Origin of the sequence: Paraclostridium sordellii, from assembly GCF_000953675.1 — a bacterium.
Taxonomy (GTDB): Bacteria; Bacillota; Clostridia; order Peptostreptococcales; family Peptostreptococcaceae; genus Paraclostridium; species Paraclostridium sordellii.
The window spans coordinates 68,127-125,797 of sequence record NZ_LN679998.1 but is presented as its reverse complement, the minus strand read 5'-3'; the positions used below and the strand labels follow the sequence as shown (position 1 = coordinate 125,797).

Below are 57,671 nucleotides of genomic sequence, written 5' to 3'. Positions count from 1 at the left end.
CATACTTTTTATATGATTTATCAATTTCTTTATCCATCTCTATAAATTCATATGACTTTTTGTTTATATCTCTATTTAAAGATACATATGCATATAAACCCTCAATTTTAGAATCTAAACTTTCTTTTATTTTAAGTGCATACAGTAAATGTTTGTTAGATTTGGTAACCTTTCCTATATAATTTTCAAGCTCTTTAATCTCTTTATTAAAACTTTTTAAATTAGATTTCCAATCATTCTTATTTTTATATAATTTAGATAAATTCCATGATGTATTTATAGTTTTCTTTTTTATTTCTTTATTTATAGGCTCTTTATTTTTATCTTCCATAGTTTCTATCGCTTTTTCACTCGATAAAGTTGAATTTTCTTTAATATCTTTAACTAATAGTATAGATGAAAATACTATTATAACTATTGCTATTGTTATAAATTTGTATATATTTTTCCCCATAAAAATTCATCCTTTCACTAATTTTATTAATATTAGGATGGCTTTTTGGGTTTATATTATTCAATTTTAGAAAAATAAGTATATCAAGTTATCAACATACTTATCAACATATCAACATAAGTTTAATGCCTATAAATACGTAAATTTCAATATTTTTATAAACACATCATTTATATTAACAATTTAATTTTATAATTTATCAACATTTTTTACAGACTTATTAACATATTTTTTTATAAAATGTTGATATTTTTTTCTTTTTTGACAGTAATTTTTAAAATTTTAATTTTATTTTATAACCTATTTTGTCGAATATTGTAATTCCAATAATTTAATGATATTTTAAAAGCTTTCTTATATCCACAACTTATCCACATTTAATCCACATATTGTGAATAAGTTGTGAGTTTTATTCTAATTTTTATAAATTTTGCTAACTAGTACAGTCATATCATCATATATATTATCATTTTGTATATCTAAAGCTTTATTTAAAATATCTTTAGATATATCTTTAGGATTTGATATATCTAAGTTTTTAAGAAAATAAATTAACCAATTATCTCCTAAGTTTTTATTTTTTCCTGCATCTATAATTCCATCAGATACCATTATTATATAATCCCCATCTTTTAATTTCCTACTATCTCTTTCTATATTTACATCAGATAATATTCCAACAGGAAGAGATTCAGTAGAAATCAATTCTATATCACCATTATCTCTTTTAATATATGTTGAACAAGCCCCCATTTTTATAGTATTTAATATACCTTTATTTAAATCAACCATAGCTAAATCTAGTGTTGAGAACATTTCATCTGATGATTTAAGCATTAATATGTTGTTTATGGTATCAATTATTATTTCTTCATCAATCTTAGAATCCATCATTTTTTCTAGTATATCTATTGTCACAGATGACTCTTCATAAGCTTTTCTCCCTTTTCCCATACCATCACTTATAGCCATCATATATTTACCTTCTGATACTTCCATATAAGTATAATTATCTCCAGATATAATATATCCATCCTTTGACATATTAGATACTTCTGTTATAACTCTATACTCTTGTTTTTTAGATAGTTTTATTTTGCAACTTTCTCCTAAACATGTACACCCAACCTTATTAGCTACAAGTTCTTGTCCTACTATTTTTGATACAATATTAACTATTTTATTTTCACATAATTTATTATCTTTACATATCTCTTTTTCAATCAACACCTCAAATTCATCTTTATCTTTAGATATATAATTTAATTTTTTAACACTTATACCATTTCTATCTAACTCTACTAATATATTTCTTTCCATATCCATGTCAAAGGTTATATCTCTATCTAATTCAGTTGCCATACACTCTATAGACTTAGACATATATCTTATTTGGTTAGCTACAAGCTTTCTATTTTCAGAAAACTTTTGTTGCCAACTATAATCAAGTACAAACATTTTATAATAATAATTTGACGTTTTAACAATACTTTCTGGTTTAATACAATCTTTTTTAAAATCAATAGGTATATTATCTAAAGAAAGTTCACCATTCTCTTCTAATTGTTCTAATATCCTATTAAACATAGTATATGTATAATTGAACTTAGCTTCCCAACATCTCCTTTTCATCCCACATTTTTTACACTCATCATTATGAACCATATCTATAACATGAGCTATATCTTTTTGATCAAGTATTTTTTCTTTTTCTCTGATTCTATCAAAAGTATTTGCTAAATCAGAATAGGTCTTATACATCCCCCTTAACCTATTGTTAGTTATCTCTCTACTTCGATCTAAATAATCTTCTATTCCATCACTAACTCCTGAATCTATCCTAAAAAACTTACTAATATTATTTATAAATTCATCTGGGATTAACACTACTAAAGCACTAGCTATAAGTATATCTCTCATTTCCATAAAACTAGCTCCAGCTCCTGAAGTATATATATATATAACACTCCATCCCAATATATATCCTGCTATACTTAAGTATTTATTTACTTTATTAAACCCTCCTGCTATTAACCCTGCAAAAGAATATATTCCCATATATAAACTAGATGTTAAGTTATTTATAAAATAAACTAGTCCAATAATTACTCCACTCGAAGCTCCTAGAGCTGCTCCCCCTGATATTGCAAATAAAATTATCATCATATTAGAAAGTACATTTCGAACAGAAACCCCAAATATATTTATATTTCCTATACCTATTATGCTAAATGTAATTATTATTGTTAATGCTATGATTTCCTCACTTGAGGTGACTTTCCTTGAAGCTCTCTTATTTATAATCGAGACTCCATAATAAAATATGTATGTACTTATAAACATAAGAACACATTCTACTAAGGCTATACTAACGTTGTAAACATAATTACCAAATATAAGAGCTTGTCCAATGGATAAAGGTAGTATTATTAACATACCTATAGTAGATAATTTATTTATAGATTTTATATTTTTAATATTTTTTGATATAAGTTGAATAAATATTAAACAGATAACATATTTTATAATATTAGAGCTTTGATTAAACGAAATCAAAGTTCCTGCTATAGTAGCTATAAAAACAGGATTTTTATATTTGTCAATTGTTGATACACATATAAAAAAGGCAACACCCAATGGTGCTATATTATCAACCACCATAGCCCTACTAAGTAGGAACCCTATCATACATAAAATCAATGTATTTGAATCTAGGATACTAAATTTTATAATATTCTTTAAAGATATATTGTTTTTACTAGCCACTAAGCTTCTTTGCATAAAAAAACCTCCCCATTGTTATTTTCATATTGAAATTGTAACAAAAGGAAGATATGTTTTTTGTCATAATGAGTAACTGATATCTAATAATATTAAGACATTTTTTTTGCCTTTTGACATAATAAGCCCTCTAAATTATCATACTCACTTACTATAATCTTTTCTTTTTCTAATTTTTTCATTACTATATTTAATATTGTTACACCAGCTGTTATAATATCCGCTCTTTTAGGCTGTAATCCTCTTAAATTTTTTTTATCATTTAATGTCATGTTTTTTAGATTTTGTAAAATAATATCTAATTCTTTTTTGCTTATTTTACTAGAATGTATCTTTTGCATAGAATAAACCTCTAATTTTTGATTTATGGCAGATACAGATGTTATAGTTCCACCTATTCCTACTATAGACTTTATATTTTTTTCTTTTAATGTATTTATAGTATTATCTATAGTTTGACTTATAAACTCATACATAAGCTTAAATTCTTCTTCATCAATAGGATCTTTAGTTAAAAACTTTTCTGTCATTCTTAAAGCTCCTACATTCTCACTCTTACAAAATTCAATTCCATTTAGTCCTCCTAAGATGAATTCAGTCGATCCTCCACCTATATCGATAACCAATGTATCTTCCTTTTCTTCTAATCCTTGTAATACGCCCCTAAACCCTAATTCTGATTCTAATTCTCCTGTTATTATCTCAACATCTACTCCTGTTTCAATTTTAGCCAATTTAACAAATTCTAATCCATTTTTACTATCTCTTAAGGCTGATGTACCTACACAAAATATATATTTGCAGCCTTTATCATATGCTAGCTTAGAAAACTCTTTTAAAGCTTCTATATTTCTTTTTATAGCTTCTTCACTAATATACCCTTCACTATCAACATCTTGACCTATTCTAGTCGTATTTACAAACTTCTCTCTATTGTATAATTGCCCATTTATATAGTCAGCAACTAATAACCTCATCGAATTAGTACCTATGTCTATTGCTCCTATTTTCATTTGCTAAACCTCCTAATACAGATATAAATAAGGGAAGTATTATTTACTTCCCTTATTTATATCTATATATATTATTTCATTTGATTTTACCATTTTTAATCGTTCTCTAGCAATATCTTCTATGTATTTATCATTATCTAATCTTTGCTTATCCTTTTTTAAATCTTTTATTTCTTTATCAACGTTTTTTATATTACTTTTTAGTTGAGCTATTTCTTTATTATATTGAATTGTTTTTACAATTTGAGTTGCAAATCCACCTACAAGTGATAATAATAAAACAAGTAAAAATGAACTTACTACCACATATTGTCCTAGAAATTTTTTTCTTTTGTTCATAATCTCCCCCCTATATTTTACTTTTTACCTTTTTTAATTTACAGGATTTTATTTTTAAAAATTTTAAAATACTTATCAGTAAATTAGGTATATAAAATATAGTATCAAATAAAAAATGTATTGAGTAGATTATAACGTAATACAAATTAACCGAAATCTTGCCTATATTTACTAAAATTTGTTTAACTATATATATAATAGACTTGATTAGTTTATTTAGTACCCTTAAAATCAATTTACTTACTGTATTATAATAAATAAGAAAACCTATAAAAAGAGCAATAAAGTGATAATATCTTAAGTCAAAAGATTCTATAACGTTAATAGTTATAAATACAAGCCCTGTAACAAGTAGCCAAAATATTACATCATAAAATAAAGAGAAAATTTTTAATATATTAAAATTGTTCTTAAATGCTCTGTATAAATCAAATAATATACCTATAGCTATCCCGCCATATGCTGTTGCAAAAAAAGCTCCTAAATCCTGAGTAAATGGTATCATTATTTAAACAACTTCTTGAAAAAACTTTCTTGAGGTTCTTTTGCTTTACTATAAACTATACCATTTATAGTTCCTGTTACGGTGATAACCTTTTCGTCTATACTGAGCTTACTCATATCTAAATTTTCTCCATCTACAACCATATCTCCACATGTAGTTCTTATCTCTACCTTTTTATCACTAAAAGAGTATATATGCTCTACTCCAGAAATAGTTAAACTAGATCTATCTTTTAAGCCTATACTATGTTCCATAATATCCCTCCATATTCAATTTTTATAATCTAATATAAATATACGAAGGATATTTTAAATTTATTCTATTATCTCAAACATTTCTTTGGCATCATTTTTTAAAACATGTTCTTTTATTTCTTTTATTTCAAATTTCATTAATTTTTCACCGAACTGTATTTCAAGTAAATCTCCTACATTAACTTCTGAAGATGATTTAGCAACCTTTCCATTTATAGTTACTATACCTTTGTCGCAAGCTTCTTTCGCAACAGTTCTTCTTTTTATAATTCTAGAAACTTTTAAAAATTTATCTAATCTCATATTTAATCCTCCTTATACAGAAAAAGTGTGGAATATCCACACTTTTAAATATAAATAAAATTATCCATTTATTATATCTTTTAATCCCTTTCCAGCTTTAAATACTGGTGCTTTTGAAGCTGGTATATCTATAACTTCTTCTGGGTTTCTTGGGTTTCTTCCTTGTCTTGCTGCTCTTTCTCTAGTTTCGAAAGTTCCAAATCCTACTAATTGAACTTTTTCACCTTCAACTAATGCTTCTTCAACAGATTTCATAAATGCATTTAATGCTAATTCTGCTTCTTTCTTTGTTAATTCACTTTTTTCTGCCATTTTTGCTACTAATTCAGCTTTGTTCACGGTTCTTACCTCCTAAAAGTTTATATTATAGAATTTTATACTAGATATTAAATAAAATTCTAGATTTTTAACAAAATACCTTTTATTTACTATTTATTTTTAGATTCGTTCCATAAATCATCCATTTCTTCTAATGTCATACTTTCTAAATCTTTATTTAAACTTATAGCTGTATTTTCTATAAATTCAAATCTTTTTATAAATTTTTCAGTAGATAAATTCAATGCTTCTTCAGGATTTATATCTAAAAACCTAGTAAGGTTAACTATAGAGAACAATAAATCTCCTAGTTCTTCCTTTATGTATTTTATATTTCCTTGTTTGTGTTCGTCAAGTAATTCTTTGTATTCTTCTACAATTTTTTTAAATACCTCTTCTATATTATCCCAGTCAAACCCTACCAAAGATGCCTTATATTGCACTTTTTTGGCTTTTGTAAGTGCCGGTAAATTTTTAGGTATTCTTTTTAACCCTTCAGTTATAGTTGATTCTCCTTTTTCCTCTTTTTTTAAAGTTTCCCAAGTCTTGTCATATGTATTCATATCCACTTTTTCATTTTTAAATACATGAGGATGTCTATAAATTAATTTTTCACATATAGATTGTACGACTTCTTTAAGATCAAAATAGCCTTCTTCTTTTCCTATTTGAGAGTGGAATACAACATGAAGAAGTATATCACCTAATTCTTCTATCATTTCGTCTATATCATCATTATCTATAGCGTTGGCTAATTCATAAGCTTCTTCTATTATATACTCTTTAAGAGATTCATGGGTTTGTTTTTTATCCCATTCACAACCATTTTCACCTCTTAAATTTTCAACTATATTTTCAAGGTCTTTTACTGTATTATACATAGTTTTTTCAGATTTTGGTATATATAAACTAGTTAAATAATCAAAATCATTTTCATTTCGATCCAATTCATAAAGTTTTACGTATTTTTTACTTTCTAAATTTTTTACTCCTGCAGCTCTTACTATGCATATTTCTTGTTCATCATCATAACATTCCATTAATGCTAATTTGACATTAGATGCAATAAATCTATCATAAATTTGAGTTATTATCATACTTGTATTTGTATCTATATAGCTATTTTCTATTTCAAAAGCATCAACTAATTTAAATCCTACAGAAGGATCTAGACCTAAATAGTTAAACATAGCATCTACAAAGCTCATAGAAGCTATTATTTCCACTTCTATGCCTTTTTTACTAGCAATGTCACTAATAATACTTACAGTCTTTTCTGCAACTCTAGGATGGCCTGGAACTACATATACTAGATCTCCATTTTTTGATTCTTCAATTATAAAATTAGAAATATTATTATAGACATTATCAAAATCTTCATCTTCATTATAAAAATTGTCTAAAGATTTATATTTTATTTCATTTTTTAGCTTGTCCATTATAGGATGTTTTTCTGTTCTTAAAAATATTCTATCATTATTTCTTAAGATCTCTAAAGCACCCTGACTTATTAAAGAGTATTCACCTGGTCCAAGACCTACTATTGTTATTTTTCCCATATAAAAGCTCCTTCTTGTGTAAAAATAAAGGAAATCACTTATATAAGTATTTCCTTTATTTACACATTTATATGCATATATTACTTCATAAGTTTTAAATTTCTAAGAACCTTATATAATTTATCACCTTTAGGTATATTCAGCAGTTCTTCTTTGTCTATACCACCTAAAGCGAGAGTTGCTATTAAGTATATAACACCTCCTACACATATAGATATTACGGTAGATAAATTATTTCCTAATGCTTCTATCGTTAATCCAAAACTCAACTTAACTGATAAAAACATTATGTTAACTATAACTAAAGGCACTATAACAAATTGTTTTATTGATAATTTCATTTTTATAGCCTTTTTTATGTATATTAATTCAAGTATAGCAGCTACAAAGTATGCAGTTACTGTTCCTAAAGCTGAACCTATAACGTTAATTTGAGGTATAGCTGTTAACGTATAGCTTATCACAACTTTAAATATCATGCCTATAGCTAAGCATATTACAGGAATCATAGGCTTTCCCATACCTTGTAATATTCCATTTAAGCTTTGTATTAAACCTAAGAATACAACACAAGGTGTAAGAACTAATAATATTGTTCCTACTGATGAAGGTTGTGATGGGTATAAAAGTTTCATTATTGGATGAGCTAAAGATGCCATACCAAATGCAGCTGGTAATACAATCATCAGTGTTATTTTTATAGCGCTTTTGGTCTCTTTTATAACCTTAAATCTATTTCCTAAAGCATATGCTTGTGATATAGTTGGAACTAAACTCATACTCATTGCAACAGTTATAACGGCTGGTAAATTTACAATAGCCATGGCCATTCCAGTTAATTGACCAAACATTATATTAGCTTGAGTTTGAGAAAAACCTGCTTCTACTAATCTTCTAATAACTATAACATTGTCTATCATATTAACCAAAGGCATAACTGATGCTCCAATTGTTATAGGAATTGCTACAACCAGTAGTTTTTCTAATACTTTAACTATACTTTCTTCTCTTAGTTTTTTACTAATTTTGATTTCTCTTCTTATTATTTTTAGTTTTAATAAATATGCAATTATTAGGTATATAATCGAGGCTATAGCACCTATAGTCGCTCCCATTATAGCTCCTGCTGCTCCTTGTTCTGGCCCTGGATTAGGACCTACACTACTCATAAGAAGATATGCAAGAGTTATTCCTAATACAACTCTAAATAATTGCTCACTTATCTGAGAAATAGCTATATGGCCCATCTCTCTTCTTCCTTGAAAATATCCTCTATACGCTGACATAATCGGTACAAATAAAAGTGCTGGTGAAATTGCTAACATAGCAAGTTTAGCTCCAGGATTTTTCATTATGTCGTTTACTATAAAATCAGCTCCAAAGAAAAATATACAAAATGCAACAAATCCAGTGATTGCGAGTACCGTATATGATACCTTAAATACCTTATGAGCGCCTCTGTAATCACCTATAGCCATCTTTTCAGAAACTAATTTTGCTAGTGCTGTTGGAAAGCCTGCTGTAGCTAGAGTTAAAAATAGTGTGTATACAGGATATGCAGCTTGATAATACCCCATACCTTCTGCACCAATTAAATTTCCAAGAGGAATCCTAAAAAATGCTCCTATTATCTTGACAATTATCCCTGCTAAGCCAAGTATTAAAGCTCCTTTTAGAAAAGAATCTCTTCCCCTAGTATTACTCATAAATACCCTCCATAATTTTGTATATAACAAACTCTAATATAACATATATGCTATTATGGATTCAATATATTCCCATACAAACTTGAAAAGACCCTAAAAATAAGGGTCTTTTCAAATATTACTGAACTTGTTTTCCTAAAAAATTAGCTGCTACTTTCAATAGCTTCTCATCACTCTCATTAAGCCCTGCTGCATTTTTAGATACTAAGCATATAGAACCTATGCAATCACCTGATGAACTAATTATAGGCATTATTATTTGAGTTTTATAGTCCATAGAGTCATCTTTGTATAAAGCAATTAATTTATTGTCTTTAACATGATGACATGCTCTATTTTCTATAAGTTCTTCTAATTCTTTACTTATACTTTTTTCTTTGTAATCTTTCTTAGGTAACTTTGATACAGCTATTATAGAATCTAAATCTGTAACTGCAACTCCATGACCTAATGTTTCTCCTAGTGTTTCTGCATACTCTTGGGAAAACTCATTTAATTCTCCTATTGGTGAATATTTTTTTAATATAACTTCACCATCTTTTGCTGTGAAGATCTCTAGAGGATCCCCTTCTCTAATTCTTAGAGTTTTTCTTATTTCCTTTGGGATAACAACTCTTCCAAGATCATCTATTCTTCTAACTATTCCTGTAGCTCTCATATGCAATCGATACCTCCATTAGTAGCTTTGAGTTTATTTTTACCAGTCATAAGAAAAATATACAAAAAACCTATACCATTCCAGTGGTATAGGTTTTTTTTTACACATTTATTTTTAAAGCTTCTTTTTCATTAGTCTCTATTTTAGCTTTATCAGTTAATTTCTTAACTTCTTGTTTATATTTTTCATATAATAAATTTTGTTTTATATTATCTTTAACTTCATCAAAAGTATACTCTTTGTGTTTTTTATCAGTTACTTTTATTATATGGTATCCAAATTGAGTTTCAACTATATTTGATACTTGATCTTTATCCATGCCAAATGCAGCTTTTTCAAATTCAGGAACCATTTGTCCTTTAGAGAAGAACCCTAAATCCCCTCCATTAGATGCTGATCCATCATCTGAGTACTCTTTAGCTAATTTAGCAAAATCTTGTCCTGATTTAACCTTTTCATAAACTTGTTCAGCTTTTTTCTTAGCTTCTTTTTTCTTATCATCTGAAACAGGTTTCTTTGTCTTTGGATCTACTGTTGATATTAGTATATGAGATGCTCTTACTTCATCATCCACATAAGTTTTTTTATGCTCGTCATAATATTTTTTCATTTCTTCTTCAGTTATTTTAGTATTTTTATCGAAATTATTTTTAAAGTTTTGTATAGTTATATCTTTAGTTAACTGAGCTTTTAAGAAAGCATCATCTATTCCATTGTCTTTAAGGAACTTTTCATAGTTTTTATCCTTCTTCATGCTTTCCTTTAATTGTTTAAATTGCTTATCTACTTCTTCTGGCTTTGCTTCTAACTTTTCTTTTTTAGCTTGTTGATATATTACTTGTTCTTGTATCATTTGCTGTAAAATAGCTTTTTTCATTTCATCTTTGTATTTTACACCTTTTTTTATTTCTTGATCCCATAGATCTTTACCATACATTTTTGTAATAGATTCTTTATAAGTTGCTACAGTCTTTTTAAAGTCATCTGCAGAAATTTCAACTCCATTTACAACTGCTACAGGTTTTTTAGTACTACATGCTGTCATACCAATACCTAGCATAATTACCATTAGCACCGATAATATCTTTTTCATTTAAACACCCTCTCTAGTTATTTTTTTTATTTATACACATTTGTTCGAGTATACTTTGTAATTCATCTATTATTTTATATCCATTTTTTTCTTTTGTTCTATATCTCGTAAGTGGTAAAAGAATTACTTCATCATTTAACATTCTAATTTTTTCAATTCCAACTTGCTTACACAGTGTTTTTATGTAAGCTATAGAAATAAGTGCATTTACAGATTTTGGTATATCAGAGAATCTATCAGCTAATTCATCTTTTATATCATTCATATCACCTTCATTTTCTATAGATGCAATCTTTTTATACATTTCAATTTTTATAATTTCATCATCTATATAACTATCAGGTATATAAGCATTTACAGGTAAATCCACTTCTACATCTATCTCTTCTTGAACTACCTCACCTTTTACTTTTCTTATAGCTTCATTTAACATTTTTACATATAAATCATATCCAATTACAGCCATATGTCCATGCTGTTGAGGTCCTAATATATTACCTGCACCTCTTATTTCTAAATCTCTCATTGCAATCTTAAATCCTGAACCAAATTCAGTAAATTCTCTTATAGCTTTCAATCTCTTTTCTGCTATTTCACTTAATACTTTGTCTTTTTCATACATAAAGTATGCATAACCTTGTCTATTACTTCTACCAACTCTACCTCTTAGTTGATAAAGTTGAGCTAATCCCATTTTATCTGCATCATATACAATCATAGTATTAGCATTAGATATATCCATACCTGTTTCTATTATTGTTGTACAAACAAGTACATTATACTCTTTATTTAAAAATCCTATTATTATATTTTCCAGTTCTTTCCCTGTCATTCTACCATGGGCTACTGCTATTTTAGCATCTGGGACTAATCTTTGTATCATACTAGCCATTTCATCAATTCTTTCAACCCTATTATAAACAAAGAATACTTGCCCACCTCTTGCTATTTCTCTTTCAATCTCATCTTGAATTATACTTTCTTTTCCTTCAACTACATAGGTTATAACGGGATATCTCTCTTGAGGAGGCTCTTCTATAACACTCATATCCCTTATTCCACTCAATGACATATGAAGAGTTCTAGGTATAGGTGTAGCTGATAAAGTTAGTACATCTACTGTTGATTTTATTTTCTTTAAAGACTCTTTATGTTTTACTCCAAATCTTTGTTCTTCATCAATAACTACTAATCCTAAGTTAGGAAGATCTATATCCTTAGATATTATTCTATGTGTTCCTATTATAACATCTACCAAACCTTTTCTAGCATCTTCTATAATTTGTTTTTGCTCCTTAGGAGTTTTAAATCTACTTAAAACTTCAACTCTTATCGGATAGTTTTCAAATCTTGATCTAAATGTATTGTAATGTTGTTGAGCAAGAATTGTAGTTGGAACAAGTACTGCAACTTGTTTTTGATCCATACATGCCTTAAAAATAGCTCTTATTGCAACTTCTGTCTTTCCATATCCAACATCCCCACATATAAGCCTATCCATAACTTTATTAGATTCCATATCCTTTTTAGTTTCTTCTATAGCTTTTATTTGGTCATCTGTTTCTTGATATGGGAATAGAGTTTCAAATTCACTTTGCCATAATGTATCTTTAGAGAATCTATATCCTTTTATTTTTTCTCTTTTAGCATATAACTCAACTAAATCTTTGGTCATATCTTCTATTTCTTTTTTAACTTTAGCCTTAGCCTTTGACCATTCACTGCTTCCAAGCTTATTTAATTTTACTTTTTCAGTGTCTGCACCTATAAACTTTTGAATTTTGTCCATTTGATCGATTGGAACATATAAGTTGTCACCACCTTGATATACAACTCTCATGTAGTCTTTTTTAACTCCATTTACACTTAACTGGTCTATACCTACATATCTACCAACCCCACTATTTTCATGAACAACATAATCTCCAACATTTAAATCTAAAAATGTTTCTATTTTTTGACCTTTATTGAATTTTTTAGATTTAGAGGTTTTAGCCCTTTTATTAGATCCAATCATCTCTTTATCTGTTATGACATCAAACTTTATAGATTTATACTGAAAACCAGATGTTATATTCCCAACAACTATTACAACTTGAGATGAATATATTTCTACATCTCTTTTTCTAGATAATACAGTTTCTATTCCTAAATTTAATAATTCTTTATTTAGCTTTTTAGCTCTATCATAAGTATTAGTCGCTAATACAACTTTATGACCATTGTATTTTAATCTAGTTAATTCTTCTGCTAAAATATCTAATTTACCATTAAATGATGGAATTTCTCTACTCTCAAAATTTACAATTGATTTTACACTAATATCTTTTATAGACTTAGTTAAAAGCATATTTAAAATTAACTTTTTACCTTGAGCTAAATATTCTAAATCTGAATAATGATATAATAAATTACCTTGTTGTTTTAAAGCCAATCCTCTTTCTAGGTTTAATTTATAATTTTCTTTAAATTCATTTATATAGTTTTCACATCTCTCTTTTAATCTAGATACGTCATTTATAAATACAACTGCATCTTCCTTAAGATATGTAAATATACTTTTATTTTCGTCAGTATACATATAATCTATATAGTTTTCAACACCCTCAAAGTAGGTTTTTGTTTTTATATTTTCTATACTCTTATAAACATCATCATCAGTTATTTTAGAAATATCTTTTTCTAATCTAGTTAAAGACTCTTCTATACTTTCAGGATATATAAACTCTCTTGATGGAGTTATCGTACATTTTTTTATTTTCTTTATAGATTTTTGAGTAAATACATCAAAAGTTCTTATAGATTCAATTTCATCATCAAATAATTCAATACGTATAGGTGTATCATACTCTAGTGAAAATACATCTATAATTCCACCCCTAATACTAAATTGACCGAAACCTTCTATCTTAGAAACTCTTTCATACCCTAGGTTAACTAATTTTTTAGATATATTTTCAATATCTATTGTATCTCCAATTTTATATGTAAATATGTTTTTCTTTAAAACCTCTTTTGGTACATATTTACTAAGAACAGCTTCTACAGAAGTTACTATTACTGTATTCTCCTTGCTTATCATCCTTAATAGTACTTTTAATTTTCTTGCTTCATCATTTCTATCCTTTGCATCTAAATGATAAAAGTATATATCTTGAGAACTTAAGTAATCAACTTTATCTTTCATATAAAAACATAAATCTTCATATACTTTTTTTGCTTCTAAATCCGTGTTTGCAATATACAGAATCTGTTTCTTTAAATCGTTAAATATAGAGTACACTATATTGGGCTTTTGTGATTGTACTAGCCCATTTATTAATAATGTACCTTTATTGTTTTCTATATTGTTTATTACGTCTTTATATTCTTTAGAATTTTGCAAAGGAGATATAAAAATATCGTTCATTTTCTAATCCCCCCTATAAACTAACCATTATATTTATTCATTGCTAGGTCTAAATTTTCTCTTATCATGCAATCAACAGCTTTAGCTGCTTTTTCTAATCCATCTTGTATATCATCAGCTTCTTCTTTCCTAAATCTTGATAAAACGAAATCAGCCAAATCTTGTCCTTGTCTTGGCTTTGAAACTCCTATCCTAACTCTTGGAAATTCATTAGTTCCTAAACATTTTAGAATAGATCTCATTCCATTGTGAGTTCCCCCACTACCTTTTTTTCTTATTCTTATTTTTCCTACTTCTAAATCTATATCATCGTATATTACTACAATATTATTTGAATCAACTTTGTAGTAATTATATATGTCTATTAATGTTTCTCCACTTAGATTCATATATGTTTGAGGTTTTACTAATATAACTTTTTCACTTCCTACCCTTCCTTCTCCTATAAGAGCCTTATGTTTTATTTTCGTTACACTTATACCATATTCCTTTGCTAAAATATCTATAACATCAAATCCAACGTTATGTCTTGTATGTTCGTATTGTTTGCCCGGATTTCCTAACCCTACTATTACGTACATTCTCATTCCTCCTTTTGTAATAAATCTTAAAATTTAATTTTCATATAAAATTCACTAAATATTTATCAGTAAATTAGGCTTACTAACAATTAAAAACACTGTAGCTAAAAATATGCATGGCGCAAATGGAATATATGATTTCCTTGATTTCTTTTTTATAACCAATAAATAAATTCCATATATGCTCCCAAAAATGAAAGACATAGGAATTAAAAATAAGCACCTATTTATACCTACACAAAAACAGCACAAAGCATAGACTCCTATATCACCTGAGCCTATACCTTTTGTTAGTTTAACCAATATATATGGAATAATAAATCCAAATATTAGACCTAATATATGATTCATTATAATATCTTTTGTAATTAATAATATAAAGCCTTGAATTATTATACCACTAATTATAGTTATATCGTATATATACATTGTATAATAGTCTATTATAGATATCACTAACAAAAAGCATGCTAAAAGTGAATACCTTAAAAAATCTTCATTAAATCCAAGTTTCACGTAAAACAAAAGTATAACTATCGGCAATATAAAATAAATAATTTTCTTATAAACTTCTATTTTAAAAATTTCTTCTATTGAAAACTGAACTATCTTGATCATTAATAAACTTAATAATAATATCTTTATCATAATTAAATACTAATAGTAGGTTATTTTAATTATTAACAATTAACCAAGATTATAGTCTTATTAATTATTAACAAATAATAACCTATGAGATAAATTCATAGGTTATTATTTATAAAAATATATTTATATAAAATTTTATAATTTGATTTCCATAAAAAAGTGAAACTATAGATGCTATAGATATAAATGGCCCAAATGGTATCATGGAATTATAATTTTTATTTCTTATCTTATTATACAAAATAATAAATATACCATAAAAAGCGCCTATATATATACTAAATAAAATTGTTAGTAAAGAAAGTTTACTTCCTAAAAATAATCCTACCATAGTATAAAGCTTTATATCTCCTCCACCCATAACTTCTCTTTTTATAAAAAATTCTATTATCCAAATAACTATAAACATGCTTCCACCTGTAAATAAAGCTCCTCTTAATCCATCAAAAAAATCTATACCAAAACCTAATCCATTAGCTACTAAAGATACTATAACTCCTATTAAAATCAATTTATCTGGTATTATGTAATGATCTATATCTATAAAAGTTATTATTATAAGTAGAGATATAAAAATCATATAGTATACGGTTATAACTCTATATCCAAATTTTAAATATACTAAAGTAAATAAAATACCTGTCAAAAATTCAATTAAAGCATATCTTGGTGAAATTGAATTTTTACAATATCTACATTTACCTCCTATAAATAACCAACTTAAAATTGGAACTAAATCTATAGGCTTTAATCTAGTATTGCAGTTGTAACAATGTGAAGGAGGGTTACATACAGATAAATTTTCAGGAATTCTATAAATGCAGACATTATAAAAACTTCCAAAAACAGATCCTAATACAAAACTAATAATCATAAAATATAGGCTCATTAAAATTCTCCACCCATTAATCTACTAGTAAAATCAAAGTCAGTACATCTACTTAGTACACTATCTCTAGAAATTTTTCCTTGTCTATATAAACTCACAAGCTCATGATCCATAGATTGCATACCAATCTTAGTTCCGGTCTGAATCATATTAGGTATTTGATATGTTTTAGATTCTCTAATTAAATTCCTTATAGCAGGTGTAGTTATCATAACTTCTACTGCGACAACTCTATTTCTTCCATCTATAGTTGGTACTAACTGTTGAGATATTACTCCCTCACATACTGTTGATAATTGAGTTCTTACTTGTTGCTGTTGTTCAGATGTAAACATGTCAACTATCCTATCTATAGTTTTTGCAGCCCCTATAGTATGTAGAGTAGAAAAAACTAAATGTCCTGTTTCAGCAGCTGTCAAAGCAATTGAGACAGTTTCTGGATCTCTCATTTCTCCTATAAGTATTACATCTGGATCTTGTCTTAAAACAGCTCTTAAAGCAGTATTAAAGCTTTCTGTGTCATTTCCTATCTCTCTTTGAGAAACTATACTTTGCTTATGATGATGAACATATTCTATAGGGTCTTCTAGAGTTATAATATGTTTTTGTTGTTTTTCATTTATTATATCTAATAAACTTGCCAAGGTTGTACTTTTCCCACTTCCAGTTGGCCCTGTTACAAGAATTAATCCTTTTTCCTTTTCCGTAAACTTAACTATAGATTCAGGCAATCCTAATGAGTTAAATGATGGTATCTGAGATGTTATAGTCCTAATTGCTATTGCATAATTTCCTCTTTGTTTATATACATTAACCCTAAATCTTTCTCCATTTTCAATCGCAACAGAGAAATCACATTCACCATGTTTTTTTAGCCTTTCAAAGTTCTTAGGTCCAGCTAATTCTTTAGCCATTTCTTCTGTATCTTCTTTCGTTAGTAACTTATCTGATAGTTTAACAAACTTTCCCTTTGTCCTTGCTATAGGTTCGCAATCTGTTGTTATATGTATGTCTGATGCCCCTAATTCAACTGCTATTTTTAACATACTAAAAATTTTCATAAGTATTCTCCTTTTCTAGCTATTTCTTATGATAATTTGTTTGTGATAACATATATTTTACTTCTATTAAAAATCTATTTGCTTTATCTAGATGTGTTATTGCATCTTCTTCATATATATTTCTATATTGCTTGTTTTTTAAAGCCTCTTTTATTTTGACTTGTTGATCTATTATTTTATCAATTAAGTTATTTATATCCATAGAAACTTTTTTAGAATCATCGCTTATATCTTTGTCCTCGTTAAATCTATCTACAATATTCCAATTAATATTATTTTGAATGTTCAACATCTCTCCAGCCAAAATCTGGGTATGTAATACGTTCCATACGTCATAAAGTTTATACCCTTCATTTACTAACATAAAAATATCATCTCTAGCTTTGGAAATTTCACCTACTATCTTATATTGAGTATAGTCATGAATATTTAATATATTATTATGATTTAAATCATACTTTTCTTTTCCCATATATTCAGTTGTTATCTGTGCGACATATACATATTTCTCTAACCTGTTTAAGTCATTAAAAGCTAGGTCTAATTGGTTATTTGAATACCTTTTAAAAAGTTTTATATTATTCTCAATTGAGTCTAAAATTGACCTAACTTTTTTCATGTTTTTTGGAGGATTCTTCTTTGTTATTTGAAATAATTCATCTATATCTCCTTTTATATCTTTTTCTAATTTAATTTTAAGTTCAGTACTTAGCTCATTTTTGGCATTTTTAAAATATTTACTTATTTGATTAGTACAGTAAAATAAATAATTTTCTCCAAAAACTTCTTCATTATCTTTTAAACCATTATTTTCATCTTCATTTTGAGAATTTGAAATTCTATTATAAACATCAAAGCTATAAATTCGAGTTCCTCTTTTTATATAATTCAACTCTACATCATATATACTTTTATCTTTAATTTCAATTTTTAAGGGAATTAAATCTTTATCTAATATTTGATTATGTAAAAAATTTAACTTTACCTTTTTATCAATTCTATCTAGTGAATATAATAATTTATTATTTTTTTTGTAAATTGATATACTGTAATTTACAAAATCTAAATTATCAAATTTAATAATATATGAATATGTAATCTTTTTATTAGAGGTAATTTCATTTATGCTTTTCTTTATATAATCATAGTCATCCTTTCTACTTTTTATATCCTTTATACTCCCTACGTTTTTGTTACTATAAAACAAATCAACTTCTTTTGCTGAACTCAGTTCTTTTGTCATATATCTTTTTAAATTATTAACTCCATTTTGCATATCAGAAGTTAATAACTGATCTTTACTTAATGCGTTAGTTTTGTTTATTACTTGATATCCTATAAAACTAACAATACTAATTATAGCTAATGCTATAATTACTTCTATCAAAGTAAATCCTCTGCTCCCCTTCTTCATCTTAAACGTCTCCTTAACACAATTAAATATCTAAAGAATCATCCCTCCAATTTAAAATTTTATAAGTTATATCATAATCTAAACTATTTTTTAAATTAGTTATTGATATTCTAACTTTAGCTTTAATTGGACTTTTCAAATTTTCTTCTTTAGATTTAATAATTATATCTATATCAATATTATTATCTGACTGAGTTTCAATCGTATTATAGATTTCTTCTTTCTTAACTCTTAAAGAATAATCCACTCCGTTTACAAATAACTTATCCAAATTAATTCTAGTGCTACCTTTAGGTTCCCTTTGTAATATTGTAAAATCAGATGGAAATCTTAATTTTAAATTATTATTTTTTTTATTTAAATTATTATAATGATCTCCTTCACTCCAAATACTATTGAATAAATATCTTGTTTTTACTATTGTGTTTATAGAATCGTTAATTTTTTTTATCATATTATCTATTTGAAGTTTCTCATAGCTTGACTTATTTACAGATTTTAATTCTTTTAAATTTATATCTAGGTTTTCTAAGCTCTCATTTATTGAATCCAAGTCCTTAACAATATTTCCTATATTTACATCATATTTTATATAAATATCATTTTGGCTTTTCTCATCTCCAAAAAAATACTCCCAAAGTTTTTCCCACCAATAACTATCACTTTTAGCCCCAAAAGATTTTACAATCTTTAGTTCTTCTTCTAAACCATTTCTTTTGTTTAAAATTTTATTACATAAAGAATTTATTTTTTCTGTTGTTTTCTCGTAAGTTTTAATTTCTTCTGTACTATTAAATACTTCGTTTACATTATCTTGTATTTGATCATTTAGAATATATTCATTTATAAAAGCCTTATTGATTTTATATTTAATATATTTTAATTGTACTTGTGAAGATTTAATATATCGTCTTATAAACTGAGCGTAAACCATTATAGAGGATTCTTTATCTACATTCGATGAGTTTATTTCATATTCTTTTCCTGCATTTTCATTTGGCAATCCATCTTTATGTATTTTCATTATTTCTTTTTCATAATTGTACTTTCCAATCGACCTATATAAGTTGTCTAATCTATTAGATATTTTTATAATTTGATTAACCTTTTGGTCATAAGTGTTACAGTTTTTAAGTTCATCTATATCAAATCTTAACTTTTCAATATAATTATCACTTTCAGTATCTTTCATTATATATATCATGTCATCTATAAACTGCATACTAGTCTTATCTTTTTCACTATCCATCTTTAATTTTTCTAAATTAGATACAGATTTTTTAATTTTTTGTAGATAATCTATACTTATTTTTAACTCTGATTGTAGTTGATTAACATCATCAATAGAAACTTCCTCTATGTATACTTGATTTAAGGTATTATTATAATTAAAGTATGCAAAATTACTGTTTATTTGATTTATTAAATACTGTATGTAATCCTTAGATTTACTTATAGATGATTTTATATTTTTTTTATCCCTTGTTAAATTAACATCTTTTAATTCATCCATTTCTAAAATTTCATTTAGAGTATTTTCTATGAAATTAAGTGCTTCTAAAGCATTTTTTCTATTTTCATTATTGAACTTATCTATGTATTCTCCTGAATTTATCACGTAATCTATTGGTGATTTTTTATTACCATTTAAAATATATGCTTTATCAAAATAAATACTTTTTAATTTTATACCTATTTGTGGATATAGACCTGTGTCTGAAATAAGATTTCCTTCTGAATTTATATTATTACCATCTTTATCAGGCATTTTCACTTGCTTATTTATAAGTAAAGCTTCTAATAAATTTGCCTTAACATCTCTTGTAATACGATAAACTATACTTTGACTAGCTTCATATTTCAGTTTACTATCAGAACTTAACTGATTTTCTTTTCCATTTTCACTAATGCTTACTCTCTCTATAAAACTTCCAATTGCTTGTTCAATATTTCCTTGGACATTATAATCAGCCTGTATAGAATTTTGAGTGTTTTTACTAGTTTTAATCTGACTTACAATCTGTTTAGAAAGCATTAAAATAATAATACTAGCTAAAACTATAACAATGATAGCTAGTATCATAGCAGAACCTTTGTCATCTTTTAGTTTATATTTAGCTTTCATATTTTAAATTCCCCCATTATCAAGTACTTTTGTACTTATATTTACTGTTCTTTTTGTTAAGTCAGATATAGGTTTTACAGCTATATTTAAATAATATATGTAAAAATGCTTTACTTGCTGATTTATTTCTTTAGTTGTTATTTTTACTTGAATTTGAAAATTTGTATTTTCTCTTCCCTCGTACCTAACCATATATTCAGGTGAGATGTATTCCTTTACTTCTTTTACCTTATTCTTATTTATTTTTTCATTAGTTTTTAAACTATTTGTAGATACTATATTTCCATCTCCATTTAGATCTAAATCTATAGTATTTTTATTATCTTTTATATCTTTAGTTATATGTTCAATTTCATTTTGTGCTATATCCATGGCTTGTATATCCTTTTCATTCTTAGCGTTACTTCTATTAGTTATATTAACTATCATGAAAAATGACATACTAACTAAAGATACTATGAATAATGCAATTAATACTTCGATAAGCGTAAATCCTTTGTTTTTTAGTTTCATAAAATCACCTCTAATTTGTTGAACTAACAAAAGGATTAAACTTACCTGGATTCCAATTATTTGGATTTTCTATTTCTAGCTTTAAACTTGGATCTTGAGACATATACATTATAAATTTAAATGTAGCTGTAACATCTCCATTTTGTTTATTTTCTTTCTTTTCATCGATAGGTTGAGTTGTTCCTTGTTCTATTGAAGTATTACTTAATTCAGGTTTTTTATATGCTTCCATATTAAAATTTTGAATCTGAGTTACATTTTGTTGTTCCTCTAAGTAATACATTATTTCTCTTATGTATCTGTAATTGCCCCTAACCTGTAAAGTAGTTGGAATTGCATAGAAATTTTCATATTTTACAGAAGGGTCAATACTATAATTTAATAACTCTATACCATTTTTACTCATCATATTAGATAATCCAACTAAAAACATTCCATCTTGCATATCATAAGACAGTCTTTTACTTTTTTCATTTGCTTGTCTGGCTAAGTTTTGTAATTCTTCATTCAACTGCTGTCTTGTATCAAGTTTATTTTCGTCATCTTTCAACTGAGAATTCACCATACTTAACTTTCTGTTTACATTAGAAAATTCAATGTACTTTGGATAAACTATAAAGTATGTATAAGCTATAACCCCTAAAAAAATACAAACTAGAATAATTATATTCTTATAATTAATTTTTAAATCAATTTTAAATAAATCCTTTATATCCATGTGAAGTATATTTTTCTTATCCATTAAGAACAACTCCTTCTTTCAAGTAAGCTTTTATAATATATGAGTACATTCCTTTATTCTCATCTTTTTTTAAATTTTCAAGCTTTGCTTTTTTAAAATAAATTGAATTGTTTAATTCGTATAAAAACTGTCCTACGTTTCTTGTGGAACTTGCATTTCCTTCTATAGTTATCAAATTTGGAATTTGTTCATATAAAGGTGTTTTTTCTTGATCTTTTCCGTTATCATTATGTTTTACAAGATTTTCATCATAGCGAACATCTAACTTAGTTATATCAACTGAAGTAGGAATACTTTCATCTATTGAATTTAATATTGGTGACCATGTAACTTCTTTAGATAATATCATGTCATATATCTTTAACTCATTTTTCTTATCATCTATATCTTTTTTTATTTTATCAATTTGCTTTTCTTTTAACTCAGTCTGAGTTATTTTAAAATTAAGATTGTCTAACTGATTTTTTTCATTTTTAATTACATAATCCATTGCTATATATGGAATCGCCATTAGTATTAAAATTATCGGAGATGCAATATAAACTTTTCTTCTGATTTCTTTTCTTCGTTGTTTTAGTTTTAAATTCTTTGGTAACAAATTCATGTAATGACATACCTTTTTGCTTTCCCCATTAAGCATGCATCCCAGTGCATCAACAATTAAACTTATTTCACTTTCATCTATATTGCCTTTCAAACTTTCATCTATATCAAAAAGATTTTCCAATCCTGTTACTAATTCACTTGAAAATACCATTTTAAAAGCATTTACTAAATCTTTATTATATGCATACTTACCAACAGTTACTATCCTATCAACTGATTTCCCAAAGTTCCTAGATGAATAATAGTTCATAAGTCCATTTACTTCACTTGCTATACTACTGCTTTGATAGACTGAATTTTCATCCGTTATTTTTATTGGTATATTATCATGCATAAATAACTTATCGTCTTTATATATATCAATTACCGTTCCATAATCTCCAATATTAGCAATCATTATATCCTTATATTCTATAATTTTTAAAATCCTTAAATATGATGTAGCTAATGTATCTATTATTTCAACATTCAACTTAAACTCACCTAAAACTTCTATTATTTTATTTACTTCATTATTAGGTATAGCAGCTAGTATCAGTTCTAAATATTTAGTTCCTTCTACTTCATCTTCCGCTGTAACTTCATACGAAAATACATGGCTATCTCTATCTAAAGATATCATTTCATCAATTTCTATGTTCATAAGACCTTCTAAATCTTTTTTATCAATTTTAGGAATTTTATTTGATTTTAGTATAACTTCTCTAGTATTTAAGCATAAAATCACATTTTTACTTTTAAAATTAGATCTCATTAACGCCTGTCTAAGAAGCTCATATTTATCTGCATCATAATCTAAATTTATATCCGACTCTGACAAAAAGAATTTGTTTTTTATATTAAACTTTTCCCTTTTTTTATTATATGACCCTTCTACTATCGAAACATAATCTCCATAATATGAGATATACAATTTTGTTGTCATTAATTTGTCCTCCTATATAGCATCATATATACTTAACATAGGTAAAAATACTGCTATTACTAAAATACCTACCATTATTCCAACTATGATTATCATCAAAGGCTCTATCATAGCAACCATTCTATTTAAGTATATTTCAGCTTCAGATTCATAAAACTCAGCCATTTGTTTGCTTATCTTTTCTAATTCCCCTGTTTGCTCTCCTATTGCTATCATTTGTGTAAGCACCGGATCAAAATATTTTGATTTCTCTAGGTTTTCTGCTAAAGTCTCTCCTCTTACAATACCTTCTTTAGCTTTTTCTATAGACTTTTCTGCAATAGCATTATCCAAACTACTTTTTATATGATCTAAACCTTGAAGAATTGGATACCCACTTGAAACAAATAAATATAGAGCTCTTGAAAATCTCATAGAAACTATACTATTTACGCCTTTACCTAAGAGAGGTACTCTATTTACAATTCTATCTTTGTGAGTTCTACCTATAGGAGTTTTTATATATTTTTTTATCTCATAAACTAAAAACGCACCTAAAATTAATATTAAATACCAATAGCTTTTCATAAAGTTACCTAAGTGCATAATCATTTTTGTCATAAGTGGTAATTTTGCTCCTGTTTCAGTTACAGTTTCCATCATTTGAGGCAATATAAAACTTGTAAAAACAAATAACATTATAAATGACGTAATAGCAACTATAGCTGGGTACATAGAAGCATTTTTAATTTTTTGATTTATCCTATACTCTCTTTCATAAAAAGTAGACATACTATTTAATACTTCTTCTAGTGTACCTGTCTCTTCACCTGTGGCAATCATAGCACCTAACAAATTAGGAAATTTTGATTCTTTAGATAGCATGGTATCTGCTATTGTAGATCCCATTTTTATATCACTTACCATACGATTAATTTCATTAGATACTATCTTATTAGATGCTTTTTTGCCTAATGTTTCAAGTCCTACTATACTATTTATTCCCGAGGAAATTATTATTGCAAACTGCCTACAAAAGTGACTTATCTGATCAGCTCTTAATTTTTTCTTTTTTAATTTAGTATTTTTTAATGGAAAAAATGTTTTCTTTTCTTTTATTTCAATTATTTTTAGCTTTTTCTCTCTAAGTAATTTTTTTGCATCATTATAATCCTTGGCCATAATCCTATCAGTTACTTTTTTCCCATTTAGCATTATCGCTGTGTACTTATATTCATTCATATCCCAACCATCCTTTAATCAGTTATAAATGTTACCCTTAACATTTCTTCTATAGTTGTTTCTCCATCTATAACCTTTATAGTTGCATCTTTTCGCATAGTTTCCATACCAAGTTCTTCTGCTTTTTTTTGTATATCCGCTTCTGTAGCACCTCTATTTATTAAATCTCTAACTGATTTTGTTATCTTAAGTATTTCATATACACCGGTTCTGCCTTTATACCCAGTATAATTGCACTTATCACATCCACTTCCTTTATATAGAATAAGTTCTTTGTCTAGAGGATAGTTAAGTGCCTTCTTTTCTCCCTCTTCTGCTAAATAACTAATTTTACAATTTTCACAAACTTTTCTAACCAGTCTCTGAGATACTACACCTGTAAGTGCTGAAGTTATTAAAAAACTATCAACTTTCATATCCAAAAGTCTTGATATTGCACTTACTGCTGTGTTTGAGTGTAGTGTACTTAAAACTAAATGTCCTGTAAGCGCTGCCCTTATCCCAATTTGTGCTGTATCTAGATCTCTTATTTCTCCTACCATTATAATATCTGGATCTTGACGCAAGAATGCTCTTAAGGCATTTGCAAAATCAAGTCCTGCCTTATAGTTTATTTGTGATTGATTAATCCCATCTAGCTCATATTCAACTGGATCTTCTATAGTTAGTATATTTTTTTCTATACTGTTTAGCTGATTTAACATTGCATAAAGAGTTGTTGTTTTCCCGCTACCTGTCGGACCTACAACTAATATCAATCCATAAGGATTTTCCAACAATTCATCATAAACTTGTATATTTTTTTTATTAAGCCCTAATTTTTCTTTACTAACCATAAATGTAGTTCTATCTAAAACTCTCATAACAACTTTTTCATCTTTGCTTGTGGGCATAGTTGAAACTCTATAGTCAATAGATCTATTATCTACATTTAGAAATATCCTTCCATCCTGTGGGAGCCTTTTTTCTGATATATTAAGTCCTGCCATAATCTTTACACGACTTATTACGGCTTTATATGGTCTTGAATTTATTTTCATATATTCGCTTAAGATACCGTCTATTCTAAACCTTATTCGCATAAAGTCTCCATCTCTTTCAATATGTATATCACTTGCCTTCATTCTAACTGCCGTCTCTAATATATTATGTACCAACCTAACTATTGGAGCTGAATTAATATCATCTTCTAATATACTTTCTTCCTTTAAAACTCCAGAATCAGAATACTCTTTTAATGCTTTATCCAAATCTGCATTTGAGTAAAATATTTCTATAGCTTGATTTACTTGCCCCATTGTAGCTATGTATGGAATTATATCTAACCCAGATATACGTTTTGCATCTTGCATTGCTTGTCTATCTTGAGGATCAGCCATGGCCATTAACAATTTATTTCTTTCTATTTTAAATGGAAAAATTTTATATCTTCTGCATATATTTTCTGGAATCAATTTGATAACATCTGGGTTTATGTTTGATCGAGTTAAAGATATATTCTCTATATCAAGAAGCTCTGTTAATACGCTAGTCAACAATTCAGGTGTTATAATTCCTTGTTCTATAAGTATTTCCCCTATTCTTTTACCTGTACCATTTTGTAGTTTTAATGCTCTTTCTAATTGTTCTCTAGATATATAACCTTTTTCAACTAACTTGTCTCCAATTCTTACTTTTTGCGACATTTTAATTCACCTTTCTTTTAACTCAATTTATTCATGAATATTTACGCTCTAATTGAAATAAACTAAAAGCTACCTCATACTTTGAGATAGCTTTTTTATTTTTACATGTTAGTATTATCTATTAAAACTATGTCAATAGTTCCAGAATCTACTGCTTTTGCATTTGAGTCTGTCATTGCTGTTCCATCAACATAGATTTTATCTTGCCCTATATCTTTAACTAGTTTTTTCATTTGTTCTTGAGTTATTTTAGCCCCAGTTATTGTTAAAACTAATTCATCATTAGTTTTATCTCCATCTACATCCTTAGTATTAGTTAACTCATAAGCTCCTCCAAATGCAGAATCTTGTGGTACAGTATCCATAAACGATTTAAGTTCATCTTTTTTAGCAGGCATTTTGTTGTTATCAGTATAATAAGATAATGCTGCACTTTTAAATGCATTATAATCAGACTCTACATCTGCTACCTTTGCTTTATTTATATTTTTAAATAATGCTGGTACCGCAACAACTGCCAATATTCCTATAATCGCTATTACTACTAATAATTCAATTAGAGTAAACCCTTTTTGATTTCTTTTTTTCTTCATAGCAAAATCCTCCTCTTTCATAATTTTTAAGCTAAAGCTATCTAACTTATGAATAGTCGGTTGCACTACTTGCTCCATATATTCCAAGTACCCATATAAAGAATATACTTCATCGCCCCTATTTTACATTAACAGTCAAATATTAACATATTTTTCTATGCACTTCAATAACTTCAATTTTTATTATAATTTTCTAATTATTTAGTAATATCATTGGGTTTAGGAAGTATATTATCGGCTATTCTTATAAGAATTTCTGATGTTTGATAACTTATACTGTTTGGCCTTGATGATATAAAAATATTTTCATTTCCAAACTTATTAACTAAGCTTTTAAACTCCTCATTATTAATATGGAGTTTATTGTTTTCAAACCCTTGTATAGATAAATATATATCTCCGTATTTATCTATATCTACATAGTTACCCAATTTCCCATCTTTTTGAACATTATATGCTTTTATAGGTCCATATTCTGTGACTATTTTATTTTCGTTATTTTTCATACGTATCTTATAGTCTCCACCTATAGGAGTTTTACTTATATCTAAATGTTCTATGTCTAACTTTTTTAAATCTGATTCAAATGCGTTATTCTCTGCATAATAGTTTAATTCAGCAGTTTTTATAGCATTATAATTTGATTCTACTTTAGCTATTTTAGCTTTATTTATATTTTTAAATAAAGCCGGTAAAGCTACTACTGCTAATATACCTATAATAGCAATTACCACTAATAACTCAATTAAAGTAAATCCACTATCTCCCTTTTTCATATATCCACTTCCTTATTCTAAATTTCGACTTAATTTTACCACTTTTATATTGTTAATACAAACAAAAAGAGACCTTTTAAAAGGTCTCTTTTTTACGCACATATATTAATTAAATAATTCACTTACTGATTCATTAGCAAATATTTTCTTTATAGCATCTCCAAATAAAGGAGCAACTGTTTTTATCTTTATTTTGTCTATCTTCTTTTCTTCAGGAAGTTGTATAGTATCAAGTACTATTAACTCGCTTATAGCTGAATTCTCTATTCTCTCTATAGCTGGACCTGATAAAACTCCATGAGTACAACATGCATAAACATCTTTTGCTCCAAATTCTTTAAGGGCATTTGCAGCATTCACTATTGTTCCAGCAGTGTCTATCATGTCATCTAATAATATAACATTTTTACCTTCAACTTCACCTATTATGTTCATAACTTCACATACATTAGCTTTTGGTCTTCTCTTGTCTATTATTGCTATTGGAACATCTCCATTTAAATCATTAGCAAACTTTCTAGATCTTGTAACACTTCCTAAATCTGGTGAAACTACTACTAAATCTTCTATGTTCTTACTATTAAAGTAATCTGCTAATATTGTTCCACCTTGTAAGTGGTCTAATGGTATATCAAAGTATCCTTGTATTTGAGCAGCATGTAAATCCATTGTTAAAACTCTATCTGCCCCAGCAGCAGTTATTAAGTTTGCAACTAATTTAGCTGTGATTGGATCTCTAGCCTTAGCCTTTCTGTCTTGTCTTGCATATCCATAGTAAGGTATAACAGCAGTTACTCTACCTGCAGATGCTCTTCTTAATGCATCTATCATTATTAATAATTCCATTAAGTTATCATTTACTGGGCTATTAGTTGATTGTATTACGAAGACATCGCATCCTCTTACTGTTTCACTTATATTTACAGATATCTCTCCATCACTAAATGTTCCAATTTCACATTTAGCCATTGATACACCTATGTAATCAGCTACTTTTTGAGCTAATTCTTTCGACGCATTTCCTGCAAGTATTTTAATTTCGCTTCCGCTAGTATTCATAATTACCTCCCGAAAAATTTGTTAAAGAAAATATTTATATTTTTAACGTAAATAGATGAAATTTCATCTATTTACGTTATAGTCTATTTAAGTATTGATTATTTTTTAAGATTCTTTTTCTCTACCCAACCTTCTTTTACTACTTGTCTTTCTCTAGCTATTGCTAAAGCCCCAGCTGGTACATCATCAGTTATCGTTGATCCAGTTGCAATGTATCCATTTTCTTCTACAGTAACTGGTGCAACTAAATTTGAGTTTGATCCTATAAATGCTCCATCTTTTACTACTGATTTAAATTTATTTTTTCCATCATAGTTCACAAATACTGTTCCACATCCGATGTTAACATTCTTACCTACATGAGCATCACCTATGTATGCTAAATGAGATGCCTTTGAATTATCTTCTATAGTTGCATTTTTAACTTCTACGAAGTCTCCTACTTTTACATTGTTTCCTATATTACTCTTTGGTCTTAGATATGCATAAGGTCCTACTGTAGTATTATCTCCTACCTTACTATCCATTATAGTTGAACTCTCTACTTTTGTAGCATCACCTATTATTGAATTGGATATGCATGAATTCATTCCTATAATACATTCTTTACCTATAACTGTATTTCCTTGTATCATAGCACCTGGGTAAACTATAGTATCATTACCTATTTTCACATCTGCTTCTATATATGTACTGTTTATATCTATTATAGTAACACCATTTATCATATGCATAGTGTTTATTCTTCTTCTCATTATCTCTTCTGCTTTTGATAGTTCTACTCTTGAGTTTACACCCATAAGTTCTTCTATCGTAGCACCATTAAATGCCCCAACTTTTAATGAATTATTTCTCATTATTTCTATTGTATCTGTTAAATAATATTCTCCTTGAGCATTATTATTATCTATCTTAGAAAGCGCTTCTTTTAAACTCTTCCCATTAAAACAATATATTCCTGAGTTTATTTCATTTACTAATTTTTCTTCTTCATTCGCATCTTTTTGTTCAACTATCTTTAGTAAATCTTGATTATTATCTCTTATTATTCTTCCATATCCTGTTGGATTTTCAACTTTTGTAGTCAAAACTGTAGCATGATACCCATTATCTAAGTGATATTTAAATAAATTTTCTAATGTATCTGAATTTACTAACGGTGTATCCCCACATAATACTACAATAGTGTCATTTTCTGTTATGTATTTATCAGCCATCATAACAGCATGACCTGTCCCTAATTGTTCAGTTTGCATAGCTATTTTAGTTTCTTCTGGTAATACATATTTAACAACTTCACTTCCATGACCTAAAATTGCAACTATTTCACTTACTCCTGAATCTTTAGATACATTTATAACGTGGTTAACCATTTCCTTACCACATACTTTATGCACTACTTTTGGTAAGCTAGATTTCATTCTTGTTCCTTTACCTGCTGCAAGGATTATAGCCTTAAAATTCATAAACCCACTCCATTTCAAGTTTTTTGATTATTAATCAATCTATATATAATATGTATTTGCTTTATTTTGTATACAATTACTTAATTCTAATAACTAATATACCATTTTTGTATAAAAAAGTACATATTATTCAAATAAAAAAGAGCCTAAGATTCGGCTCTTTAAGAAATATACTATAAAATATATTGTATTTTTAACTGTGTTTTTTCTATTCAGCAGCTACTTCTAATTGAGATACTGCCTCGTGGTAAGCTTTTAAAACTTCATCTTCTAACATTTGTCTCATTTCAGCATTTATAGGATGTGCTATATCTCTAAAATTACCTTCTCCTATTTTTCTGCTTGGCATAGCTATGAATAATCCATTATGACCTTCTATAACCTTTATATCATGTACAACAAATAAATTATTGAAAGTTAATGAAACTATACATTTCATTTTCCCCTCATCAGTTAATTTTCTCACCCTAACGTCAGTTATTTTCATTTTCCTAATATCCCCCTTTTAGTTTTGACAAAGTTAATTAAAAAGTTCTTAAATCTTTTATATTATATTAATTCTATCAAGTTCTTAAATTTCCTCTATTATTTTAGAAATTTTTCATTATTTTTTTATATTTTTTTTATTTGATAGAAATTTACCCTCTAAATCTGTCTTATTTTTCTAAATTGTCGATTTCCTTTGTCTCATCTTCGATTAAATCCTTAATATCCGTTGCCCAATATTCCTCTTTAAAAGTTTGAAGGTTCGGTTCTACATTTACAACCTCGTTATTAATTACATCTATTTTTATTAAAGATATGTAGTCCTTAACCATTTTTTCAGTTGGTTTAGCTGTAGATATAAATACTCCCTTACCTATAACTTCAGCACCAAACTCATTCATAAGTTGCATCATTCCTTTTATAGTCCCCCCGCCTCTCATAAAGTCATCAATTAATATAACTTTACTTCCTGGCTTGACCGCTTTTCTAGGTAAACTCATGCTTTCTACTTTTGAATTATTACCACTTACATATGTCATACTAAGTGTCGGTCCTTCAGATACTTTTGTATCTTTTCTTATTATTACTAGAGGTAAATTCATAGCCTTAGCTGTCATAAGTGCCATAGGTATACCTTTAGTTTCCATAGTAACAACATAATCAGCTTCTGAATAATCTATATTTGATGCAAATATTTTACCTATTTTAGATGCAACTCTTGGATCATATATTAAATCTATTAAGTATAAAAATCCTCCTGAAAGAATTCTAGATGGATCCTTGATTTCTTCGCATAAATTTAATAAAAACTCTTCATTTTCTGATTTAGATGTTTTAGGTATATACTTAACTCCACCTGCAGCTCCCGATATGGTTATTACTTGACCTAATTCTAGCTTTTCAAATACATTTTTTACAACTATTAAATCTTCACTTATTGTAGATTTAGCTGAGTTGAACTTAGATGTGAAATAGCTTAATGTAAATATTTTATTAGGATTATCTGATAGTATTTTAACTATCGCACCTATACGCTCCGTTCTTTTAAACTTCATAAAATACCTCCTAACCTTGAACCCTATGTATTTAAACTTATTAATGCATATTTTTTTTCGTTATGATATAATATTTGTTATGTTTTATTTGAAATTTAATATATTAATGTATACGAATATTTTTTAATTTTAGTTTGCTTAAAATATTAAACATTATACTATTATAGCATAAATATAGTTCTTATTGTAGAACTTTTAAATTAGCAGAAAGGTGGTTTCACTATGAACATATTCTTTATAGGTGTTGGCGGTATAAGCATGAGTGCATTAGCCAAAATATGTTTAAATAAAGGTTATAACGTTTTTGGTTCAGATTCTTCTGATTCTCATTTATTAGATGGACTTCGTAATCAAGGCGCAACTATATATATCGGTCATAAAAAAGAACATATAACTGATGATATAGATATGGTAGTTTATACTGCTGCAGTTAAATCAGATAACGAAGAATTAGTTGCCGCTAGAGAAAAAAATAAATTAACTATGAATAGAGCTGCATTTTTAGGTCAGATAATGAGAGAATATCAAAATTCTGTAGCAGTTTCAGGTACTCATGGAAAAACATCTACAACATCAATGTTATCAGCTATCTTTGAATATGCAGACCTTGATCCAACAATATTAGTTGGTGGTAATTTAAGTATAATAGGTGGTAACGTTAAAATAGGTAAATCTCAAAACTTCATAACAGAAGCTTGTGAATATGTAGATAGTTTCTTAAACTTTAATCCGAAAATATCAATCGTTTTAAATATAGAAGAAGATCATCTAGACTATTTCTCAGGTATAGACGAAATAAAAGCGTCTTTTAATAAATTCGGAAAATTACTGCCTTATGACGGCTACTTTATAATAAACGGAGACGATGAAAATACTAAAGATATATTACATGAAATAAAGGCCACTGTTATTAAATACGGTCAAAAAGAAGGTAATAACGCTTTAATTAAAGATGTTAAGTTTAACGATGAAGGACACGGTATATTCAGTATAAACTACAATGGAATAGATTTAGGTGAATTTAAACTTGCTGTCCCTGGAATACACAATATTTATAATGCTACAGGAGCAATATTAGCTGCTTTAGTTTCTGGTGTTGAATTAGAAACTATAAGAAAAAATATTTCTTTATATGGTGGAGTAGGTAGAAGATTTGAAATTAAAGGTAAGTATAATAATGCTTTAGTTGTTGATGACTACGCTCACCATCCAACAGAACTAAAAGCAACATTGTCTGCTGCAAAGAAAATAAAGAAAAATAAATTATGGTGTATATTCCAACCTCATACTTATACAAGAACTAAATCATTACTAGATGAATTCTCTGATGCTTTTTATGCAGCTGATAAAGTTATAATAACAGATATCTATGCAGCTCGTGAAAAAGACCCAGGTGACATACATTCGAAAGATTTAGTTGATAAATTATATCAAAATAATGTTGATGTAATTTACTTAAGCGAATTCGAAGATATAGCTAAATACTTAGCTGAAAATATTACTGAAGATGATTTAGTAATAACAGCAGGTGCTGGTACAGTATATAAAATTGGTGAAATGCTTCTAGAAATGAAATAAAAAAACTAGGTTTAAAAACCTAGTTTTTTTATTCTCCATCAAGATCAAATATATCATTTTTTAAATATTCATATAAGCCACCGTGTACTTCATAGTATGCAGTTGCTTTATCTGAAGTTATTTTTACATAATCTTTTCCCATAGTTTCAAGTACTATAGAATATCCATCTCCATGAATTTTAACAGTAAAATTATATTTACTTCTCTCTTTACTCTTTTCTGGTTGAATTCTTCCTACTAATCTTTTAACTGAGATTTTATATGCTAAATCATCATAATGCCATCTCCAAGGCTTTTTCACTTTATCTCCACATATTAGCTCCACACTATCCCATGTCTTATATTTTTTAACAGAGTCTATAGATGTATATATACTTTCTTGCAATAATTTATCAAATGCCTTTTTCTCTGATACAGGTATTTTATAAAATTCTTCTTTACTTACTGTATATATTCTAAAATAATCCAAATCTGTAGAAAATCTTATTCCATTATCTAAATATCCTTCATATTTACTTTCATAACTACTAGGTTTTCTAACCTCTTTAAATTTTGTCGAGAAAAATCTTATTTGCTCCCAGTATTCTTGATCTATTCTTACATCCTGCAAGTTTTTATCTGATATATATACTGTATCATTAGATTTTAGTTGATTTAATAGTGGTTTAGTATCATCTTTTGAGTTTTGATTTTCTACCTTAACAGGTTGTTCACTCTGTTGCTTCTTAGCGAAGTGTATGTAAGTACCTACATATACTATGAAAAACGCTAAAATTCCTAAAAGAATTAACATACTTTTTTTAACTTTTCTTTTTTTTGCCATAAAAGTCCCCCCGTATATAATTAACGATTTAATTATACTATAAATTCTATAAACTAAAAAGCACTACGATTGAATCATAGTGCTGTTTTAACAAATTATGATTAATTTGTTATTTTTTACAAGAATTATATGGGCAATTTACACAAGGTTCAACATGGACTGTTATTCCTTTTACAAATTGCATATCTTTTATTATATGTTTTTCAAGTTTTGTAGCTATTTCATGACCCTCATACACACTTAAATCTTTATTCACACATATTGTTAAGTCAACATATGCTGTTGCTCCATGTTTTCTAGTTCTAATTTCTCCTAAATTGATTACTCCTGGTGTATTTTGTGCTATTCTTATTATTTGTTTTTCTTGGTCTTCATCTATAGAATAATCCATTAACTCATTTGCTGAATCTTTTAATATGTCTAATCCTACTTTTGCTACAAATAACGCAACAACTATAGAAGCTATTGGATCTAAAGCTTTAAAACCTAATATTGCTCCACCTATACCTATGAAAGCTGCAATTGATGATAATGCATCTGATCTATGATGCCATGCATCAGCTTTTAATGATGGTGAATTTATTTTGTTTGCTACTTTTATAGTTATTCTATATTGATATTCCTTTATTGCTATAGATATTATAGATACTACTAAAGGTAGTATTGTAGGAACTTGGACTCTATCCAAATTGAAAAGTGATTTTAAAGCATCAAATCCAATTTTTAAAGAAACTACTATTAATAAAATTGATAGTAAAAATGATACCAAAGTTTCAGCCTTTTCATGGCCATAGTTATGTTCTTTATCATTCGGAGCATTTGCTATTTTATTTCCGATTAAAACACCTATTGAACTTATTATATCTGATGCAGAATGTAGACCATCTGCTACCATTGCATTTGATCTTCCTATAACTCCTGCAAATATTTTTATAAATGTTAGTACTACATTCCATATTATAGATCTTATGGTTACCTTATTTGCTTCATCATACCTTGTTTCCACTGATCTTACCTCCTTATTATTTATATCATTTATTTAAGTATCCATTTTTATTCACCTTTAAACTTATAGTAAGTATTAAGTGCAATAAATTATAATTTTAATTCAATACTAATTATCATTTATTGTAAAAATGAAAAATCACCCAACATTTGTTGGGCGATTTATTTCATTATATCATATATTCATTTGATTATGCTTCTTTAATTATTTCTAAAACAGCTCTTGAAGAATTTACTATATCTTCTATTGCTATATATTCTTCTAATGTATGAGCATTTTTCATTCCTATACCTAAGTTAACAGCTTTTAATCCGTTTCCGTTTAATACGTTAGTATCACTTCCTCCACCTGTAGAAGCAGTATATCCGTTTATTCCTAAGTTAGAGAATGCTTTTTTTGCAAGTTCAACTATATCAGCATCATCAGCTATTTTAAATGGTGCATAAGCTCTAGTTACTTTAGTTATAACTTCTGCTCCCATAGCTTCTCCAGCTTTTTTGAACTCTTCAACCATGTGATTAGTTTGAGCGTCTAATTTAGACTCCTCTAAACTTCTAGCTTCTGCAACTATTTCAAGTTCAGGCATAACTATATTTGTAGCTATTCCTCCTTTAACTATACCTATATTTGCAGTAGTTTCTTCATCTATTCTAAGTAATTTCATGTTTTCTATTGCTTTAGATGCTACCATTATAGCACTTATACCATTTTCTGGTTGTAATCCTGCATGTGCTGGTTTACCTTTTATAGTTACTTCTATTTTATCTTGTGCTGGAGCTTTTGTTATTATTTCTCCTGGAGATCCACCACTATCTAAAACGAAAGCATAATCTGCATTTATTTTAGAATAGTCTAAATATTGAGCTCCAAATAATCCGCCTTCTTCCCATATAGAAAATACTACTTCTATATCGGCATGGTCTATGTTATTTTCTTTTATAATTCTTAAAGCTTCTAATATAGCTGCTATTCCCGCTTTATCATCAGAACCTAAAACTGTAGTTCCATCACTTTTTATTATTCCTGTTGCTTCATCTATTATAGGTTTTATTCCTTCTCCTGGGCTAACTGTATCCATGTGAGAACTGAATAAAACTGTTTTACCTTCTCTATTTCCTTTTAACTTAGCTATTACATTTCCTGTTTCTCCACCAGCTCTAACACCAGCTTCATCTATACAAACTTCACACCCTATAGCTTCTAACTTTTTAACTAATGTTTTAGCTACATTTCCTTCTTTAGATGAAGGACTATCTATTTTTACTAATTCTATGAATTCATCAATTAATCTTTGCTTATTTATCATATTCAATTCTCCTCCTTAGTTTGTATCACATAAGTATATTGTAGTTTATATTGTAAATTTTTTCAAGAGAAAACGCTATTATCAGACTACTCACACAATTTTACTTTAATATTTTTCTAGTTCTAGAATCTACAAAGCATATCCAATATCCCAACTTATCATTTCTGTCGTCACAAGGTTTATACATATTAAATCCTGTATGGCCTTGATCTGGTTGCTCATTTTTATTACCAGGTATAGCATACATATAGTTTTTACGCTTATTATATTCATCATATTGAACACCAAATAAATAATGTCTATATCTATAAGATTGAAGAACTATATCACTGTACATAGTATAATTCAATGTATTTATATATCCTAAATAAGGCATTGTATATCCACACATTGTCATAGGTGTTATTTCTATTTTCCACCATCTAGTATTGTCTATACTATCTCTTACGAAAGGTTTAACTTCTTTAAACATCTTTAATCCTTTTTTTATTTGTCTAGGCATTAATAAATTTCTGCAAGTACTTTGTTCTACTTCTTTATGATTTATATCTTCTTCAATCTGCTCAATCTCTTCATTTAGTTTAATATTATTTCTAAATGTCTCTTCATTTAATTGCTTTGATTTATTTATTTTACTTTTCTGGCTACTTTGATTATTTGTAGGCTCATATGATTCATATTCATACTCGTACTCATCTTCTTTATTCTCATTCTCACTAACATCTTCATCCATATCTACATATTCCAAGTATTCATATTCATACTCATATTCATCAGAGTCTTCCCCTTCTATATAATCAACTTCTTCATATACATATTCATCATCTTCGATATCTTCGTACTCTGCATAATCATCAGATGTAAATATTATTTCTTCATAGTTATCTATCTTGCTTCCCTTAAATCCAATTAAAGGTATACTTCTTTCTGAAACTAAAGCGATAGCTTTTATATTTATACTATTCTCATCTAAATTTAATGTAAATTCCCCTTTACCTTGTTCACTCAAAACAATATTTCCTAAATCAGAAATATTATAATCTTCTAATATAGCTATTACCTTATACCCTTCCCTTATATACTTAAGGTTTTCTACATAAAGAGCCACCAAAGATTTATCGTCTGTCACTTCAACCTTTGCAAATGCTTTTGGCAATACTCTATCTTTATATCTGAAGTTCATATCTTTAGCTTCTAAAATTATATAGTCCCTTTTATATTTTTTTTTCGTACTCAAAGTTATCCCCCCTATAAAAATATAAGTTCCTCTAAACATTATATGTTTGGACATGCAAAAAAGTACCTTCTATTTAGAAGGTACTCTTTTATTTACACAATTTGAAAGATTTGCAAACTCTTCTATTGAAAGAGTCTCTCCTCTTCTTTTTTCATCTATATTAGCTTCATTTAAAACTTCTCTTATTTCATCTTTATTTAAAAACCCTAATGTTCCTAAAGCATTTAATAAAGTTTTTCTTCTTTGCCCAAATGCTGCTTTAACAGTTTTGAAGAATATATCTTCACTATCTACATTATATTTTCTTTCCTCTCTAACATGAAGTCCTATCACTGTAGAATCAACATTCGGTTGTGGAATAAACATATGTCTTGGAGCCTTAGCTACTATTTCTGTATCACAGTAATATTGTACTGCAACAGATAAAGCTCCATAATCTTTAGTTCCAGGATTTGCATTCATTCTATCTGCAACTTCCTTTTGAACCATAACAACTATATCTGTTACTGGTATGTCTTCTTCTAAGAATTTCATAACTATTGGAGTAGTTATATAATAAGGAAGATTTGCAACTAATTTTACTGGTCCTCCATTTAATTTTTCTGTTACTAAGTCCTCTACATTAACTTTTAATATATCTTGATTTATAACTTCTATATTCTCGAATTCATCTAGAGTGTCTTTAAGTATTGGTATTAATGTTTTATCAATTTCTATAGCTACAACTTTATCGGCTACCCTTCCCATCTCGCGAGTAAGGGTACCTATTCCTGGTCCAACTTCTATTATTTTGTCTCCTTTAGAAAGTCTCGCTCCATCTAGTATTCTATCTATTACATTATCATCTATTAAAAAGTTTTGTCCTAATGATTTTGAAAACTTAAATCCATGTTTATCAACTACTTCTTTAGTTTTTCTATGTGACGAAAGTCTATCCATATTTTATCTCCTTTTTTACTATCTATTTATTATAAAGTTTCTAAAGATTTCTCAAACTCTTCTCTACTTACTCCATAATTATTTAATCTATTTAAAAATTGTTTTGCATTTCCGTAGCCTATACCTAAAATCATACCTAATTTATCTCTTCTATTAGATGCATCTTCATTTCCTATAAGCCCATTTCTTATTAAATCTACTTGTCCGAACTCATTTCTCTTATCAGTACTTTCTGTTCTAACTTTTTCAAGGGCTCTTCTTATACTTTCTGGAGTAGCATTTTCTATACCTATATCTCCATTTTTCTTAGCTTCTTCTCTTGGTAAAAAAGCATGTTTACATCCAGGAACTTCTGCTGCTATCTTCTTTCTTATTTTTTCACCTGCAAAGTCTGGATCTGTAAAAATTATAACTCCTCTTCTCTCTTGTGCTGATTTAATTCTTTCCATAACTCCCTTTGGAAATCCAAAACCACCTGTAGTTATAAGTTCAGCATCTAGTGCTCTTTTTACAGCCGTTACATCATCTCTTCCTTCTACTACTATTATTTCCTTTATCATATAATCACCTTTTCGCTCATTTTACTTAATATCTTTATATTTTAAGCTTTATAATAAATTTTATCAAGGCTTCAACCTTTCTTATTATATAAAATTTATTATAAAGCTTAAAATGGAGGCTAATCTAAATTTATAGTTAGCCCCCATAATATTAACTATTTAATACTAAAAAATCTTTTTGCATTTTCTTTTGTAGCTTCACATACTTGCTCATATGATATTCCTTTTTCTTGAGCTATTTTATCTGCTACAAATTGTACTAAAGAAGGATCATTTCTTTTTCCTCTATGTGGCTCAGGTGCCATATATGGTGAGTCAGTTTCTATAAGTAAATACTCAAGTGGTATTTCCTTAGCTACTTCTCTAGTTTTTTTATTATTTTTAAATGTAACTGTTCCTGGTATTGATATATAACATCCCATTTTTACATACTCTTTAGCTAATTCTACATTTCCACTATAACAATGAAGAACACATCCTATTTCAGGACTTTTAGTATTCTTTATTATTTCAAATGTATCGCCATGAGCATCTCTGTCATGAATTATTATAGGTAACTTAAGTTCATTAGCTAATTCTATTTGTCTTTTAAACCATTTTTTTTGAATTTCTCTAGGAGAGTTGTCATAGTAGTAGTCTAATCCTATTTCTCCTATAGCTTTTACTTTTTCATTTTCTAGTGCAAGTTTTCTTAATGTTTCGATATCATCTTCAGTCATTTCTCCTACATCGTGAGGATGAACTCCAACTGCTGCATATATAAAATCATATTTATTAGCTAATTCTACACTGCTTTTAGATGTTTCTATACAAGCTCCAGGATTTAGTACTAAATCTACTCCTTTAGCTTTTAGTGAATTTATTAATTCTTCTCTATCTTCATCAAATTTTTCATCATTTAAATGTGCATGTGAGTCAAATAACATTTCGTCATCTCCTTATCTAACTTCAGAGCCGTCTTTAGCCCCTTCTGTTAATGGTAATACTAAATCATCACCATTATCTCCTGCAGCTAATATCATACCTTGAGATTCAACCCCTCTTAATTTGACAGGCTTTAAGTTACATACTACTGTAACTTCTTTTCCTATTAAATCTTCTGGCTTATACCACTTAGCTATTCCAGATACTATTTGTCTTGTTTCTGGTCCTATTTTAACTTGTGATACTAATAGTCTATCTGCCTTAGGATGTTTTTCACATTTTATTATTTTTCCTATTCTAAGCTCGATTTTATCTAAATCATCTATAGAAATTTCAGGTTTATGCTCTAATGGAGCTTCTTGTTCTTCTTTCTTTTCAGCAAATAATTCTTGTAACTCTTCTACTTCTTTTTCTATATCTAATCTTGGGAATAATGCATTTCCTTTTTCAACTTTTGTATTTTCTTTTATTAATCCAAAAATCTTAGTACTTTCCCAAGTCATTAAGTTTTCATCTGTTATACCTAATTGAGTATATATTTTCTTAGCAGTATCGTTCATCATTGGATTTATAAGAGTTGCTACTATTCTTATAGATTCACATAAGTTGTATAAAACTACATCTAACTCATCTTTCTTAGCTTCATCTTTAGCTAAAGCCCAAGGCATAGTTTCATCTATATATTTATTAGTTCTTCTTATTAATTTCCAAGCTGATTCTAATGCTTCATTAAATTGTAACTTATTCATTTCTAATTCAAAGTTCTCTACTGAAGTTTTAGCAGTTTCTTTTAAACTTTCATCAAATTCAGTGCTTACTTTTGGCATTGGTATTATTCCATCATTGTATTTTTCAACCATAGAAACAGTTCTACTTACTAAGTTCCCTAAGTCATTTGCTAAGTCTGAGTTAAGTCTTGTTACAAAGTTTCTATGCGTATAGTTACCATCTTGACCAAATGCAAATTCTCTTAATAAGAAGTATTTTAGAGCATCTACTCCATATCTTTCTATCATTTGCTCTGGATAAACTATATTTCCTTTTGATTTACTCATTTTATCATTATCAAATAATATCCATCCATGTCCATATACTTGTGTAGGCATTTCTTCACCTAAAGCCATAAGTATAGCTGGCCATATTATAGTATGGAATCTCATTATTTCTTTTCCTACTATATGGACATTAGCTGGCCAATATTTTTTAAATTCTGAATCATCTTCGCTCATGTATCCTAATGCTGTTATATAGTTACATAAAGCATCTACCCAAACGTATATAACGTGTTTCTCATCAAAAGGTACTTTTATACCCCAGTCAAATGTAGTTCTAGTTACACATAAATCTTCTAATCCTTTATCTAAAAAGTTTGCAACCATTTCATTCTTTCTAGATACTGGGAAACAGAAGTTTGGATCAGCAAATAATTCTCTTAATTTATCTTCATACTTAGATAATTTGAAGAAATACGCTTCCTCTTTAGCTATATAAGTATCTCTTCCACAGTCAGGACACTTATTCCCTTCTAATAATTGAGATTCTGTCCAGAAACTCTCACATGGAGTACAATATCTTCCTTCATAAGAACCTTTATATATATCACCTTGTTTATATAACTTAGTAAATATTTTTTGTATTATAACTTCGTGTCTTTCTTGAGTTGTTCTTATAAAATCATCATAAGATATGTCCATAGTCTTCCATAACTTTTGTATATCAGCTATCATTCCATCAAGATACTCTATTTCTGTCATTCCTTTTTCTTTTGCAGTTTTTTGTATCTTTTCTCCATGCTCATCAGTTCCTGTTAAGAACTTTACATCATATCCACAGAAACGCTTAAATCTTGCTATAGCATCTGCTGCAACTGTTGTATAAGTATGTCCTATATGTAAGTTCCCACTTGGGTAATATATAGGAGTTGTAACGTAAAACGTAGGTTTTGTCATATATATTTCCTCCTTAGATTTATGTTTCTCTATAAACAAAAAACTCGCCACCTATGTAAATCATAGGGGCGAGGTTATATTCGCGGTACCACCCTAATTATCTATAAGCCTAGTATAGATATCTTAGTAGACGTTAACGAGTCTAACCGTTTTATCTTAAAAATAAATTATAATTTATTACTCGGATAAAATTGCTCCAAGACCATATTCAGTAATTCTTTTAACACTAGCTTTCACCTAATCTAGCTCTCTGTAGAAAAAATTATTACTTACTCATCTCTTCATAGCTTAATTGTTTATATAATTTACATAAATAATATGTTTTATTCAATATTTTTGTGAATTATTTTTATTAACTTATTAAGCTTAATTTTATTAAATTTACTACATTATGTCAATCTTATTTTAGTTTATTACTCGCCTTTATATGACTTTATCAAAAAATTGCTTAGTTCTTATTTGCTTTGTATTTTCAAAAACTTCTTTAGGAGATCCCTCTTCTATAATAAATCCATTATCCATAAATACAACTTTATCTGCAACTTCTTTTGCAAATCCTATCTCATGAGTTACAACAGCCATAGTCATCCCTTCTTTTGCAAGTTCTTTCATTACATCTAATACTTCCTTTACCATCTCTGGGTCAAGTGCAGATGTAGGTTCATCAAATAACATAATATCTGGTTTCATAGCCAACGCTCTCGCTATTGCAATTCTTTGCTTTTGACCTCCTGAAAGTTGTGATGGATAATCATCCTTTTTATCTAGAAGTCCAACTCTTTCTAGTAGTACCAATGCATCTTTCATTGCTTCTTCTTTTTTTATTTTCTTTACTTTAGTAGGTGCTACTATTATATTTTGAAGTACTGTCATATTAGAAAATAAATTGAAGTTTTGAAATACCATACCAATGTGTTGTCTAACTTTATTGATATCACATTTTTTATCAAGTATATTTTCGCCCTTGTAAATAATTTCTCCTCCATTTGGACTTTCTAATAAGTTTATACATCTTAGTAAAGTACTTTTTCCTGATCCACTAGGACCTAAAATTGCTACTATTTCACCTTTTTTTATATTTAGATTGATATCTTTTAAAACTTCATTTTTACCGAAATTTTTCTTTATATTTTTTATCTGTATCATTAAAATCACCCCTATGCTACTTTACTGAATCCAAATTTACTTTTAAATGAACTTTGACTTTTAGTAGATGAATCTTGTAATTTATTATCAAATAATCCAACTAATTTTGATAATGTAAATGTAAGTACAAAATATATCATTGCAGCTACTAGTAATGGTTCAAAAGCTAGATATGTATTTCCTTTTACTATATCTGCACTATACATTAAATCTTGTATTCCTATTATTGAAACAATTGATGATTCTTTTACTAAAACTATAAATTCATTAGCAAGAGCTGGAAGTACATTTTTTAATGCCTGAGGTATTATTACTAATTTCATACTTAGCGAATAATCTAGCCCTAATGATCTACTCGCTTCCATTTGACCCTTATCTATTGACTGTATTCCTGATCTTAAAATTTCAGCTATGTATGCACTTGAATTTATAGAAAGTGCAACTATTGCTGATATATACTCAGAAGGTATAGGACCTAAACTAGGCATCTTAATTCCTATAGTTGGTAATCCAAAGTAAATTATATAAATTTGAACTAGTAATGGTGTTCCTCTTAAAAATTCAATGTACGCTCCACCTATAAAGCTTAATATTTTATTTCTAGATATTCTTAACATACATATTGCTGTCCCTATAATAAATCCTAAAATCAAGGTACATATAGATATACCAATAGTTATCTTTGTTCCATCTATAAAAAACTGTGAATAATCACCTAAAAACGAAAAGTTCATTTATTATCCCTCCTAATTTTGTTGTGCTAGTTGTGTTGCCTGTTGAACAAATTCATTTATTTTTCCACTATCTTTTAATTTATTTATAACTTTATTAGTTTCTGTTATTAGAGTTTGATCATTATTTTTATCTACAGCTATAGCTGATCCTTCTCCTTTGTTTTCGCCTAAATTAACATCCGATACTACTATTTTGGGATATTGTTTTAAGTAACCATCTATAGCTTCTTTGCTTACTACAACTGCATCTACATTATTATTTTGAAGAGCTAATATAACATCAGATATTTTTCCTAATGATTTTATATCGCTAGCCTTTATAACATCTTTTGCTATATTTTCTTGTAAGCTAGCTTTTTGAACTGCTATTTTTGCATTTTTTAAATCACCTATAGATTTATATTTATTTTTGTTATTATCTTTAACTAAAATTACATGTTCTCCATTGTAGTAAATATCAGTAAAGTTAACAGCTTTTTTTCTTTCCTCAGTTGGACTCATGCCTGCAACAACCATGTCAACATTTCCAGATTTTAAAGCCCCTAATAATCCATCAAATTTCATGTCCTTTATCTCTAACTTAACTCCTAACTCTTTTGCTATTTCTTCAGCCATCATCATTTCAAAACCTACTATAGTGTCTTTCCCATCTATTTCTTTATGAAACTCGTACGGTGGATAATCTGCACTAGTACCTACTGTTAAAACGCCTTTATCTTTTATGGCTTTTAATTGGCTTTTTTCTTCTTTCGATGAACATCCAGCCACCGACAAACTTAATACACCTATTAAAATTGCATATATATATTTTTTTAATTTTTTCATAATAAACCCTCCTAATTAATAATTATTAGTAATTGAAAATACATTGATAATTCTATTTTACTTTAAACTCCAAAACATGTTTTGTGTAATAAAAAAAGTCTCTTAGCAAAATGCTAAGAGACGAAAATTTTCCGTGGTACCACTCTAATTGATAAGTTACTCAACAAATAATAATGCATAACATAATTCTATATATTAAAAAAGTCTCTTGGTTTAAAAAACCAAGAGACGAATTATATCCGCGTTACCACTCTAATTGATAAGTAAACTTATCCACTTAATCCTTTAAGGCAGGCTCACCGATTACCATACTATTAGTTCAAGTAATCTTCTCCAAAGCTCTCTTCACATTAAACTTTATTACTAGGCTCACACCAACCCTAGCTCGCTGAAATTCCATTTAGTGCTACTCTCTTCTTCTTAGAATTTATTTTCTGAATTTTTATTATAAGCATATTATAGTTGCTTAAATTTAAATTGTAAATATATTTTTTATTTTTTTATAAAAATTTTCAACTAAATAATATGTAACATATAAAAACAGCTGCGATTACACCCGCAATATGACTAAGCATAGAGCATGTTAGTGTATGTCTAGTATTTTTAATTTTTAAACTACCAAAATATATTGCCATAGTATAAAAAATTGTTTCTGATGAACCAACTATAGTTGCTCCCATTTGTTCTATTAATGTCCCCATTCCAACTCTTGTTGCAAGTTCATTATACATTCCTAGAGCTCCACTTCCCGACAAAGGTTTTATTACTATAAGCCCTATTAATTCTTTTGGAATACTCATCAAGTTAGTTATAGGTTTAAATATAAATTCTAACATATCTATTCCTTTTCCACTTTTAAAGATTCCTATGGCTAAAAATATTCCGATTATGTATGGAAGTATTGTCCAAGTAGCTTTTAATCCATCAATTGCCCCCTTTACAAAGCTATCATAAATATCTACTCCCTTTATTTTACCATGTACAACTATTACCAAAATAATTATAGGTATTATTGAATTTGAAAAAATATTTATCATTTTCTATACCTCCTTCTTTGAAGCAATTTACAACTAGTGATTGCAACAAATGTAGAGATAAGGGTTGCAAATAAAGTACTTGCTATTATTTCACTTGGATTACTTGCCCCACCATCTAATCTTAGCTTTATCATAGTAAAAGGAATTATTTGTATAGAAGAAATATTTATTACCAAAAACATAACCATATCATTTGTAGCTGTATCTTTTTTATTATTTAAAGTTTGTAATTCATTCATAGCTTTAAGTCCAAAAGCTGTTGCTCCATTCCCTGCTCCTAACATATTTAAAACAATATTCATCACAATGTATGACATAGCTTTATGTCCTTTGGGAATAGAAGGAAATAACCTTTTTAATATTGGATATAGCATATTTCCTATTTTACTTATTAACCCAGAATCTTTAGCTATATTCATAACTCCCATCCAAAGAGCCATTATACCTGCTAAACTAACTGCAAATTCTATCCCTCTAGATGCTTCGCTTAATATAACTTCATTCAATTGGCCTAAGTTATTTGTTAATATGCTTCCAATAATTCCTATAAATATCATCCAAAACCATATCTTTGCTATATAAATCCCCCCCCTCTTATCAATTTTATGATACTAAGTTATCAGATTATACTTGAAACTTATCCTATATTATGATTAAGTATACTTATGTAATTTTTTTATATTTTTAGGGTAATAAGGAGATATATAATGAAAAACTTAACACTTCTTACTGACTTATATCAACTGACTATGATCAATGGTTATTTCGAGAATAATGTCCATAATGATATTGTTGTGTTTGATATGTTCTTTAGGAAAAACGCTTGCAATGGTGGGTATACTATAGTTTGTGGTATAGATCAACTGGTTGAATACATAAATAATCTTAATTTCTCAGATAGTGACTTAGATTATCTTAGAAGTTTAAATTTATTCTCAGAAAGTTTCTTAGATTTCTTAAAAAATTTTAAGTTTACGGGAGATATTTATGCAGTCCCTGAGGGTACTGTAATGTTTCCAAATGAGCCTATAATCAGGATAAAAGCTCCTCTTTATCAAGCTCAACTTATTGAAACTGCATTACTTACAATAATTAATTTCCAATCTTTAATTGCAAGTAAAGCTTCTAGAGTATGTTTTGCAGCACAAGGAGATTCTGTTTTAGAATTTGGATTAAGACGTGCTCAAGGGCCTGATGCAGGTATTTACGGTGCAAGAGCTGCTATAATTGGGGGATGTAGTGCTACTGCAAATACATTAGCTGGGAAAATGTTTAATATACCAGTAGTTGGAACTCATGCTCATAGCTGGGTTCAAAAATTTGATTCAGAATTAGAAGCTTTTGAAGCTTATGCTAAAATTTATCCAGATAAATGTCTTTTATTAGTAGATACATATGATGTATTAAATAGTGGAGTTCCAAATGCTATAAAAGTTTTTAAAGACTTAAGAAGTAAAGGATTTGAACCATTAGGAATAAGACTTGATTCTGGAGATTTAGATTACTTATCTAAAGAATGCAAAAAATTATTAAAAAAATCAGGTTTTGGAAATGTTAAGATTACAGCTTCTAATGATTTAGATGAACATACCATATCTGAGCTAAAGTCATCTAATTCTCCTATAAATTCATGGGGAGTTGGTACAAAATTAATAACTTCCTCAGATTCACCATCATTGGGCGGAGTATATAAACTTGTTGCCTCATATAAAAACGGTGAACTTGAGCCTAAAATAAAAATTTCTGAAGATCCGGAAAAAATAACTAATCCTGGATACAAAAAAGTTGTTAGAATATATAATGAACAAGGTAAAGCTGAAGCAGATTTAGTTATGCTTGAAAATGAAACATTAGATACAACAAGACCTCTAACAATTTTCCATCCAGTTTATACATGGAAGAAAAAAACTTTTAAAAACTATACTATCAAAGAACTACTTCAACCTTTATTTTTAAAAGGTAGATGTGTCTATGAACATAAATCTGTTTTAGAAATCAAAGAATATGCACAAAATGAATTAAACACTTTATGGAGAGAATATAAAAGATTATTATATCCTCAAACCTATAAAGTTGATTTGTCTGAAAAACTTTGGAATCTAAAAAATTCTATGTTAAATACTAAAAAAAATACAAATTAGTATAAACCGAAGGGGGCCTAAATATGGACATCACAGATTGCAGAATAATTGAACTACTTCAAGAAGATGGTAGAATTTCTATGAAAGATTTAGGAAAAATAGTTGGATTAACTTCTCCAGCTGTTTCAGAAAGAGTAAAAAGACTAGAAGAATCTGGAGTTATACAAGGTTATAAGGCTATTGTTAATCCAGATAAACTAGGAAGAGTTATTAAATCTTTTATAAATATATCTCTACCAAGTGAAAATTATAATAACTTTATAGAATATGCCAAAGGTGATAATCGTATTGTAGAATGTCATCATATTACCGGTGATGACTGCTTACTTTTAAAAGTAATAGTTAAAGATATGTATGAACTAGAACAGGTCATAGACAAGATCAAACAAGTAGGTAGAACAAAAACCTCAGTAATTTTATCAACTATAATAGAAGCAAAATCAATATTATAAATTATTTTGTTTATAAAAAAAGGATGCTGTGCATCCTCTTTTTATTTTAGATCTAAATATTCTTCTAAAGTTAAATCATTCATCTTAAAATTCTTACTATGTTCTTTTCCTATATATCTATAATGCCAAGATTCATACATGTATCCTGTGATATCCTCTTTCCCCTTTGGATATCTTAGAATAAATCCATATTTATATGCATTTTCATATAGCCATTTTGCTTGTGGTGTATCATCAAACCAAGTGCCTATTGGTCTTTGAGTATTGCCTGTTGTTATATCTAAAGCTAGTCCTGTTTGGTGCTCACTAAACCCAGGTATAGCTGAGTATCTATCAGCAGCTTTTTTACCATCAGCTTTAACGTAATTATTGTATAAATCCACTTGGGTGTCATAACTTCTATATCCACTTCTTACGTTTATTCTTATTCCATCTTTCTTAGCTGCTTCTTTCATTTCATTAAAAGCTTTCATTGCTTGAGTATCTTCACTTCCACTTTCCGGTGCATAATCACTCGGTAAACCATAATCTTTATTTACAACTAACACTCCATCTACATATAATGGTTTTTCTCCTGGTATATATTCTGACTTTTTATGAACAGGCTCTTTACTAATTTCTTCAACTTTAATTTTATCTGTATCTGCATATGTTTCTTTTTCCTTAGATTTTGTAAAACTAAATATTTGAAATACAATAAATCCTATAACTACTACTATTGCAATTTTTATTGATCCTTTTTTTAACATCTCGTCCCCCATTTTTATGAATTTCAACAATACTAATAATTATACGATATATCCATTTATTCTTCTACAAATTTATTTAACTATAAAATAAAAAGATACCTTATTAAAAGGTATCCATTAATTATAACGTTATAGCTTTTTCTATTCTATCTAGTCCATCTTTTATATTTTCTAAAGACGTGGCATATGAAAGTCTAACATAATTATCATTTCCAAATCCTATTCCTGGAACCACCGCTACTTTAGCATTTTCTAATAAATAGTCTGCAAAATCTATTGAAGTATTTATAACTTTTCCATCCATAGTTTTTCCTAATAACTTACTTATGTTAACCATTACATAAAATGCTCCTTGCGGTTTTAAACAAGATAAATTATCTATATAATTAATTTTATCAACCATATAATCTCTTCTTTCTCTAAATGCATCTATCATCTCGTTTAACGAGTCTTCTGGAGCATTTAATGCTGCAATTGTAGCATATTGAGCTATAGTGTTAGGATTTGATGTAGCATGACTTTGGAAATTAGACATAATTTTAGCTATTTCTTTATTACAAGCTGTATATCCTATTCTCCATCCAGTCATAGCGTAAGCTTTTGCAACTCCATTAACAACTATAGTTAAATCTTTTATATCTTCATTGAATGAAGCTATACTCTTATGATTTCCTTCATATAATAATTTTTCATAAATTTCATCTGATATCACATATATATTATTTTTAACTGCTAAATCTGCTATAGCTTTTAAATCTTCTTCTTTATATGCTGTTCCTGTTGGATTATTTGGTGTATTTAGTATTATTGCTTTAGTATTTTCTGTTATTGCTTTTTCTAAAGCTTCAACAGTATATTTAAATTCTGCTTCTTCAGGACATTCCACAAAAACAGGTTTTGCATCTACAAGTCTAATTAACTCAGGATAACTTACCCAATACGGATTAGGAACTATCACTTCATCTCCAGGATTACATATTGCAGATAATGTATTAAATAAGGAATGTTTAGCTCCATTAGATACTACTATTTGTTCTTTAGTATATTCTAGATTATTATCTCTTTTTAACTTATCACATATAGCCTGTTTTAAGCTATCCATCCCTGATGCTGAAGTGTATCCTATACTTTCATTTTCTATAGCATCTATCGCTGCTTCTCTTATATGTTTTGGAGTTCTAAAATCTGGTTCCCCAGCACCAAATCCTATTATATCTACTCCTTGAGCTTTTAAACTTTTAGCTTTTGCTGTTATAGCCAAAGTAACAGATGGCTGTATAGATTTTAATTTATTTGATATATCTTTTTTCATTTTATCCTCCCCAAAATTACGTCACCTTTTGTAAAATCGTTTTCCATATATGTATTAATTAAACCTTTATTAAATAAAGGCTTTAATTACAAATATATAAGAGTGTATTAACTTTAATTAATTAATACACTCTTATAATATACAAATTTTTTAAAATTGTCTATATTTTCATACTAAATTTTTAAATTTAGATTCTAGAGTATCTATAAATATAATTAGTTATTCCATATGTCATATATGATTTAATTACCCCTATATCTTCTTCAGGCTTTATAAGTCTTCTAGTAGATACTATATCTGCATATCCAATCAAAAATATATCTATACTTTCATCTTTTAATTTGTCGAAAATACTAAATAAATTTTCTTTACTCATATCATTGTATCTGTAGATTTCTAATAAAGTCATATGGTACCTAATATATTTATATAATAAGTTAATATTTCTTTTGCTTAATCCTAATCTACTTCCAATTTGAAAAATTTCATTAGCTCCAAGTATCTCATGTTTTTTAAAGTGAATCCGATTATTATCATCTACAGTCATCGCTAAAGGCTTGCCCATATCATGTAAAAAAATGCCTAACTTTATAAGATCTTTTTTAGTTAATTTATCATCTATTTTTTGATTTAATGTTTTGAAAACAGCATCTCTTATATGACTATCAAAAAACTCACCATCATTTGTTATCTCTTCAAATACTTCTACTGCTCCCAAAGAATGTTCAAAACAATTTAAAACATGATACTTACATTCTCCTACACTTTTCATTTCTTTAGTTATAGGTAATACTTGCTCTAATTCTCCTAATTCGTCCATTTTTCTTATATAACTATAGCTTTTTTCACATTTTATACAATCCATTAGTTTTTCAGCTAATGTCATGCTTTACCACCTCATTACTATAAATCTAGAACTTGCTTGTAAACTATATCTTTTTTTAATTTTCTTTCTTTGCAAACAAACTTAATAGCATCTTTCTTAGTTATTCCCTCTTCCATAAGCTTTATTACATATTCTCTATCATTTAAATCATTATATTCACAAGTTTCTTCTATTTCGCCTTTAAATCCTTCGACTATAAGAACAAATTCACCTTTAACTTCTCTTTCATTGAATATGTCTATACATCCTTGTATATCAGTTCTTATAACTTCTTGATATTTCTTAGTTAATTCTCTATTTACAGCTATATTTCTATTTCCTAATATTTTAAGCATATCTTTTAGAGTATCTTTTAGCCTGTGAGGTGACTCATAAAATATTATAGTTCTTTTTTCATGCTTTATTAATTCTAATTCTTCTCTTCTTCTTTTTTTATCTCTATCTAAAAATCCTTCAAATACAAATTTACCAGTTTCTAGACCTGATCCTATTAGTGCTGTAATAGATGCTGTTGGTCCTGGTAAAACTATTACTTCTATATCATTTTCAATAGCTTGCTTTATAATTTCTTCACCTGGGTCTGATATTCCAGGCATTCCTGCATCACTTATTAGAGCTATATTTTCTCCACTTAATAACTTATTGATTAAATATCCACCTTTATTTTCTTTATTATGCTCATGATAACTTGTTAAAGGCTTAGATATTTCAAAGTGATTTAAAAGCTTTATACTATGTCTAGTATCTTCTGCCGCTATTAAATCTACTTCGTTTAAAATTTTTAAAGTTCTATATGTTATATCTTCCAAATTTCCTATTGGAGTTCCACATACGTATAATTTTCCACTCATTTATTTCTCTCCTATATCTTCGTTTGCATATATATCTTCTATATCTTTAGTATAATTACCATTCTCATCATAAACATATAATGGATCTAGTATTTTTAAATCTGGTCTTCCACCCTTTGTAAATTGAACTAACATTATATTTGGAGCTTTTCCTTGTTTAGGGTGTATAAACTGAATTTGTTTAGGTTCTAACTTATACTTTCTTGCTAATGTTATTATTTCTATTAATCTAGTAGGTCTATGAATCATATAAAATTTACCTAGGTCTTTAAGTAGTCTAGATGAAGATCTTATTACATCTTCTAAGTTACATTTTACCTCATGTCTAGATATAGCTTTTTTGTCATTAGGATTTTTTATTCCATTGTCATGCATATATGGAGGATTAGAAGTAACTACATCAAATGTATTAACTTCTAATTCATTATCTATTGTTTTTATATCTCCATTAACAATTTTAACTCTATCTTGTAAATCATTAAGTAATACAGATCTTGAAGCCATTTCAAATACTTCTTCTTGTATTTCAACTCCTATAATTTCTTTTGCTTCACTTTTTCCCGCAATAAGTATTGGTATAATTCCTGTTCCTGTTCCTAAATCAACAACCTTTGCACCTTTTCTAACCTTTGCAAAGTTTGCAAGTAAAACAGCATCTACTCCAAAACAAAATCCTGTAGTGTCTTGTATTAGCCTCAGTCCTTTTAATTGTATATCATCTATTCTTTCTGTATCCTTTAATTTTACGTCCATAAATCTACTCCTTGCTTAAAATCTATAATTTAAAGGGTAGGAATTATCCTACCCCTATTAATCTTCTAATTTTTTTAGCTCTCTTAATGTTTCTGCATCAAGTTTTTCATCTCTTGCTCCACATCCATTGCATTTTTTAGCTTCTTGTAATACTTTTATATCTTCTCTCTCATATAATTTAACATTTTTATCTTGTAATTCTACTTTAGCTTGTTCTAAAAGTGGATTTATTTCAATAACCTTTCCTTTTCCATCTGGTACTTGAACTATTGATCCAACAGTAGGCATTTTTTCTAAAGCTTCACTATAAACATCATGCTCATACTTTAAGCAACAAAATAGTCTTCCACAAATTCCAGAAATTTTAGTTGGATTAAGTGATAAATTTTGATCTTTTGCCATTTTTATTGAAACTGGTTGAAAATCTCCTAACCACGAAGAACAGCATAATCTTCTTCCACATGGTCCTAATCCACCTATAGATTTAGCTTCATCTCTAACTCCTATTTGTCTTAACTCTATTCTTGTTTTAAATATAGATGCTAAGTCTTTTACAAGTTCTCTAAAATCTATTCTTCCTTCTGCAGTAAAGTAGAATATTAATTTATTTCTATCAAATGTATACTCACAATCTATAAGAAACATAGTTAATTCATGTTCTTTTATTTTTTGCTGACAAATCTCAAACGTCTCTTTTGCTTTTTCCTTGTTTTCTAAATATATCTTAGTATCTTCTTCTGTTGCAATTCTTACTATAGGCTTTAATGGTGATACAAGCTCGCTTTCATCTAATTCTTTAGGCCCTACTACCACCTTACCATATTCTAATCCCCTTGCTGTTTCTACGACTACATCTATGTTTTTCTCTATCTCAAAATCCACAGGATCGAAATAATATATTTTACCTGCACTTTTGAATCTAACACCCACTATTCTTATCATTTAATCACCTCATATATATTTAAAGCCATTACTTGTACACTCAAATTGAAGTTACAATTGCTTCTTAACTTTTTCTTAGTTTCTTCTATTATATCAATAATCTTAGATACTTGAGAATAGTTAATTTTTTTGCTCATGTTTTGTAAGTAAGTTATTTTATCAATATTTATGATCATAGATTTATCTATATTTTCTTTAATCATCATTATATCTCTAAAATAATTTATAGTTATATCTAAAACTTCTAAGATATTATCTTTATATTTATCAAGTTTATTAGGAAGTTCCAGTATATCTACAACATTTTTTTCTAACATAATTTGTATATAATTTTGAATATCTCCCCTCATTATCATAAAGTCTGATGAGTCTGATAACTCTAAAGCTTTATTAATACTACCTCTTGAAAAAGTTGATAATATACTAGCTTTTTTTTCCTCTATACCTCTATCTTCTAAATATTTTTTTAATTCTATAGAGGGAATAGGTAAGAACTTAACTATATCACATCTAGATTTTATTGTATCTAATAGAGAATTTTTATTATTTGTTATAAGTATTATAATTACATATACTGGAGGTTCTTCTAAAGTTTTTAACAATGCATTTTGAGACTCTATAGTCATTTTTTCAGCATTATTTATTACATAAATTTTATAATCTCCATGAGGCTTTATAATTACATCTGTCTGTAAATTTCTAATTTGAGCTATTTTTATACTAGCTCCTTGTGGTTCTATATTTATATAATCCGGACTATTTTCAAGATGTTCTATTTTTAATAAATACTTTGCAAACTCCTTTGCAAATGTAGTTTTTCCAACTCCATCTATGCCTTCAAATAAGTATGCATGATTTATTTTATCCTTGTTTATAGAATTCATTATATATTTCTTAGCAAAACTCTGTCCTATAATATTATTAAAATACATATCTAGTTCTCCATAGAATTCAAATTTTCTTTAACTATATTATATATTTCTTCATGTATACTCTCTATACTTCTTAAATTTTCATTTTCTATGCAATTAATTTTATTCCAATTATATTTATTGGCTATATATAATGAGTTTTCATAGGATTTAGATAAATAACTTATATCACTTTCATGTATATCCTTTTTATCCTCTCCCGTAAACTTATTTTTCCTATTCTCCATAAGTTTTTTACTGTATTCTATAGGAACATTTAAAAATACAACACAATCCGGTTCTGGTATTTTATATAAATTAAACTCATAATCAAATAACCAATTTATAAACTTATCTCTCTCATTTTCATCCATCTTTGACGCTTGATGTACCATATTAGATGTAGTATATCTATCTGCTATTATGATTCCACCATTATTATAAAACTCTTCCCATTCAGTTTTGAATGATGCATATCTATCTGCTGCAAAAAATGTAGATGCAACATATGGATCTACATCTTCTGCATTTTTTCCAAAGTCACCATTTAAATACATCTTTACTAATGCAGATGATTCTGATTTGTAATTAGGATATTCTACTTTTTTTACCTTATATCCATCTTGTTCTAGTCTATTAAATAATTTTTTTGTTTGTGTTGCTTTTCCGCTAGCATCTGAGCCACTCTCTATGATTATTAACTTGCCTTTCATATTTCACACCTATAATTCTATAAACTTAATTAGTAAAAATTTTAGTTTAGTAGATTTTCCTTTCTGATATTTTACTTTAAATCTATAATTTGAATATATTCTAAGCTTGAGTCCTTGACTCCACTAACATTCATTCCTTTTTCTCTACACTGAAGAATATAATCTATAATCTCTTTTGTAATTATTTCCCCCGGCGACACTAAACTAATACCTGGTGGATATGGTATTATATAATCTCCAGATATTTTCCCGATACTATCATTTATTTTAACACTTTTCTTATTACTATAGAATGCTTCTCTTGGAGTTAATATTTTTTTTGGAATTTCCATAGGATAATCTACATCTCTAAGTATATCTTTATTTTTTATACTTTTTTCTATGTCAATTAATGATTCTTTTAATTTATCAAATTCATCTTTTGTATTTCCTATAGTTGCTATTAATAAAACTCCATAATAATTTGATAACTCTACCTGTATATTATAATTTTGTCTTAATATATTTTCTAACTCATACCCAGTTATACCTAATTTTTTAGTGTTTAAATATATTTTTGTTTTATCATTAGAATAATCTATTTTAATATATTTTAGAAAATTTATACTATCTTTAAAATTTTCTATGTTATTTAATAAACTTTCCATTAAGTCTTTGCCCTTGTTTAAGTAAATATCTACAGCAATTTCTAGTGATGCCATAAGTAAATAAGATGGGCTAGATGTTTGAGTTATTCTCAGCATACTAGATAATTTATCTATATCCACTCTATTTCCTTTTACATGCAACATAGATGATTGGGTAAATGATGGTAAAGTTTTATGTGTACTCTGTATAACTAAATCAGCTCCTTGACTTAAAGCAGTTTCAGGTAATTCTTCACTTAAACCTAAATGTGCTCCATGTGCCTCGTCAACAATTACACACATATTTTTACTATGAGCATAATCACAAATTTCCTTTAAATCGAAAGTATTTCCAAAGTAAGTTGGATATGTTAAAAATAAAGCTTTTGCATCTAAATTTTTATCAATAACTAGTTTTACATCCTCAACTTTTACACCTTCTATAATATTGCTATATTCATTTATACTTGTATTTATATATACAGGTTCTATATCTCCAATTATACATGCATTAATTGCCGATTGATGACAATCTCTATTTATTATTATTTTTGCTTTTGGTTTCACTATAGATGTTATGGCTGCTTCTATCCCACAAGTTGATCCATTGACTAAGTAATATGTTTTATCACTTTTAAATACCTCTGAAGCCATTTCTAGAGACTTTCTTATAGCATCTTCTGGTGAATGTAAATTATCAGTACCTGGTATTTCAGTTGTATCTAATTTATATATACTTTTTAATAGTTTTTCATAACCCAATGATTCATAAATAAACCCCTTTTTATGTCCTGGCATATGAAAAGATATTATATTATCATCAATAATTTTATTTAAAGAATTTATTATAGGCGTATTCATTTATATATAGCTTTAAATTAATTAAAGCTCCTCCTTCCACATATATTTTTATTCAAATAAAAGCCACTTAAAAAGTGACTTTTTTAAATAAAAAAAGATTACGTGGCTACGTCCTACTCTCCCAGGCAGCTTCCCACCAAGTACCATCGGCGCTAAAGAGCTTAACTTCTGTG

55 protein-coding genes, 1 riboswitch and 2 other annotated features (1 of these 58 only partly in view) are annotated in these 57,671 nt (G+C 27.8%); of the genes, 3 read left to right on the top strand and 52 right to left on the bottom strand.

Annotated features, from left to right (window positions below):
• From pepF to purR, 30 genes are all read right to left on the bottom strand, one after another.
• Window positions 1–454: the 5' end (the start) of an oligoendopeptidase F gene (gene pepF / locus ATCC9714_RS00675; RefSeq protein WP_057545855.1), read on the bottom strand. 1,445 nt of this gene lie to the left of the window's left edge; 454 of the gene's 1,899 nt are visible here — the first part of the coding sequence; the start codon lies at window positions 452–454; its stop codon lies off the left edge, out of view.
• Between the two features lie 414 nt (window positions 455–868).
• Window positions 869–3,235 carry a stage II sporulation protein E gene (gene spoIIE / locus ATCC9714_RS00670; protein ID WP_057545856.1) on the bottom strand — a complete coding sequence of 789 codons (2,367 nt, stop codon included), beginning with the start codon at window positions 3,233–3,235 and terminating at the stop codon, window positions 869–871.
• Between the two features lie 92 nt (window positions 3,236–3,327).
• Window positions 3,328–4,248, bottom strand: coding sequence for a Ppx/GppA phosphatase family protein (locus ATCC9714_RS00665; RefSeq protein ID WP_057545857.1), 921 nt, complete (start codon window positions 4,246–4,248; stop codon window positions 3,328–3,330).
• 39 nt (window positions 4,249–4,287) lie between these two features.
• Window positions 4,288–4,587 carry an FtsB family cell division protein gene (locus ATCC9714_RS00660; RefSeq protein ID WP_021126812.1) on the bottom strand — a complete coding sequence of 100 codons (300 nt, stop codon included), beginning with the start codon at window positions 4,585–4,587 and terminating at the stop codon, window positions 4,288–4,290.
• Between the two features lie 10 nt (window positions 4,588–4,597).
• Window positions 4,598–5,092, bottom strand: coding sequence for a spore cortex biosynthesis protein YabQ (yabQ, locus tag ATCC9714_RS17860; protein WP_054629936.1), 495 nt, complete (start codon window positions 5,090–5,092; stop codon window positions 4,598–4,600).
• Window positions 5,092–5,346, bottom strand: a complete 255-nt coding sequence (locus ATCC9714_RS00650) for a YabP/YqfC family sporulation protein (RefSeq protein ID WP_021126814.1) — start codon at window positions 5,344–5,346, stop codon at window positions 5,092–5,094. Before ATCC9714_RS00650 ends, yabQ begins: the two co-directional genes overlap by 1 nt.
• 60 nt (window positions 5,347–5,406) lie before the next feature.
• The gene (locus ATCC9714_RS00645) at window positions 5,407–5,649 is read right to left on the bottom strand and encodes an RNA-binding S4 domain-containing protein (protein ID WP_021126815.1); all 243 of its coding nucleotides are present in this window, start codon (window positions 5,647–5,649) and stop codon (window positions 5,407–5,409) included.
• Window positions 5,650–5,709: 60 nt separating this feature from the next.
• Entirely contained in the window at window positions 5,710–5,988 is a 279-nt protein-coding gene (locus ATCC9714_RS00640) for an HU family DNA-binding protein (RefSeq protein ID WP_021130286.1), read from the bottom strand.
• Window positions 5,989–6,077: 89 nt separating this feature from the next.
• Window positions 6,078–7,526 (bottom strand): bifunctional methyltransferase/pyrophosphohydrolase YabN, encoded by a 1,449-nt coding sequence (yabN, locus tag ATCC9714_RS00635; protein ID WP_054629935.1) that lies wholly within the window; start codon window positions 7,524–7,526, stop codon window positions 6,078–6,080.
• An 80-nt stretch (window positions 7,527–7,606) separates the two neighbouring features.
• Window positions 7,607–9,232 (bottom strand): putative polysaccharide biosynthesis protein, encoded by a 1,626-nt coding sequence (locus ATCC9714_RS00630; RefSeq protein ID WP_057545858.1) that lies wholly within the window; start codon window positions 9,230–9,232, stop codon window positions 7,607–7,609.
• A gap of 118 nt (window positions 9,233–9,350) precedes the next feature.
• Entirely contained in the window at window positions 9,351–9,890 is a 540-nt protein-coding gene (locus tag ATCC9714_RS00625) for a stage V sporulation T C-terminal domain-containing protein (RefSeq protein ID WP_021130289.1), read from the bottom strand.
• Between the two features lie 100 nt (window positions 9,891–9,990).
• Entirely contained in the window at window positions 9,991–10,983 is a 993-nt protein-coding gene (locus tag ATCC9714_RS00620) for a peptidylprolyl isomerase (protein ID WP_055330930.1), read from the bottom strand.
• A 13-nt stretch (window positions 10,984–10,996) separates the two neighbouring features.
• Window positions 10,997–14,392 (bottom strand): transcription-repair coupling factor, encoded by a 3,396-nt coding sequence (mfd, locus tag ATCC9714_RS00615; RefSeq protein ID WP_057545859.1) that lies wholly within the window; start codon window positions 14,390–14,392, stop codon window positions 10,997–10,999.
• Between the two features lie 20 nt (window positions 14,393–14,412).
• Window positions 14,413–14,973 carry an aminoacyl-tRNA hydrolase gene (gene pth / locus ATCC9714_RS00610; protein ID WP_021126830.1) on the bottom strand — a complete coding sequence of 187 codons (561 nt, stop codon included), beginning with the start codon at window positions 14,971–14,973 and terminating at the stop codon, window positions 14,413–14,415.
• A gap of 54 nt (window positions 14,974–15,027) precedes the next feature.
• Window positions 15,028–15,402, bottom strand: coding sequence for an A24 family peptidase (locus tag ATCC9714_RS17890; RefSeq protein ID WP_409339671.1), 375 nt, complete (start codon window positions 15,400–15,402; stop codon window positions 15,028–15,030).
• Between the two features lie 328 nt (window positions 15,403–15,730).
• Window positions 15,731–16,510, bottom strand: a complete 780-nt coding sequence (locus ATCC9714_RS00600; RefSeq protein WP_057545860.1) for a prepilin peptidase — start codon at window positions 16,508–16,510, stop codon at window positions 15,731–15,733.
• Window positions 16,510–17,571 (bottom strand): type IV pilus twitching motility protein PilT, encoded by a 1,062-nt coding sequence (locus tag ATCC9714_RS00595; protein ID WP_057545861.1) that lies wholly within the window; start codon window positions 17,569–17,571, stop codon window positions 16,510–16,512. The genes ATCC9714_RS00600 and ATCC9714_RS00595 overlap by 1 nt, the downstream gene beginning before the upstream one ends.
• Window positions 17,572–17,590: 19 nt before the next feature.
• A complete protein-coding gene (locus tag ATCC9714_RS00590) occupies window positions 17,591–18,985 on the bottom strand; it encodes a type II secretion system protein (RefSeq protein WP_057545862.1) in 1,395 nt (464 codons plus the stop codon).
• A gap of 22 nt (window positions 18,986–19,007) precedes the next feature.
• On the bottom strand, window positions 19,008–21,110 hold the full coding sequence (locus tag ATCC9714_RS00585; RefSeq protein WP_057545863.1) for a hypothetical protein: 2,103 nt from the start codon (window positions 21,108–21,110) through the stop codon (window positions 19,008–19,010).
• A gap of 3 nt (window positions 21,111–21,113) precedes the next feature.
• Window positions 21,114–21,623: a type IV pilus modification PilV family protein gene (locus tag ATCC9714_RS00580; RefSeq protein ID WP_057545864.1), complete on the bottom strand. Its 510-nt coding sequence runs from the start codon at window positions 21,621–21,623 to the stop codon at window positions 21,114–21,116.
• A 10-nt stretch (window positions 21,624–21,633) separates the two neighbouring features.
• A complete protein-coding gene (gene pilO / locus ATCC9714_RS00575; RefSeq protein ID WP_057545865.1) occupies window positions 21,634–22,365 on the bottom strand; it encodes a type 4a pilus biogenesis protein PilO in 732 nt (243 codons plus the stop codon).
• Complete coding sequence (locus ATCC9714_RS00570) at window positions 22,358–23,896, bottom strand: PilN domain-containing protein (RefSeq protein WP_057545866.1); 1,539 nt, start codon at window positions 23,894–23,896, stop codon at window positions 22,358–22,360. Before ATCC9714_RS00570 ends, pilO begins: the two co-directional genes overlap by 8 nt.
• 12 nt (window positions 23,897–23,908) lie before the next feature.
• Window positions 23,909–25,117: a type II secretion system F family protein gene (locus ATCC9714_RS00565; RefSeq protein ID WP_057545867.1), complete on the bottom strand. Its 1,209-nt coding sequence runs from the start codon at window positions 25,115–25,117 to the stop codon at window positions 23,909–23,911.
• Window positions 25,118–25,131: 14 nt separating this feature from the next.
• Entirely contained in the window at window positions 25,132–26,802 is a 1,671-nt protein-coding gene (locus tag ATCC9714_RS00560) for a GspE/PulE family protein (RefSeq protein ID WP_057545868.1), read from the bottom strand.
• A gap of 101 nt (window positions 26,803–26,903) precedes the next feature.
• Window positions 26,904–27,395, bottom strand: a complete 492-nt coding sequence (locus ATCC9714_RS00555) for a type II secretion system protein (RefSeq protein WP_054629924.1) — start codon at window positions 27,393–27,395, stop codon at window positions 26,904–26,906.
• Window positions 27,396–27,440: 45 nt separating this feature from the next.
• A riboswitch (cyclic di-GMP riboswitch) is annotated at window positions 27,441–27,524 on the bottom strand.
• A 68-nt stretch (window positions 27,525–27,592) separates the two neighbouring features.
• A complete protein-coding gene (locus ATCC9714_RS17660) occupies window positions 27,593–28,171 on the bottom strand; it encodes a type IV pilin protein (RefSeq protein ID WP_021126857.1) in 579 nt (192 codons plus the stop codon).
• Between the two features lie 105 nt (window positions 28,172–28,276).
• On the bottom strand, window positions 28,277–29,230 hold the full coding sequence (locus ATCC9714_RS00545) for a ribose-phosphate diphosphokinase (protein ID WP_021130305.1): 954 nt from the start codon (window positions 29,228–29,230) through the stop codon (window positions 28,277–28,279).
• Window positions 29,231–29,328: 98 nt separating this feature from the next.
• Complete coding sequence (gene glmU, locus ATCC9714_RS00540) at window positions 29,329–30,696, bottom strand: bifunctional UDP-N-acetylglucosamine diphosphorylase/glucosamine-1-phosphate N-acetyltransferase GlmU (RefSeq protein ID WP_057545869.1); 1,368 nt, start codon at window positions 30,694–30,696, stop codon at window positions 29,329–29,331.
• Between the two features lie 208 nt (window positions 30,697–30,904).
• The gene (gene spoVG, locus ATCC9714_RS00535; protein ID WP_021126861.1) at window positions 30,905–31,183 is read right to left on the bottom strand and encodes a septation regulator SpoVG; all 279 of its coding nucleotides are present in this window, start codon (window positions 31,181–31,183) and stop codon (window positions 30,905–30,907) included.
• Between the two features lie 169 nt (window positions 31,184–31,352).
• Window positions 31,353–32,237 (bottom strand): pur operon repressor, encoded by an 885-nt coding sequence (gene purR / locus ATCC9714_RS00530; protein ID WP_021130307.1) that lies wholly within the window; start codon window positions 32,235–32,237, stop codon window positions 31,353–31,355.
• A gap of 222 nt (window positions 32,238–32,459) precedes the next feature.
• Between purR and murC the strand changes: the two genes are divergently transcribed.
• On the top strand, window positions 32,460–33,815 hold the full coding sequence (gene murC / locus ATCC9714_RS00525) for a UDP-N-acetylmuramate--L-alanine ligase (RefSeq protein WP_054629922.1): 1,356 nt from the start codon (window positions 32,460–32,462) through the stop codon (window positions 33,813–33,815).
• A 28-nt stretch (window positions 33,816–33,843) separates the two neighbouring features.
• Here murC and ATCC9714_RS00520 read toward each other — a convergent pair whose 3' ends face one another.
• The 13 genes from ATCC9714_RS00520 to ATCC9714_RS00460 form a co-directional block, all read right to left on the bottom strand.
• Entirely contained in the window at window positions 33,844–34,638 is a 795-nt protein-coding gene (locus ATCC9714_RS00520) for a hypothetical protein (protein ID WP_054629921.1), read from the bottom strand.
• 109 nt (window positions 34,639–34,747) lie between these two features.
• Window positions 34,748–35,644: a cation diffusion facilitator family transporter gene (locus ATCC9714_RS00515; protein WP_054629920.1), complete on the bottom strand. Its 897-nt coding sequence runs from the start codon at window positions 35,642–35,644 to the stop codon at window positions 34,748–34,750.
• 190 nt (window positions 35,645–35,834) lie between these two features.
• Window positions 35,835–36,950, bottom strand: coding sequence for a M20/M25/M40 family metallo-hydrolase (locus ATCC9714_RS00510; protein ID WP_057545870.1), 1,116 nt, complete (start codon window positions 36,948–36,950; stop codon window positions 35,835–35,837).
• Window positions 36,951–37,050: 100 nt separating this feature from the next.
• A complete protein-coding gene (locus tag ATCC9714_RS00505; RefSeq protein WP_057545871.1) occupies window positions 37,051–38,187 on the bottom strand; it encodes a hypothetical protein in 1,137 nt (378 codons plus the stop codon).
• A 69-nt stretch (window positions 38,188–38,256) separates the two neighbouring features.
• A complete protein-coding gene (gene rsmA / locus ATCC9714_RS00500) occupies window positions 38,257–39,126 on the bottom strand; it encodes a 16S rRNA (adenine(1518)-N(6)/adenine(1519)-N(6))-dimethyltransferase RsmA (protein ID WP_057545872.1) in 870 nt (289 codons plus the stop codon).
• Between the two features lie 29 nt (window positions 39,127–39,155).
• Window positions 39,156–39,686 carry a ribonuclease M5 gene (rnmV, locus tag ATCC9714_RS00495; RefSeq protein ID WP_021130314.1) on the bottom strand — a complete coding sequence of 177 codons (531 nt, stop codon included), beginning with the start codon at window positions 39,684–39,686 and terminating at the stop codon, window positions 39,156–39,158.
• 155 nt (window positions 39,687–39,841) lie between these two features.
• A complete protein-coding gene (locus ATCC9714_RS00490; RefSeq protein ID WP_054629915.1) occupies window positions 39,842–40,612 on the bottom strand; it encodes a TatD family hydrolase in 771 nt (256 codons plus the stop codon).
• Between the two features lie 12 nt (window positions 40,613–40,624).
• On the bottom strand, window positions 40,625–42,565 hold the full coding sequence (gene metG, locus ATCC9714_RS00485; RefSeq protein ID WP_261291324.1) for a methionine--tRNA ligase: 1,941 nt from the start codon (window positions 42,563–42,565) through the stop codon (window positions 40,625–40,627).
• Between the two features lie 55 nt (window positions 42,566–42,620).
• Window positions 42,621–42,853: a binding site (T-box leader), on the bottom strand.
• A 129-nt stretch (window positions 42,854–42,982) separates the two neighbouring features.
• The gene (locus tag ATCC9714_RS00480) at window positions 42,983–43,705 is read right to left on the bottom strand and encodes an amino acid ABC transporter ATP-binding protein (RefSeq protein WP_054629913.1); all 723 of its coding nucleotides are present in this window, start codon (window positions 43,703–43,705) and stop codon (window positions 42,983–42,985) included.
• An 11-nt stretch (window positions 43,706–43,716) separates the two neighbouring features.
• On the bottom strand, window positions 43,717–44,439 hold the full coding sequence (locus ATCC9714_RS00475; RefSeq protein WP_021126882.1) for an amino acid ABC transporter permease: 723 nt from the start codon (window positions 44,437–44,439) through the stop codon (window positions 43,717–43,719).
• A 12-nt stretch (window positions 44,440–44,451) separates the two neighbouring features.
• Window positions 44,452–45,264, bottom strand: a complete 813-nt coding sequence (locus ATCC9714_RS00470; RefSeq protein ID WP_021130319.1) for a transporter substrate-binding domain-containing protein — start codon at window positions 45,262–45,264, stop codon at window positions 44,452–44,454.
• Between the two features lie 221 nt (window positions 45,265–45,485).
• Window positions 45,486–45,695, bottom strand: a binding site (T-box leader).
• Between the two features lie 81 nt (window positions 45,696–45,776).
• Window positions 45,777–46,301, bottom strand: coding sequence for a spore maturation protein (locus ATCC9714_RS00465; RefSeq protein WP_021126884.1), 525 nt, complete (start codon window positions 46,299–46,301; stop codon window positions 45,777–45,779).
• Window positions 46,298–46,858, bottom strand: coding sequence for a nucleoside recognition domain-containing protein (locus tag ATCC9714_RS00460; protein ID WP_021130320.1), 561 nt, complete (start codon window positions 46,856–46,858; stop codon window positions 46,298–46,300). Before ATCC9714_RS00460 ends, ATCC9714_RS00465 begins: the two co-directional genes overlap by 4 nt.
• A gap of 150 nt (window positions 46,859–47,008) precedes the next feature.
• Between ATCC9714_RS00460 and ATCC9714_RS00455 the strand changes: the two genes are divergently transcribed.
• Both ATCC9714_RS00455 and ATCC9714_RS00450 read left to right on the top strand, forming a co-directional pair.
• Window positions 47,009–48,442: a nicotinate phosphoribosyltransferase gene (locus tag ATCC9714_RS00455; protein ID WP_021130321.1), complete on the top strand. Its 1,434-nt coding sequence runs from the start codon at window positions 47,009–47,011 to the stop codon at window positions 48,440–48,442.
• A gap of 23 nt (window positions 48,443–48,465) precedes the next feature.
• Window positions 48,466–48,894, top strand: coding sequence for an Lrp/AsnC family transcriptional regulator (locus ATCC9714_RS00450; RefSeq protein ID WP_055340967.1), 429 nt, complete (start codon window positions 48,466–48,468; stop codon window positions 48,892–48,894).
• 41 nt (window positions 48,895–48,935) lie between these two features.
• Here ATCC9714_RS00450 and ATCC9714_RS00445 read toward each other — a convergent pair whose 3' ends face one another.
• From ATCC9714_RS00445 to ATCC9714_RS00405, 9 genes are all read right to left on the bottom strand, one after another.
• Window positions 48,936–49,643, bottom strand: a complete 708-nt coding sequence (locus ATCC9714_RS00445) for a M15 family metallopeptidase (RefSeq protein WP_021126890.1) — start codon at window positions 49,641–49,643, stop codon at window positions 48,936–48,938.
• Between the two features lie 121 nt (window positions 49,644–49,764).
• Window positions 49,765–50,955: a pyridoxal phosphate-dependent aminotransferase gene (locus ATCC9714_RS00440; protein WP_057545874.1), complete on the bottom strand. Its 1,191-nt coding sequence runs from the start codon at window positions 50,953–50,955 to the stop codon at window positions 49,765–49,767.
• Between the two features lie 187 nt (window positions 50,956–51,142).
• On the bottom strand, window positions 51,143–51,841 hold the full coding sequence (locus tag ATCC9714_RS00435; protein WP_021126893.1) for an HD domain-containing protein: 699 nt from the start codon (window positions 51,839–51,841) through the stop codon (window positions 51,143–51,145).
• 17 nt (window positions 51,842–51,858) lie between these two features.
• Complete coding sequence (gene rsmI, locus ATCC9714_RS00430; protein ID WP_057545875.1) at window positions 51,859–52,692, bottom strand: 16S rRNA (cytidine(1402)-2'-O)-methyltransferase; 834 nt, start codon at window positions 52,690–52,692, stop codon at window positions 51,859–51,861.
• Window positions 52,693–53,445: a tRNA1(Val) (adenine(37)-N6)-methyltransferase gene (locus tag ATCC9714_RS00425; protein ID WP_055340972.1), complete on the bottom strand. Its 753-nt coding sequence runs from the start codon at window positions 53,443–53,445 to the stop codon at window positions 52,693–52,695. It lies immediately after the preceding gene.
• Window positions 53,446–53,502: 57 nt separating this feature from the next.
• A complete protein-coding gene (locus ATCC9714_RS00420) occupies window positions 53,503–54,387 on the bottom strand; it encodes a PSP1 domain-containing protein (protein WP_021130328.1) in 885 nt (294 codons plus the stop codon).
• Window positions 54,384–55,319 (bottom strand): DNA polymerase III subunit, encoded by a 936-nt coding sequence (locus ATCC9714_RS00415; RefSeq protein ID WP_057545876.1) that lies wholly within the window; start codon window positions 55,317–55,319, stop codon window positions 54,384–54,386. The genes ATCC9714_RS00420 and ATCC9714_RS00415 overlap by 4 nt, the downstream gene beginning before the upstream one ends.
• A gap of 2 nt (window positions 55,320–55,321) precedes the next feature.
• Window positions 55,322–56,011, bottom strand: a complete 690-nt coding sequence (locus ATCC9714_RS00410) for a dTMP kinase (protein WP_021130330.1) — start codon at window positions 56,009–56,011, stop codon at window positions 55,322–55,324.
• Between the two features lie 71 nt (window positions 56,012–56,082).
• A complete protein-coding gene (locus ATCC9714_RS00405; protein WP_057545877.1) occupies window positions 56,083–57,498 on the bottom strand; it encodes an aminotransferase class I/II-fold pyridoxal phosphate-dependent enzyme in 1,416 nt (471 codons plus the stop codon).
• Between the last annotated feature and the right edge of the window lie 173 nt (window positions 57,499–57,671).

Bases quoted from the DNA above. Each gene is read 5' to 3' on its own strand.
- ATCC9714_RS00600 (WP_057545860.1), bottom strand. From the start codon at position 16,510: ATGAGCCTATATTTTATGATTATTAGTTTTGTATTAGGATCTGTTTTT.
- ATCC9714_RS00625 (WP_021130289.1), bottom strand. From the start codon at position 9,890: ATGAGAGCTACAGGAATAGTTAGAAGAATAGATGATCTTGGAAGAGTT.
- ATCC9714_RS00580 (WP_057545864.1), bottom strand. From the start codon at position 21,623: ATGAAACTAAAAAACAAAGGATTTACGCTTATCGAAGTATTAATTGCA.
- rnmV (WP_021130314.1), bottom strand. From the start codon at position 39,686: ATGATAAAGGAAATAATAGTAGTAGAAGGAAGAGATGATGTAACGGCT.
- ATCC9714_RS00490 (WP_054629915.1), bottom strand. From the start codon at position 40,612: ATGTTATTTGACTCACATGCACATTTAAATGATGAAAAATTTGATGAA.
- ATCC9714_RS00595 (WP_057545861.1), bottom strand. From the start codon at position 17,571: ATGAAAATTTTTAGTATGTTAAAAATAGCAGTTGAATTAGGGGCATCA.
- spoIIE (WP_057545856.1), bottom strand. From the start codon at position 3,235: ATGCAAAGAAGCTTAGTGGCTAGTAAAAACAATATATCTTTAAAGAAT.
- ATCC9714_RS00560 (WP_057545868.1), bottom strand. From the start codon at position 26,802: ATGTCGCAAAAAGTAAGAATTGGAGACAAGTTAGTTGAAAAAGGTTAT.
- ATCC9714_RS00445 (WP_021126890.1), bottom strand. From the start codon at position 49,643: ATGTTAAAAAAAGGATCAATAAAAATTGCAATAGTAGTAGTTATAGGA.
- ATCC9714_RS00435 (WP_021126893.1), bottom strand. From the start codon at position 51,841: ATGACATTAGCTGAAAAACTAATGGATTGTATAAAATGTGAAAAAAGC.
- ATCC9714_RS00475 (WP_021126882.1), bottom strand. From the start codon at position 44,439: ATGAACTTTTCGTTTTTAGGTGATTATTCACAGTTTTTTATAGATGGA.
- ATCC9714_RS00455 (WP_021130321.1), top strand. From the start codon at position 47,009: ATGAAAAACTTAACACTTCTTACTGACTTATATCAACTGACTATGATC.
- ATCC9714_RS00585 (WP_057545863.1), bottom strand. From the start codon at position 21,110: ATGAAAGCTAAATATAAACTAAAAGATGACAAAGGTTCTGCTATGATA.
- ATCC9714_RS00470 (WP_021130319.1), bottom strand. From the start codon at position 45,264: ATGAAAAAATTAAAAAAATATATATATGCAATTTTAATAGGTGTATTA.
- ATCC9714_RS00520 (WP_054629921.1), bottom strand. From the start codon at position 34,638: ATGGCAAAAAAAAGAAAAGTTAAAAAAAGTATGTTAATTCTTTTAGGA.
- yabQ (WP_054629936.1), bottom strand. From the start codon at position 5,092: ATGATACCATTTACTCAGGATTTAGGAGCTTTTTTTGCAACAGCATAT.
- ATCC9714_RS00645 (WP_021126815.1), bottom strand. From the start codon at position 5,649: ATGAGATTAGATAAATTTTTAAAAGTTTCTAGAATTATAAAAAGAAGA.
- ATCC9714_RS00465 (WP_021126884.1), bottom strand. From the start codon at position 46,301: ATGATAAATATTTTTTCAAATTCAATAATACCTATAATTATTTTGGTA.
- rsmI (WP_057545875.1), bottom strand. From the start codon at position 52,692: ATGAGTGGAAAATTATACGTATGTGGAACTCCAATAGGAAATTTGGAA.
- ATCC9714_RS00450 (WP_055340967.1), top strand. From the start codon at position 48,466: ATGGACATCACAGATTGCAGAATAATTGAACTACTTCAAGAAGATGGT.
- pilO (WP_057545865.1), bottom strand. From the start codon at position 22,365: ATGGATAAGAAAAATATACTTCACATGGATATAAAGGATTTATTTAAA.
- ATCC9714_RS00570 (WP_057545866.1), bottom strand. From the start codon at position 23,896: ATGACAACAAAATTGTATATCTCATATTATGGAGATTATGTTTCGATA.
- glmU (WP_057545869.1), bottom strand. From the start codon at position 30,696: ATGAATTTTAAGGCTATAATCCTTGCAGCAGGTAAAGGAACAAGAATG.
- purR (WP_021130307.1), bottom strand. From the start codon at position 32,237: ATGAAGTTTAAAAGAACGGAGCGTATAGGTGCGATAGTTAAAATACTA.
- ATCC9714_RS00660 (WP_021126812.1), bottom strand. From the start codon at position 4,587: ATGAACAAAAGAAAAAAATTTCTAGGACAATATGTGGTAGTAAGTTCA.
- ATCC9714_RS00665 (WP_057545857.1), bottom strand. From the start codon at position 4,248: ATGAAAATAGGAGCAATAGACATAGGTACTAATTCGATGAGGTTATTA.
- ATCC9714_RS00415 (WP_057545876.1), bottom strand. From the start codon at position 55,319: ATGTATTTTAATAATATTATAGGACAGAGTTTTGCTAAGAAATATATA.
- ATCC9714_RS00545 (WP_021130305.1), bottom strand. From the start codon at position 29,230: ATGAATACTAGCGGAAGCGAAATTAAAATACTTGCAGGAAATGCGTCG.
- ATCC9714_RS00405 (WP_057545877.1), bottom strand. From the start codon at position 57,498: ATGAATACGCCTATAATAAATTCTTTAAATAAAATTATTGATGATAAT.
- ATCC9714_RS00420 (WP_021130328.1), bottom strand. From the start codon at position 54,387: ATGATAAGAATAGTGGGTGTTAGATTCAAAAGTGCAGGTAAAATATAT.
- ATCC9714_RS00440 (WP_057545874.1), bottom strand. From the start codon at position 50,955: ATGAAAAAAGATATATCAAATAAATTAAAATCTATACAGCCATCTGTT.
- rsmA (WP_057545872.1), bottom strand. From the start codon at position 39,126: ATGGATAGACTTTCGTCACATAGAAAAACTAAAGAAGTAGTTGATAAA.
- ATCC9714_RS17660 (WP_021126857.1), bottom strand. From the start codon at position 28,171: ATGAAAAAGGGAGATAGTGGATTTACTTTAATTGAGTTATTAGTGGTA.
- pth (WP_021126830.1), bottom strand. From the start codon at position 14,973: ATGTACGTAATAGTAGGGTTAGGAAATCCGGGCAAACAATACGAACAT.
- ATCC9714_RS00565 (WP_057545867.1), bottom strand. From the start codon at position 25,117: ATGAATGAATATAAGTACACAGCGATAATGCTAAATGGGAAAAAAGTA.
- ATCC9714_RS00510 (WP_057545870.1), bottom strand. From the start codon at position 36,950: ATGATAAATAAGCAAAGATTAATTGATGAATTCATAGAATTAGTAAAA.
- ATCC9714_RS00555 (WP_054629924.1), bottom strand. From the start codon at position 27,395: ATGAAGAAAAAAAGAAATCAAAAAGGGTTTACTCTAATTGAATTATTA.
- ATCC9714_RS00620 (WP_055330930.1), bottom strand. From the start codon at position 10,983: ATGAAAAAGATATTATCGGTGCTAATGGTAATTATGCTAGGTATTGGT.
- mfd (WP_057545859.1), bottom strand. From the start codon at position 14,392: ATGAACGATATTTTTATATCTCCTTTGCAAAATTCTAAAGAATATAAA.
- ATCC9714_RS00630 (WP_057545858.1), bottom strand. From the start codon at position 9,232: ATGAGTAATACTAGGGGAAGAGATTCTTTTCTAAAAGGAGCTTTAATA.
- murC (WP_054629922.1), top strand. From the start codon at position 32,460: ATGAACATATTCTTTATAGGTGTTGGCGGTATAAGCATGAGTGCATTA.
- ATCC9714_RS00425 (WP_055340972.1), bottom strand. From the start codon at position 53,445: ATGGACGTAAAATTAAAGGATACAGAAAGAATAGATGATATACAATTA.
- yabN (WP_054629935.1), bottom strand. From the start codon at position 7,526: ATGGGAAAAATAACAATAGTAGGTCTTGGACCAGGTGAATACTCTTTA.
- spoVG (WP_021126861.1), bottom strand. From the start codon at position 31,183: ATGAAAATAACTGACGTTAGGGTGAGAAAATTAACTGATGAGGGGAAA.
- ATCC9714_RS00590 (WP_057545862.1), bottom strand. From the start codon at position 18,985: ATGAAGAAGGGGAGCAGAGGATTTACTTTGATAGAAGTAATTATAGCA.
- ATCC9714_RS17890 (WP_409339671.1), bottom strand. From the start codon at position 15,402: ATGTATATATACGATATAACTATAATTAGTGGTATAATAATTCAAGGC.
- ATCC9714_RS00460 (WP_021130320.1), bottom strand. From the start codon at position 46,858: ATGATATTTATAGGAATTATTGGAAGCATATTAACAAATAACTTAGGC.
- ATCC9714_RS00480 (WP_054629913.1), bottom strand. From the start codon at position 43,705: ATGATACAGATAAAAAATATAAAGAAAAATTTCGGTAAAAATGAAGTT.
- ATCC9714_RS00410 (WP_021130330.1), bottom strand. From the start codon at position 56,011: ATGAAAGGCAAGTTAATAATCATAGAGAGTGGCTCAGATGCTAGCGGA.
- ATCC9714_RS00650 (WP_021126814.1), bottom strand. From the start codon at position 5,346: ATGGAACATAGTATAGGCTTAAAAGATAGATCTAGTTTAACTATTTCT.